The organism is Flavobacterium sp. Leaf359, from assembly GCF_001423985.1.
Taxonomy (GTDB): domain Bacteria; phylum Bacteroidota; class Bacteroidia; order Flavobacteriales; family Flavobacteriaceae; genus Flavobacterium; species Flavobacterium lindanitolerans.
This window is the reverse complement of record NZ_LMPW01000012.1, coordinates 513,947-571,289: the sequence shown is the minus strand read 5'-3', so window position 1 is coordinate 571,289 and position 57,343 is coordinate 513,947. Positions and strand designations below refer to the sequence as shown.

General features: G+C 38.0%; 59 protein-coding genes and 1 riboswitch (1 of these 60 only partly in view). Of the genes, 39 read left to right on the top strand and 20 right to left on the bottom strand.

The window, feature by feature from the left end; all coding sequences use genetic code 11:
• The first annotated feature begins 202 nt into the window (after positions 1–202).
• The 3 genes from ASG38_RS11010 to ASG38_RS11000 all read left to right on the top strand — a co-directional run bounded on the left by ASG38_RS11010 (position 203) and on the right by ASG38_RS11000 (position 3,601).
• On the top strand, positions 203–775 hold the full coding sequence (locus ASG38_RS11010) for a non-canonical purine NTP diphosphatase (RefSeq protein WP_056070560.1): 573 nt from the start codon (positions 203–205) through the stop codon (positions 773–775).
• A 100-nt stretch (positions 776–875) separates the two neighbouring features.
• Positions 876–2,756, top strand: coding sequence for a DEAD/DEAH box helicase (locus ASG38_RS11005; RefSeq protein WP_056070557.1), 1,881 nt, complete (start codon positions 876–878; stop codon positions 2,754–2,756).
• A gap of 86 nt (positions 2,757–2,842) precedes the next feature.
• Entirely contained in the window at positions 2,843–3,601 is a 759-nt protein-coding gene (locus ASG38_RS11000; RefSeq protein ID WP_056070554.1) for a carboxypeptidase-like regulatory domain-containing protein, read from the top strand.
• An 8-nt stretch (positions 3,602–3,609) separates the two neighbouring features.
• Here the strand turns inward: ASG38_RS11000 and ASG38_RS10995 are convergent, their stop codons facing one another.
• Positions 3,610–4,290, bottom strand: coding sequence for an RNA methyltransferase (locus ASG38_RS10995; protein WP_056070551.1), 681 nt, complete (start codon positions 4,288–4,290; stop codon positions 3,610–3,612).
• Between the two features lie 55 nt (positions 4,291–4,345).
• Here ASG38_RS10995 and ASG38_RS10990 point away from each other — a divergent pair, with 55 nt between their 5' ends.
• Both ASG38_RS10990 and ASG38_RS10985 read left to right on the top strand, forming a co-directional pair.
• Positions 4,346–4,876: an RNA polymerase sigma factor gene (locus ASG38_RS10990; RefSeq protein ID WP_056070548.1), complete on the top strand. Its 531-nt coding sequence runs from the start codon at positions 4,346–4,348 to the stop codon at positions 4,874–4,876.
• Positions 4,876–5,661 (top strand): anti-sigma factor domain-containing protein, encoded by a 786-nt coding sequence (locus ASG38_RS10985; RefSeq protein ID WP_056070545.1) that lies wholly within the window; start codon positions 4,876–4,878, stop codon positions 5,659–5,661. The genes ASG38_RS10990 and ASG38_RS10985 overlap by 1 nt, the downstream gene beginning before the upstream one ends.
• Positions 5,662–5,684: 23 nt before the next feature.
• Here the strand turns inward: ASG38_RS10985 and ASG38_RS10980 are convergent, their stop codons facing one another.
• Positions 5,685–6,494: a DNA alkylation repair protein gene (locus tag ASG38_RS10980; RefSeq protein ID WP_056070543.1), complete on the bottom strand. Its 810-nt coding sequence runs from the start codon at positions 6,492–6,494 to the stop codon at positions 5,685–5,687.
• Positions 6,495–6,621: 127 nt separating this feature from the next.
• Here ASG38_RS10980 and ASG38_RS10975 point away from each other — a divergent pair, with 127 nt between their 5' ends.
• From ASG38_RS10975 to ASG38_RS10955, 5 genes are all read left to right on the top strand, one after another.
• Complete coding sequence (locus ASG38_RS10975) at positions 6,622–6,981, top strand: helix-turn-helix domain-containing protein (RefSeq protein WP_056070540.1); 360 nt, start codon at positions 6,622–6,624, stop codon at positions 6,979–6,981.
• Positions 6,978–7,670, top strand: a complete 693-nt coding sequence (locus ASG38_RS10970) for an NAD-dependent deacylase (protein WP_056070537.1) — start codon at positions 6,978–6,980, stop codon at positions 7,668–7,670. Before ASG38_RS10975 ends, ASG38_RS10970 begins: the two co-directional genes overlap by 4 nt.
• Before the next feature lie 65 nt (positions 7,671–7,735).
• A complete protein-coding gene (gene purB / locus ASG38_RS10965) occupies positions 7,736–9,082 on the top strand; it encodes an adenylosuccinate lyase (RefSeq protein ID WP_056070534.1) in 1,347 nt (448 codons plus the stop codon).
• Positions 9,083–9,241: 159 nt separating this feature from the next.
• Positions 9,242–9,847, top strand: coding sequence for an NAD(P)H-dependent oxidoreductase (locus tag ASG38_RS10960; protein WP_056070532.1), 606 nt, complete (start codon positions 9,242–9,244; stop codon positions 9,845–9,847).
• 1 nt (position 9,848) lies between these two features.
• Positions 9,849–11,717, top strand: a complete 1,869-nt coding sequence (locus ASG38_RS10955; RefSeq protein WP_056070529.1) for a monovalent cation:proton antiporter-2 (CPA2) family protein — start codon at positions 9,849–9,851, stop codon at positions 11,715–11,717.
• A gap of 60 nt (positions 11,718–11,777) precedes the next feature.
• Here the strand turns inward: ASG38_RS10955 and guaB are convergent, their stop codons facing one another.
• The 4 genes from guaB to ASG38_RS10935 all read right to left on the bottom strand — a co-directional run bounded on the left by guaB (position 11,778) and on the right by ASG38_RS10935 (position 17,235).
• On the bottom strand, positions 11,778–13,250 hold the full coding sequence (gene guaB / locus ASG38_RS10950) for an IMP dehydrogenase (RefSeq protein WP_056070526.1): 1,473 nt from the start codon (positions 13,248–13,250) through the stop codon (positions 11,778–11,780).
• A gap of 72 nt (positions 13,251–13,322) precedes the next feature.
• The gene (locus ASG38_RS10945; protein WP_056070523.1) at positions 13,323–15,215 is read right to left on the bottom strand and encodes a tetratricopeptide repeat-containing sensor histidine kinase; all 1,893 of its coding nucleotides are present in this window, start codon (positions 15,213–15,215) and stop codon (positions 13,323–13,325) included.
• Positions 15,216–15,271: 56 nt separating this feature from the next.
• Complete coding sequence (locus tag ASG38_RS10940) at positions 15,272–16,135, bottom strand: hydroxymethylglutaryl-CoA lyase (RefSeq protein WP_056070520.1); 864 nt, start codon at positions 16,133–16,135, stop codon at positions 15,272–15,274.
• A gap of 80 nt (positions 16,136–16,215) precedes the next feature.
• A complete protein-coding gene (locus ASG38_RS10935) occupies positions 16,216–17,235 on the bottom strand; it encodes a quinone-dependent dihydroorotate dehydrogenase (protein WP_056070519.1) in 1,020 nt (339 codons plus the stop codon).
• Positions 17,236–17,376: 141 nt separating this feature from the next.
• On the opposite strand from ASG38_RS10935, the gene ASG38_RS10930 reads away from it, so the two are divergent.
• The 5 genes from ASG38_RS10930 (at position 17,377) to ASG38_RS10910 (ending at position 20,662) form a co-directional block, all read left to right on the top strand.
• Positions 17,377–17,748: a VOC family protein gene (locus ASG38_RS10930; protein ID WP_056070517.1), complete on the top strand. Its 372-nt coding sequence runs from the start codon at positions 17,377–17,379 to the stop codon at positions 17,746–17,748.
• A gap of 2 nt (positions 17,749–17,750) precedes the next feature.
• Positions 17,751–18,131: a glyoxalase/bleomycin resistance/extradiol dioxygenase family protein gene (locus ASG38_RS10925; protein ID WP_056070514.1), complete on the top strand. Its 381-nt coding sequence runs from the start codon at positions 17,751–17,753 to the stop codon at positions 18,129–18,131.
• A 2-nt stretch (positions 18,132–18,133) separates the two neighbouring features.
• Positions 18,134–18,760, top strand: coding sequence for a hypothetical protein (locus ASG38_RS10920; protein WP_056070511.1), 627 nt, complete (start codon positions 18,134–18,136; stop codon positions 18,758–18,760).
• Between the two features lie 76 nt (positions 18,761–18,836).
• On the top strand, positions 18,837–20,078 hold the full coding sequence (gene pepT / locus ASG38_RS10915) for a peptidase T (RefSeq protein WP_056070508.1): 1,242 nt from the start codon (positions 18,837–18,839) through the stop codon (positions 20,076–20,078).
• An 8-nt stretch (positions 20,079–20,086) separates the two neighbouring features.
• Entirely contained in the window at positions 20,087–20,662 is a 576-nt protein-coding gene (locus ASG38_RS10910) for a YdeI family protein (RefSeq protein ID WP_056070505.1), read from the top strand.
• 49 nt (positions 20,663–20,711) lie between these two features.
• Here ASG38_RS10910 and yajC read toward each other — a convergent pair whose 3' ends face one another.
• The 4 genes from yajC to ASG38_RS10890 form a co-directional block, all read right to left on the bottom strand.
• The gene (yajC, locus tag ASG38_RS10905; protein WP_056070503.1) at positions 20,712–20,987 is read right to left on the bottom strand and encodes a preprotein translocase subunit YajC; all 276 of its coding nucleotides are present in this window, start codon (positions 20,985–20,987) and stop codon (positions 20,712–20,714) included.
• Positions 20,988–20,994: 7 nt separating this feature from the next.
• The gene (locus tag ASG38_RS10900) at positions 20,995–21,471 is read right to left on the bottom strand and encodes a DUF1573 domain-containing protein (RefSeq protein ID WP_056070499.1); all 477 of its coding nucleotides are present in this window, start codon (positions 21,469–21,471) and stop codon (positions 20,995–20,997) included.
• A gap of 17 nt (positions 21,472–21,488) precedes the next feature.
• Positions 21,489–22,397, bottom strand: a complete 909-nt coding sequence (gene nusB, locus ASG38_RS10895; protein ID WP_056071430.1) for a transcription antitermination factor NusB — start codon at positions 22,395–22,397, stop codon at positions 21,489–21,491.
• A gap of 116 nt (positions 22,398–22,513) precedes the next feature.
• Positions 22,514–23,617: a Glu/Leu/Phe/Val dehydrogenase gene (locus ASG38_RS10890; protein WP_056070497.1), complete on the bottom strand. Its 1,104-nt coding sequence runs from the start codon at positions 23,615–23,617 to the stop codon at positions 22,514–22,516.
• A 202-nt stretch (positions 23,618–23,819) separates the two neighbouring features.
• Here ASG38_RS10890 and ASG38_RS10885 point away from each other — a divergent pair, with 202 nt between their 5' ends.
• The 3 genes from ASG38_RS10885 to ASG38_RS10875 all read left to right on the top strand — a co-directional run bounded on the left by ASG38_RS10885 (position 23,820) and on the right by ASG38_RS10875 (position 27,164).
• Complete coding sequence (locus ASG38_RS10885; RefSeq protein ID WP_056070494.1) at positions 23,820–25,568, top strand: ABC transporter ATP-binding protein; 1,749 nt, start codon at positions 23,820–23,822, stop codon at positions 25,566–25,568.
• Between the two features lie 72 nt (positions 25,569–25,640).
• Positions 25,641–26,018: a PUR family DNA/RNA-binding protein gene (locus ASG38_RS10880; RefSeq protein WP_056070489.1), complete on the top strand. Its 378-nt coding sequence runs from the start codon at positions 25,641–25,643 to the stop codon at positions 26,016–26,018.
• 105 nt (positions 26,019–26,123) lie between these two features.
• Positions 26,124–27,164, top strand: coding sequence for a WG repeat-containing protein (locus ASG38_RS10875; RefSeq protein ID WP_056070485.1), 1,041 nt, complete (start codon positions 26,124–26,126; stop codon positions 27,162–27,164).
• 52 nt (positions 27,165–27,216) lie between these two features.
• Here ASG38_RS10875 and ASG38_RS10870 read toward each other — a convergent pair whose 3' ends face one another.
• Positions 27,217–27,570, bottom strand: coding sequence for a tRNA-binding protein (locus tag ASG38_RS10870; protein ID WP_056070482.1), 354 nt, complete (start codon positions 27,568–27,570; stop codon positions 27,217–27,219).
• Between the two features lie 86 nt (positions 27,571–27,656).
• Here ASG38_RS10870 and ASG38_RS10865 point away from each other — a divergent pair, with 86 nt between their 5' ends.
• Positions 27,657–28,211: a thioredoxin family protein gene (locus tag ASG38_RS10865; RefSeq protein WP_056070478.1), complete on the top strand. Its 555-nt coding sequence runs from the start codon at positions 27,657–27,659 to the stop codon at positions 28,209–28,211.
• A gap of 152 nt (positions 28,212–28,363) precedes the next feature.
• On the opposite strand, the gene ASG38_RS10860 is transcribed toward ASG38_RS10865, so the two are convergent.
• Positions 28,364–28,903, bottom strand: coding sequence for a hypothetical protein (locus ASG38_RS10860; protein WP_056070475.1), 540 nt, complete (start codon positions 28,901–28,903; stop codon positions 28,364–28,366).
• A 101-nt stretch (positions 28,904–29,004) separates the two neighbouring features.
• Positions 29,005–29,937, bottom strand: coding sequence for a peptidylprolyl isomerase (locus ASG38_RS10855; RefSeq protein ID WP_056070473.1), 933 nt, complete (start codon positions 29,935–29,937; stop codon positions 29,005–29,007).
• A gap of 158 nt (positions 29,938–30,095) precedes the next feature.
• On the opposite strand from ASG38_RS10855, the gene ASG38_RS10850 reads away from it, so the two are divergent.
• Both ASG38_RS10850 and trmD read left to right on the top strand, forming a co-directional pair.
• Complete coding sequence (locus tag ASG38_RS10850; RefSeq protein ID WP_056070470.1) at positions 30,096–30,545, top strand: DUF1569 domain-containing protein; 450 nt, start codon at positions 30,096–30,098, stop codon at positions 30,543–30,545.
• 75 nt (positions 30,546–30,620) lie between these two features.
• Positions 30,621–31,298 carry a tRNA (guanosine(37)-N1)-methyltransferase TrmD gene (gene trmD / locus ASG38_RS10845; protein ID WP_056070468.1) on the top strand — a complete coding sequence of 226 codons (678 nt, stop codon included), beginning with the start codon at positions 30,621–30,623 and terminating at the stop codon, positions 31,296–31,298.
• Positions 31,299–31,410: 112 nt separating this feature from the next.
• Here the strand turns inward: trmD and ASG38_RS10840 are convergent, their stop codons facing one another.
• Positions 31,411–31,821 carry a response regulator gene (locus ASG38_RS10840; protein WP_056070464.1) on the bottom strand — a complete coding sequence of 137 codons (411 nt, stop codon included), beginning with the start codon at positions 31,819–31,821 and terminating at the stop codon, positions 31,411–31,413.
• A 407-nt stretch (positions 31,822–32,228) separates the two neighbouring features.
• On the opposite strand from ASG38_RS10840, the gene rplS reads away from it, so the two are divergent.
• The 6 genes from rplS (at position 32,229) to uvrB (ending at position 39,517) form a co-directional block, all read left to right on the top strand.
• The gene (gene rplS / locus ASG38_RS10835) at positions 32,229–32,579 is read left to right on the top strand and encodes a 50S ribosomal protein L19 (RefSeq protein ID WP_056070461.1); all 351 of its coding nucleotides are present in this window, start codon (positions 32,229–32,231) and stop codon (positions 32,577–32,579) included.
• Positions 32,580–32,711: 132 nt separating this feature from the next.
• Complete coding sequence (locus ASG38_RS10830; protein WP_056070458.1) at positions 32,712–33,473, top strand: hypothetical protein; 762 nt, start codon at positions 32,712–32,714, stop codon at positions 33,471–33,473.
• 358 nt (positions 33,474–33,831) lie between these two features.
• Complete coding sequence (locus ASG38_RS10825) at positions 33,832–36,054, top strand: NADP-dependent isocitrate dehydrogenase (RefSeq protein WP_056070455.1); 2,223 nt, start codon at positions 33,832–33,834, stop codon at positions 36,052–36,054.
• A 111-nt stretch (positions 36,055–36,165) separates the two neighbouring features.
• Positions 36,166–36,828: a thiamine diphosphokinase gene (locus tag ASG38_RS10820; protein ID WP_056070452.1), complete on the top strand. Its 663-nt coding sequence runs from the start codon at positions 36,166–36,168 to the stop codon at positions 36,826–36,828.
• A gap of 25 nt (positions 36,829–36,853) precedes the next feature.
• Positions 36,854–37,438 (top strand): GDP-mannose pyrophosphatase NudK, encoded by a 585-nt coding sequence (gene nudK, locus ASG38_RS10815; RefSeq protein WP_056070450.1) that lies wholly within the window; start codon positions 36,854–36,856, stop codon positions 37,436–37,438.
• Between the two features lie 90 nt (positions 37,439–37,528).
• Positions 37,529–39,517, top strand: coding sequence for an excinuclease ABC subunit UvrB (gene uvrB, locus ASG38_RS10810; protein WP_056070447.1), 1,989 nt, complete (start codon positions 37,529–37,531; stop codon positions 39,515–39,517).
• A gap of 1 nt (position 39,518) precedes the next feature.
• Here the strand turns inward: uvrB and ASG38_RS10805 are convergent, their stop codons facing one another.
• On the bottom strand, positions 39,519–39,920 hold the full coding sequence (locus tag ASG38_RS10805) for a TerB family tellurite resistance protein (RefSeq protein WP_056070445.1): 402 nt from the start codon (positions 39,918–39,920) through the stop codon (positions 39,519–39,521).
• Between the two features lie 56 nt (positions 39,921–39,976).
• Here ASG38_RS10805 and ASG38_RS10800 point away from each other — a divergent pair, with 56 nt between their 5' ends.
• The 3 genes from ASG38_RS10800 (at position 39,977) to ASG38_RS10790 (ending at position 41,797) form a co-directional block, all read left to right on the top strand.
• Complete coding sequence (locus tag ASG38_RS10800) at positions 39,977–40,771, top strand: alpha/beta hydrolase (RefSeq protein ID WP_056071427.1); 795 nt, start codon at positions 39,977–39,979, stop codon at positions 40,769–40,771.
• 83 nt (positions 40,772–40,854) lie between these two features.
• Entirely contained in the window at positions 40,855–41,274 is a 420-nt protein-coding gene (locus ASG38_RS10795) for a DUF1456 family protein (protein ID WP_056070440.1), read from the top strand.
• Position 41,275: 1 nt separating this feature from the next.
• Positions 41,276–41,797, top strand: coding sequence for a DUF4269 domain-containing protein (locus tag ASG38_RS10790; protein ID WP_056070437.1), 522 nt, complete (start codon positions 41,276–41,278; stop codon positions 41,795–41,797).
• A 55-nt stretch (positions 41,798–41,852) separates the two neighbouring features.
• Here the strand turns inward: ASG38_RS10790 and sucC are convergent, their stop codons facing one another.
• Positions 41,853–43,046: an ADP-forming succinate--CoA ligase subunit beta gene (sucC, locus tag ASG38_RS10785; protein WP_056070435.1), complete on the bottom strand. Its 1,194-nt coding sequence runs from the start codon at positions 43,044–43,046 to the stop codon at positions 41,853–41,855.
• A gap of 242 nt (positions 43,047–43,288) precedes the next feature.
• Between sucC and ASG38_RS10780 the strand changes: the two genes are divergently transcribed.
• From ASG38_RS10780 to ASG38_RS10750, 7 genes are all read left to right on the top strand, one after another.
• Positions 43,289–43,702: a hypothetical protein gene (locus tag ASG38_RS10780; protein ID WP_157486148.1), complete on the top strand. Its 414-nt coding sequence runs from the start codon at positions 43,289–43,291 to the stop codon at positions 43,700–43,702.
• A 124-nt stretch (positions 43,703–43,826) separates the two neighbouring features.
• Positions 43,827–45,062, top strand: coding sequence for a diaminopimelate decarboxylase (lysA, locus tag ASG38_RS10775; protein WP_056070430.1), 1,236 nt, complete (start codon positions 43,827–43,829; stop codon positions 45,060–45,062).
• Positions 45,063–45,207: 145 nt separating this feature from the next.
• Positions 45,208–46,623 carry an alkaline phosphatase gene (locus ASG38_RS10770; protein ID WP_056070425.1) on the top strand — a complete coding sequence of 472 codons (1,416 nt, stop codon included), beginning with the start codon at positions 45,208–45,210 and terminating at the stop codon, positions 46,621–46,623.
• 136 nt (positions 46,624–46,759) lie between these two features.
• A complete protein-coding gene (gene arr / locus ASG38_RS10765) occupies positions 46,760–47,191 on the top strand; it encodes an NAD(+)--rifampin ADP-ribosyltransferase (RefSeq protein WP_056070422.1) in 432 nt (143 codons plus the stop codon).
• A 414-nt stretch (positions 47,192–47,605) separates the two neighbouring features.
• Positions 47,606–48,442 (top strand): AraC family transcriptional regulator, encoded by an 837-nt coding sequence (locus ASG38_RS10760; protein WP_056070420.1) that lies wholly within the window; start codon positions 47,606–47,608, stop codon positions 48,440–48,442.
• Between the two features lie 87 nt (positions 48,443–48,529).
• The gene (locus ASG38_RS10755; RefSeq protein ID WP_056070417.1) at positions 48,530–49,075 is read left to right on the top strand and encodes a YbhB/YbcL family Raf kinase inhibitor-like protein; all 546 of its coding nucleotides are present in this window, start codon (positions 48,530–48,532) and stop codon (positions 49,073–49,075) included.
• Between the two features lie 173 nt (positions 49,076–49,248).
• Positions 49,249–49,881 carry a carbonic anhydrase gene (locus tag ASG38_RS10750; RefSeq protein ID WP_056070414.1) on the top strand — a complete coding sequence of 211 codons (633 nt, stop codon included), beginning with the start codon at positions 49,249–49,251 and terminating at the stop codon, positions 49,879–49,881.
• A gap of 208 nt (positions 49,882–50,089) precedes the next feature.
• Here the strand turns inward: ASG38_RS10750 and ASG38_RS10745 are convergent, their stop codons facing one another.
• The 3 genes from ASG38_RS10745 to ASG38_RS10735 are packed head-to-tail and all read right to left on the bottom strand — an operon-like array spanning position 50,090 to position 53,039.
• On the bottom strand, positions 50,090–51,028 hold the full coding sequence (locus ASG38_RS10745; protein ID WP_056070411.1) for a nitronate monooxygenase family protein: 939 nt from the start codon (positions 51,026–51,028) through the stop codon (positions 50,090–50,092).
• Between the two features lie 43 nt (positions 51,029–51,071).
• Positions 51,072–52,685 carry a S8 family serine peptidase gene (locus tag ASG38_RS10740; protein ID WP_056070408.1) on the bottom strand — a complete coding sequence of 538 codons (1,614 nt, stop codon included), beginning with the start codon at positions 52,683–52,685 and terminating at the stop codon, positions 51,072–51,074.
• 3 nt (positions 52,686–52,688) lie between these two features.
• On the bottom strand, positions 52,689–53,039 hold the full coding sequence (locus tag ASG38_RS10735; RefSeq protein WP_056070406.1) for a VOC family protein: 351 nt from the start codon (positions 53,037–53,039) through the stop codon (positions 52,689–52,691).
• Positions 53,040–53,233: 194 nt separating this feature from the next.
• Positions 53,234–53,342: riboswitch (SAM riboswitch) on the top strand.
• 143 nt (positions 53,343–53,485) lie between these two features.
• Here ASG38_RS10735 and ASG38_RS10730 point away from each other — a divergent pair.
• Positions 53,486–54,664, top strand: coding sequence for a PLP-dependent aspartate aminotransferase family protein (locus ASG38_RS10730; RefSeq protein ID WP_056070403.1), 1,179 nt, complete (start codon positions 53,486–53,488; stop codon positions 54,662–54,664).
• Between the two features lie 11 nt (positions 54,665–54,675).
• Positions 54,676–55,869, top strand: coding sequence for a homoserine dehydrogenase (locus ASG38_RS10725; protein ID WP_056070399.1), 1,194 nt, complete (start codon positions 54,676–54,678; stop codon positions 55,867–55,869).
• Positions 55,870–56,198: 329 nt separating this feature from the next.
• On the opposite strand, the gene mnmA is transcribed toward ASG38_RS10725, so the two are convergent.
• Positions 56,199–57,343, bottom strand: the 3' portion of a protein-coding gene (gene mnmA / locus ASG38_RS10720) for a tRNA 2-thiouridine(34) synthase MnmA (RefSeq protein ID WP_056070396.1). 43 nt of this gene lie beyond the right edge of the window; only the last 1,145 of its 1,188 coding nucleotides appear in the window; the start codon falls outside the window, past its right edge — the gene reads right to left on this strand; its stop codon occupies positions 56,199–56,201.

Below are 57,343 nucleotides of genomic sequence, written 5' to 3'. Positions count from 1 at the left end.
TTCAGATATAAGATTTTAGATTTGGGATTGAAGTCCACTTCATGATGTTCGTAAATCAAAAATCTCAAATCAAAAATAAATTTTAAGACGCATCTGCATTCATAAATCTTAAATCACAAATCTTAAATATAGTTCCCAAAACTTTCTATTGAAGTACATTTGCATTCATAAATCATAAATCTTAAATCACAAACCCTAAATCATGAAGCTCGTTTTCGCATCCAACAACAAAAACAAAATTAAAGAAATACAAAACCTGCTTCCTGATGACATACAGATATTGAGCCTGGAAGATATTGGTTGTTATGAAGATATTCCTGAAACCGCAGACACAATTGAGGGCAATGCTATCCTAAAAGCAGATTATGTTACCAAAAACTACGGTTACGACTGCTTTGCTGATGATTCAGGACTGGAAGTCAATGCCTTGGATGGCGCTCCCGGCGTCTACTCTGCCCGTTATGCCGGCGAACAGAAAAACGATCAGGACAATATTGACAAACTGTTACTGGAACTGGACAATAAAGCTGATAGAAAAGCCAATTTTAAAACCGTTATTGCATTGAACCTAAAGGGTCAGCAAACGTTATTTACCGGAAAAATATTTGGAACTATCATCACAGAACGACGGGGAACGAATGGTTTTGGTTATGACCCGGTATTTCTTCCTGATGGTTTTTCCTACACATTTGCGCAACTTTCACTCGAAGAAAAGGGCGCTGTAAGCCATCGTGCGCAAGCTGTAAGACAACTTATAAAGCATCTAAAAAAATAACTTTCTGATTTTCAATTATTCATAAAAAAATAAACTTCATTTTTGCATTAGTTTTAATGATATATTAAACGTACCTTTGCACCCTATTTTAAATAAATATATGAATAAATTTGAACAATTAGGATTGAGTGAGTCGCTGCAGAGGGCGATTTTAGATCTAGGATTTGAAAATCCGACAGAGGTGCAGGAAAAAGCGATTCCCCTATTATTGGCACAAGACACAGACATGGTTGCGTTGGCTCAGACAGGGACAGGGAAAACAGCAGCGTTTGGTTTTCCGCTTATCCAAAAGATTGATGCCGACAATAGAAATACTCAGGCGTTGGTTTTATCACCAACACGCGAACTTTGTTTGCAGATTACAAATGAAATCAAAAACTACTCTAAGTACGAAAAAGGTATTAATGTAGTTGCGATTTATGGCGGTGCCAGCATTACAGAGCAGGCTAGGGAAATTAAGAGAGGAGCACAAATTGTTGTGGCTACCCCGGGAAGAATGCAAGACATGATCAATAGAGGATTGGTGAACATTTCACAAATCAGCTATTGCGTACTTGACGAAGCAGACGAAATGTTGAACATGGGATTTTATGATGATATCGTAAACATCCTTTCAACTTCACCAGACGACAAAAACACATGGTTATTCTCGGCTACAATGCCGGCTGAAGTAGCTAGGATTGCAAGACAATTCATGAGCGAACCATTAGAAATTACTGTTGGAACCAAAAACTCTGGTTCTGCTACAGTTTCACACGAATTTTATTTGGTAAATGCCCGTGATCGTTACGAGGCATTGAAAAGATTGGCTGATGCTAATCCGGATATATTTTCTGTGGTGTTTTGCCGTACGAAACGAGACACACAGGCAGTTGCTGAAAAATTAATAGAAGACGGATACAGTGCTGCTGCATTGCATGGAGATTTATCTCAGGCACAGCGTGATGGCGTTATGAAATCATTCCGTGGAAGACAAATCCAGATGCTTGTAGCGACAGACGTTGCGGCACGTGGAATTGATGTTGACAACGTGACTCACGTAATCAACTACCAACTTCCGGATGAAGTAGAAACCTATAACCACCGTTCCGGAAGAACCGGACGTGCGGGAAAACTAGGAATTTCTATCGTAATTGTAACTAAAAGCGAATTGCGTAAAATTTCTGCTATTGAAAAAATTATCAAGCAGAAATTTGAAGAAAAACCAATTCCTTCCGGAATCGAAATCTGTGAAATCCAGTTGTTGCACTTAGCTAACAAAATCAAGGATACAGAAGTAGATCATGAAATTGACAATTATCTTCCGGCAATCAACAACGTTTTTGAAGCCCTAACAAAAGAAGAGCTTATCAAAAGAATGGTTTCGGTAGAATTTAACCGTTTCATCAACTACTACAAGAAAAACAGAGATATTTCTGCACAATCAGCCGGAGAAAGACGTCCTTCAGGTGAAGGTGCTTCAAGAGAAGGTGGTGCAGTACGTTATTTCGTGAACATTGGCTCCAGAGATAATTTCGACTGGATGTCATTAAAAGACTTCCTGAAAGAAACGTTAGAATTAGGACGCGACGACGTTTTCAAAGTAGACGTAAAAGAAGGTTTCTCTTTCTTTAACACCGATGCTGAACATGCAGACAAAGTTATGGATGTATTGAACGGAATCGAAATGGACGGAAGAAGAATCAATGTTGAAATCTCTAAAAATGACGGAGGTGGCAGAAACAGCTCCAGAAGAGACCACAACGGCAGAGGAAACAGATCTGGCGGTGGCGGTGGATTCAGAAGCGACAGAAATTCTGCTCCAAGAAGAGAAGGAGGATTCAGAAGCGACAGAGGCGGATCATCAGACAGACCCGGACGTAGAAGCGAAGGCTTTTCTTCAGACCGACCAAAAAGGGAAGGTGGATTTTCTGAACGCTTCCCAAGACGTTCTGAAAACAGATCGGAATTTCCGAAAGCAAGAAGGACTAGAAGAGACTAAACCTTTTAGTTAATTTTCTTATAATTATAAACAGACTGCAAAATATCTTAAAGAGTTTTATTACTTTTAACGCTTCTAACAAGGCTATGAGATATTTTGCAGTTTTCTTTTTCTTTTTCGTAACCTCTTTTGCTTTTGCACAGGATACAAAAATTTCGGCTACAGTAATAAACGACAATACTTTGCTCCCCCTCGCAGATGTTAGCGTAATTAACCTCAACAAGGTTAAAGGAACAACAACAAATGCTAGCGGTTACTTTGAATTGGTTGCCGAAGTAAACGATACACTTCACATTTCAACTCTGGGTTACAAATCCATCAAGGTAAGAGTAACGAACGACTGGTTCAAGACCAAAAGCACAAAAATTAAAATGACCGAAAAGGCTTATGCTTTAGAAGAAGTGGTCATTAACCAATACAACCTAACCGGATATCTGGAAATCGATTATAAAATTATTCCAATAAAAGAAAATTTCAGATACAGCATTTCAGGCCTGTCACAAGGTTATGAAATGGGAAGATACTCACCGGGCGCTTTCTCGAAAGTAGTAGGTTCTATCTTTAACCCGGCAGACATGCTTTACAATTTCTTCGGAAAAAAGCCTACAGAACTCAAAAGGCTGAAAGAAATGAAAAAGGATGATGCCGTGAAAAACCTGCTGGCTTCCAAATTCGACAGGGAGACTCTAGGTGCCTTATTAGGCGTTACTCCTAACGAAATTGCCGAAATTCTGGAACGTTGCAACTACTCTGAAGCATTTATCAAAACGGCCAACGATTTGCAAATCATGGATGCGATTAATGAATGCTACGAAGAGTATAAAATCCTGAAAGGCAAGAAATAATCCTATTTCTATCCGGAAATATTATTCATTTCCATATACCGCTGCTCTATTCTTTTGATATCGCGGATTGAATTTTTCGCCCAGGCCAGTCTTCTTGAAAGTATTTCATCTTCAGTCAGTTTCCAATCCACATCAGATTGACGTAAACGGCTAGTAATGTCCTGTATTACTATTGCGGCTGAAACCGAAATGTTCAGGCTTTCTGTAAAACCAACCATCGGGATTTTCAAAAAACCATCCGCTTCTTCCATTACTTCTTCAGAGAGACCTCCTCTTTCAGTACCAAAAAACAAAGCTGAACGCTTTGTAATATCAAATTCATGCAACAAACAGGAGTCATTATGAGGCGTAGTGGCAATAATCTGGTAGCCCTTTTCCTTTAAGGTCTTTAGGCATTCTGTATTGGAATTGTATCGGTTTACATCAACCCATTTTTGGGCTCCCATAGCAATTTCCTTGTCAATCTTCTTACCGTATTTTTCTTCAACTACATGAAGATTCTGAATGCCAAATACTTCACAACTGCGCATAACCGCACTCGTATTATGAAGCTGATAAACATCTTCCAATGCAATTGTAAAATGATTGGTGCGTTGTTCCAATATTTTTAAAAACTTCTCTTTCCTGCTTTCCGTAAGAAATCCTTCCAGATAAGCGAGATAATCAAGTTCCCAGACTTTTTCTTTCATTAATGAATGGTTTTATAAAATAGTTTCCTTAAATTGGCTTACCTAAAATCTAGCCATGTCTCAGGAAGAATTGCTAAAGCAAATTTATAAAAAAGACGATAGAGCCTTCACACTGCTCTATGATATGTATTCTAAAAGTCTTTTCAGTGTCATTTATAATCTGATACGCGACCATGAGGAAGCTGAAGATATACTTCAGGAAACTTTTGTGAAAATATGGAAAAATATCGAAAGCTATGACGAATCCAAAGGAAGATTCTACACATGGATACTCAATATTTCGCGAAACGCCTCTATTGACAGGCTTCGTTCCAAAGGCTTTAACAACAGGCAAAAAAACCTCTCGTCAGATAATTTCGTACATCTTCTTGACGAAAGCAACAAACTGAACCATAAAATTGACACCATCGGAATCAGGGAATTTGTCAAAAAATTAAAGCCTAAATGCATCCAGATTCTCGACCTTTTATTTTTTAAAGGCTATACGCAACAGGAAGCATCGGAAGAATTACAGATTCCGTTAGGAACTATAAAAACCCAAAACAGAAACTGTATCAATGATTTAAGAAACTTTTTAAAAGTATAATGGACAAACAAGAATACATAGAATCAGGTATTTTAGAATTATATGTCTTTGGACAATTGGAAGAACCGGAATTCAGTGAAATCACGGAAATGGCCAGGAATGATGAAGACATCCGCAATGAAATTATCTCCATCGAAAAAGCTATCATTAATTTCTCTGAGAGCATGGCTCCTTTTCTTTCATCAGAAAATTATGAAAAGATTCGTGCCTCATTAATGCTCAAGCACAGAATAGCAGCAGAAGAAAAACCAAAACCTGGCATTGCCTTGTATTTGGGATGGGCAGCGTCTATATTGCTTATGATTGGTGTAGGTTACCAATACGTACAATTAGAAGATAAAAAAGATACAATCGAGACTATAGAAACAGAAAAAAGCAAATTGCAGCAATCTGTAACCGACCTTAATATACAGAATAAAAATACTGAAGCCGCTCTATCCGTCATTCGGGACAACAGCAACACTGCTGTAGCAATGGAAGGACAGGAAGTTTCACCACTATCTTACGCAAAAGTTTATTGGAACAAAACCACTAAAGCCGTGCATATTGATGCGTCCGGATTACCTGAACCGCCAGAAGGAATGGTGTATCAGGTATGGGCATTAAAGCTCAATCCGCTAACACCAACAAGCATAGGCCTTCTTGATAATTTCAAAGACAACACAAAACGTTTCTTTGCCATTGAAAAGGCAGAAGAAGCCGAGGCTTTCGGGATTACACTGGAACCGGCTGGCGGAAGCCCATCGCCTACTTTAGGACAGCTTTATACTCTGGGGAAAGTTTAATTAGTCTCTAAGGTTCTGAGTTACTAAGTTTTGTTTTCGATTGTACGAAGTGCTTTTTTAATGATATAATCTGTTTCCCTGCACGGAGATTCTTTGCGCCATCTTTCACAGAGTTCCATTACAAATTTGGGCTGTGATTTGCTGGCATCGTTGAGCCAGTTACCAACGCTGTCCTGTACATATTTTGCCTTGTCGGAACGCAAGGGTTCCAAAATTGGCAGTCCCAGTTCCGGTTGCTGTTTGAGCGCATCAATATGTTCGCACCAGACTCCGCGAGGTCGGGTTGCCTCACTGGCAAAACGCCTTACATTTTCGTCATTGTTTTTGGTCCATTCTGAAAGGATTTTTATGCTTTTGCTAATATCCGCAGAAATTAATTTTCGTACCGAAAGCCAGGAAATCTCCCTTACTCCAAAATGGTTATCTGCCGCAAATGGCTTTATCAATTCTAATACCTCCTTTACACTATGATTCTTATCAGATGCAATATAATAGGTTGCCCAACAACGAACCAAATCAGAAGGATGCGTAGCAATTTCCTCCAGAAAACGAGAGTCTCCTGCTTGTAAGGCCACACGATAAAGTCCCTTTCCTATAGCTTCATTGATGGTATTGACCGTTTGTTTTTTTAACTGCTCAATAGTTTCTAAAACAGGAGCCAGATAAGAGGTCCTTCCTTTTTCTTCCAACAAATTTTTAAGCAGTATTCTTTGGTCGACTACCAGCCATTCCGTAAGATTTACAGTTTCTATCCTGCCACTGTTCAACTGTTCCAAAATGGCTGCGGGAATATCTTTTGCGGAGCGGGCTCCTTTTCTTTTAATTTCTGCCATAACTTATATTGTTCAGAAATGATTCACCGTGTAATCTTTCTTTGATTATTTTTGTAAAAATCCTAAATCCGGAACAGATAAGCAATACCGCATATTTTTATCCCCTGGTGAACAAAAAGTCAATTTTATGAAAGCAAAGGAAAGAGCAACCGAAAATAAAATCTGTCCGTTAGAAATTGCTGTAAATTCCATATCCGGAAAATGGAAAATCCCTATTGTGTGGCAAATAAACGAAGGTAAAAAACGTCCAAGCGAATTTCTAAGAGGCATTGCCAAGGTAGACCGCCGTGTATTGAACCAGCAATTAAAAGAAATGGAAAAAGATGGTATCTTAACCAAAGAAACTTTTAACGAACTGCCACCTCGTGTAGAATATTCCTTAACCGAATTGGGAGAAAAGCTGGTTCTGGTTTTATGGCAGTTAAATGATTGGGGAAAATTACTATTGGAAAAAGAACCCCTCACTACAGAAACACAAACAGTATGAAAAAGAAACTTGTAGTACTTACCGGAGCCGGAATCAGTGCTGAAAGCGGCATTAAAACTTTTCGCGATTCAGACGGATTATGGGAAGGCCACGACATTATGGAAGTCGCATCTCCGGAAGGCTGGAAAAAAAATCCGGTCCTGGTTTTGGATTTCTACAACAAAAGGCGCCAACAGCTTAAAGAAGTCCTGCCAAATGCCGCACATATAATCCTGGCAGAATTGGAGCAGCACTTTGATGTACATATCATTACTCAAAATGTAGACGATTTACATGAAAGAGCCGGAAGCACGAAAGTATTGCATTTGCACGGAGAATTGCTAAAAGCACGCAGTACCCAAAACCACCGTCATATTATAGAGTGGCAAGACGATTTGTTTTTGGGCAATCTGGACGCTAGCGGGCATCAGCTCCGCCCGCATATTGTATGGTTTGGCGAAGCAGTACCTGCTTTGGACGAAGCTGTAAGAATCACACACGAAGCTGATTTTTTTGCCGTAGTAGGAACTTCATTACAGGTTTATCCGGCAGCAGGACTCGTTGATTTTGCAAAGCCGGGAACACCTTTATATTATGTCGATTTAAATCCCGCCCGAATTACAAACCTGAGTAACGAATTGGAGATTATTCCCAAAACAGCTTCCGAAGGCATGAAAATCTTAAAAGAAAAGCTGCTTAGGCTTGCCTAATATCATTCTTTTGACTTTTATACTTCAGACAGATAAAGTATATTTGCGCTTAATAACAACACAAAATGACGACTCTAACTGAACTAAACGCTATATCTCCAATTGACGGGCGATATAGAAGCAAAACGTATTCCTTATCACACTATTTTTCAGAAGAAGCACTGATTCGCTATCGCGTGCTTGTTGAAATAGAATATTTCATTTCACTTTGCCAGATTCCGTTGCCACAGCTAAAAACTGTTGACGCATCGCTGTTTGACAGTTTGAGAAACATCTACAAAAATTTTAGCGCTGATGATGCTAAAGCTATAAAGGAAATTGAAAAAACGACTAACCACGATGTCAAGGCTGTTGAATATTTTATAAAGGAAGCATTTGACAAGCTCGGACTATCCGAATATAAAGAGTTTATCCATTTTGGATTGACTTCTCAAGACATTAACAATACGGCAATCCCGTTATCGACCAAAGAAGCTTTCCAGGAAGTATATCTGAAATCGCTGATTGAGCTGACTGCCAAACTTAAAGAATTAAGTACCGAATGGGCAGATGTGCCAATGCTGGCCAGAACTCACGGACAACCGGCCTCTCCTACCCGATTAGGCAAAGAAATAGCTGTGTTTGTAGAAAGGCTGGAAGAACAGATGCGCCTTCTTTTTAATGTTCCTTTTGCTGCCAAATTTGGTGGTGCAACCGGAAATTTCAATGCTCATCATGTGGCTTACAGACAAATTGACTGGAAACAGTTTGGAAAAGATTTCGTTGAAGGAACGTTAGGATTACAGCATTCGTTTCCAACAACGCAAATTGAGCATTACGACCATTTTGCTGCTTTTTTTGATGCATTGAAACGAATCAACACTATCCTGATTGACCTTGACAGAGACATCTGGACTTATGTATCGATGGATTACTTCAAGCAAAAAATCAAAGCCGGTGAAGTAGGTTCTTCTGCCATGCCACACAAAGTAAATCCTATTGATTTTGAAAACTCGGAAGGAAACCTTGGAATTGCAAATGCCATTTTTGAACATCTTTCTGCCAAACTACCTTTATCAAGATTACAGAGAGACCTTACGGACAGCACAGTATTGAGAAACATAGGCGTACCTATGGGCCATACGATTATCGGTTTTGAAGCAACCTTGAAAGGATTAAACAAACTGTTACTGAACGCTGCTAAATTTGATGAAGATTTGGAGAAAAACTGGGCTGTTGTTGCCGAGGCTATCCAGACCATCCTACGAAGAGAAGGCTATCCAAATCCGTACGAAGCCTTAAAAGGGCTTACAAGAACCAATGAAGTAATGAATAAGGAATCCATCCATAATTTTATCAAAACTCTGGATATTTCTGATGCCGTGAAAGCAGAATTGCTGGTAATTACGCCAAGCAATTACTTAGGAATCTAAAATTTCAAAATTCAAACACTATAAAAAAGTCCCGGGCAAAATCATACAATACTGCCCGGGATTTTTTTTTTGCTGATTTTCTTTTTTTTCCCGACATTTAAATTACTGAAATACAACCCCAACTATACACTATCCACTACCAACTGTCAACTAAATCCGATGTCGAAGAACAAAATTCTAATATTGTTTGCTCACCCTCTATTCGAAAAATCTTTTGCGAACAAAATCCTGACGGAACACATCCCCGACTCACACAGCATCACTTTTCACGATTTATACGAAACCTATCCCGAATTTGATATTGATGTAAAACACGAGCAGGAACTCTTAAAACAGCACGACATCATTATCTGGCAACACCCAATGTATTGGTATAGCTGTCCGCCCTTATTAAAACAATGGATAGATATGGTTTTGGAATATGGCTGGGCCTATGGAAAGTATGGATTGGCATTACAGGACAAAGTTATTTTCCAGGCCATAACCACAGGTGCCAATGCGGAAAACTATTCGGCAGAAGGATTACATCTGTTTACAATACCGGAACTATTACGGCCGTTTAGCCAAACGGCCAAAGTTTGCCGTATGGAATATTTACCACCATTTATAATTCACGGCACCCATAAAATGGACGAACAGACCTGCCACGAAAAAGCAGCCTCCTATGCGCAACTGCTTATGTATTTAACAAATAACGAAGTTGATATTCGAAAGATACAGGAGTTTCCTTATATGAACGATTGGATGCAATCTAAAAACATTTGACATGGAAAATAGTTTTTTTCTTCAGGCAATAATCTATCTGGCAGCAGCCGTAATCTGCGTCCCAATAGCTAAAAAAATTGGATTGAGTTCAATTCTGGGCTATCTGTTTTCCGGAATAATTATTGGTCCATTCGTCATGGGCTTTATAGGTTCTGAAGGACAAGACCTGATGCATTTTGCAGAATTTGGCGTAGTCATGATGCTTTTTTTAATCGGATTGGAATTAGACCCCTACAAATTCTGGAAAATGAGGCGCTTCATCTTAGGCATGGGATCGCTTCAGGTGGGTCTTACCTCTTTGGTACTTTTTACCTGTTCTTCCATTATTTTTGACTGGAGCTGGCAGACGGCATTAACTATTTCACTCGCATTATCGCTGTCTTCAACCGCTATCGTATTACAGACACTTAAAGAAAAAGGAATGCTACAGACATCGGTTGGACGCTCTTCCTTTGCTGTTTTGCTCTTTCAGGATATAGCTGTTATTCCTATACTTGCTCTCATTCCTTTACTGGCTTCCAGTTCCCACATAATTCCTGAAGAAGACCTGCATCATTCCCTGATTTCAAATCTGGACGGCTGGTTACAGACTTTAATCGTAACAGGAGTTATTGCGACCATTTATTTTGGTGGAAAATATATTATTGTGCCTTTGCTCCATATTATTGCTAAAACCAGGCTGCAGGAACTATTCACTGCTTCGGCCTTACTCCTTGTATTGGGCGTTTCCTACCTGATGCAAATTGTCGGGCTAAGCCCTGCTTTAGGTGCTTTTATGGCGGGAGTCGTTTTGGCCAATTCTGAATTCCGTCATGAACTGGAAGGCGATATTGCTCCTTTTAAAGGCTTATTTTTAGGATTGTTTTTTATTGGTGTTGGCGCTTCCATAAATTTCAGGTTGATTATTGACAATCCCGCTTTTATCCTGATTTTCGGGTTTATACTGACTATGATAAAATTCTTTGTCTTTTTAGGAATCGGAAAACTATACAATAAAAAAATCGACCAGAACTTTATCTTTTCGATTGGCTTGAGTCAGGCAGGAGAATTTGGGTTCGTAATCATGAGCTTTTCCATGCAGTTGAATATCATCCCGAATATGCTCGCCAACCAGATTATGGCTATTATTGCCATAAGTATGATTGCTACACCGTTCCTTTTGCTGATAAATGAAAGATTAATTGACCCCTATTTTGGCGTAAAAGAAAAAGAATCCAACACCTATGATGAAATCAATGAAAATAACAAGGTGATTATTGCCGGTTTTGGAAATTTTGGAAGTACAATAGGTCGTCTTTTAAAAACCAATAAGATTCCGGCAACCATTCTCGACCTCGATTCAGACCGTGTTGATTCACTCCGAAAAATGGGTTTTAAGGTATATTATGGCGATGCTACCCGACTGGAACTGCTCAAAGCTGCCGGTTGTGAAAATGCGAAACTTTTTATTGCAGCCATTGACAACCCAACCGTAAACCTCATTGTAATTGAAATGCTTAAAAAACATTTCCCGCATTTAAAAATTCTGGCAAGGGCCCGAAACAGGAATGATGCTTTCGAAATTATTGATATGGGAATTAAGAATATTTACCGCGAAAATCTTTATAGTGCCGTACACCTGGGCATAGATGCCTTGGTTTATCTGGGACACCGTCGTTATTCCGCAACGCGGCAAGGGCAAAGGTTTATCAAATATGATGAAGACGCAATTTTCAGGTTGGCCAAAAAACGCCATGACAAAAAGGCTTTTATGATTTCGGCTATGGAAGAAATAGAAATGCAGGAACAGCTTTTCAAAAGCGACCTGCTCAATCCAATGGGGCCTGATGACCATGCATGGGATAGCGAAAACCTGAAAAAAGACACTTAACCTAATAAAAAAACCGGAGAACAAAATGAACGCCGGTTTTTTATATAGCATTATGAAAAATTATCTTGAATAATTTGGTGCTTCTTTTGTAATGGTCACATTATGCGGATGGCTTTCACCAATACCGCTGGCAGTAATTCTTACGAAACGGCCTGTTTCCTGTAGAGTTTGAATATCTTTTGAACCACAATAGCCCATTCCTGCCCTAAGTCCGCCCACAAACTGAAGCATACTTTCCAACAATTCACCTTTATATGGAACACGTCCAACAATTCCTTCCGGAACGAGCTTTTTGATATCATCTTCAACATCCTGGAAATAACGGTCTTTAGAACCTTCCTGCATCGCTTCAACCGATCCCATTCCTCTATACGATTTGAATTTTCTTCCTTCAAATATGATGGTTTCACCCGGAGATTCTTTAGTTCCTGCTAAAAGCGAACCTAACATTACACAATCAGCACCGGCTGCAATGGCTTTTGGAATATCTCCCGTATAGCGGATACCTCCATCGGCAATTACCGGAATTCCGGAACCTTTAACAGCAGCCGCAACTTCCAATACAGCAGAAAACTGAGGAAATCCAACACCTGCTACCACACGGGTTGTGCAGATAGAACCTGGGCCAATTCCTACTTTTATTCCATCGGCTCCATTTTCTACTAAATATTTTGCAGCTTCCGGCGTAGCAATATTACCAACAACCACATCCAGGTCAGGAAAATTCTTCTTTACCTCTTTCAAAACACCCACCACACCTTTTGTATGTCCGTGAGCCGTATCGATAATAACCGCATCAACTCCGGCAGCTACTAAAGCACCCGCTCTTTGTACCGCATCTGCTGTAACACCAATAGCTGCTGCCACTCTCAGACGGCCAAACCGGTCTTTATTAGCGATTGGTTTTTGTGTTAGTTTGGTGATATCCCTAAAAGTAATAAGACCTACCAACTTATAATTAGCATTAACAACCGGAAGTTTTTCAATTTTATTTTTTTGCAATATTCCTTCTGCAACCTCCAACGTCGTTCCTTCACCGGCCGTAACCAGTTTTTCAGTTGTCATTACCTCTAAAATAGAACGGGAATTATTTTTTTCGAAACGCAGGTCGCGATTGGTAACGATTCCTTTCAGTATCTGGTTTTCATCTACAACAGGAATTCCTCCGATACTGTATTCTCTCATTACCTGTTTTGCATCACCAACTGTTGCTGTCAGAGGTAAAGTGACCGGGTCAATGATCATTCCTGACTCGGCTCTTTTTACTTTTCTTACCTCAGCAGCCTGCTGGTCGATTGTCATATTTTTATGCAGTACGCCAATACCGCCTTCCTGAGCCATTGCAATTGCCATAGCGCTTTCTGTAACCGTATCCATTGCTGCGGAAACAATAGGAACGTTTAATGTGATATTGCGTGAAAATTTAGATTGAATGCTTACTTCTCGGGGTAAAACTTCAGAATAATTAGGAATCAGGAGGACATCATCGTAGGTAAGACCTTCTCCAATAACTTTAGTTGAGTGTGCTTTCATTGTTGCAATTTGTAGTTAAATTGCGTGCAAATATAGTTAATTTTCAGGAGAAAAGGAAATCTCAATATTTATTTAGAAATTTTTAGCTTTTGGCAAAGCGGCAATAAATTCTGTTCCCTGATTTTGATGGTACACAATATCCAGTTTACCATTATTGTCTGACAGGAACTGTTTTACGAGAAGCAATCCAAGACCTGTACCTTCCTCAAATCCGGTTCCTTTTTCAGACACCATCCTTTTATCAAAATTCAGGATTTCTTCAATCTTTACCTGAGAAATTCCCGCTCCGGAATCGGTTATATGTACATTATGGAAAATATCATCCTCAGAATATCTGATTTCAATCGTTCCTGCCAGTGGTGTAAACTTAATCGCGTTGGATATGAGGTTATTGAGTATGATATGAACATGCCCTTTATCTGCATCTATAATGACATCTTCATGCGAATTGATATGGACAATATTAATTTCTTTTGCTTTTGCCGTTAATTCCAAAGCGGCAATCGAATCCCTAACGGCACTTTCCAAATCAATGTTTTCTTTATTAATCTTTGCGCCGTCCAGCTGTGTCATTGACCAATGCAAAATAGTATTGAGCATAATAGAAGTACTGTCTACCTGAGTAATGAGGTGTTCAGCCAAAACCTTTAATTCTTCATTGCTGATTTCTCCTTCTTTCAATAATCCTAAAACCTGTTGGATGGAAGCAATTGGCGACCTTAAATCATGCGACAATATCGAAAACAGCCTGTTTTTTGTCTGGTTCAATTCACTCAAATTATGATTTTGCGCCGTTATAAGTACTTTTTGGTTTTCAATATCGCGGTTCTTAATCTCCAATTCGTTGTACAGCTTTTCTTTAATCTTACTGTTTTTGGTATACTGGTATATGATTGTCAGGAGATAAAGCATAAATAATATTACAGAAACAGAAAACAATCGCGAATTTTTCAGCTTGTGCTGTGCCGCTTCATTTTTTGCTACCAGCTTTTCGTTTTCGGCTTCTTTTCTTTTTAATTGCAGCAGATTAATCTCTTTCAGCTTCGTATCGTTGAATAACGAATCGTTATATGATTTACAGATAGCCAGATATTTGAAAGCCATCTCATAGTTATTTTCATTTTTGTAGGCAATCGACAAAATTTCAGCTGCCCGGGCAATATCCCATTTGGCCTGTACTATTTTTGCGGCTTCAAAACCTTTTAATCCGTATTCCTGTGCTTTTTTGTAATTCCCTTCCTTAATATAAACTTCCGAAAGCCCCGTAAGAGCAAATGACTTTTCCCATTCATTAGGTTGATAAGAATCGGTTATTACTTTTTGATAGTAGTATACGGAAGAATCTAAATCATTCTTCAAATAATGAATATTCCCCAGCCTGTTAAAAACAAGATGCTCCATATTTGCATCCTTATTTTTGACAGCCAGTTTCATCGCTTTATGGAAATTCTTATACGAGCTTTCATAATCTTTCAACTCAATCTGGGATATTCCTATATTAAAGTACACTTTGCTCTCCAATACAGCATCTTTTAAATCGCTGATAAGGATATTGGCGCCTCTAAACAGCTTAATAGCTTCCTCGTTTCTGCCAATTCCCTGCTGAATCAGTCCTTGCCCTATCAGGCATTTGGCAATTCCCAACGTATGATTGTTCTCTTCATACAGCAGAAGAGCTTCCATAAACTTTTTTAGGGCGACATCATAGGAACCTACCATATAATAGCTGGCGCCATAATTATGGGCCACATCTGCCAACAATATAGGGTCATTTGATTTTTTAGCAACAATTTCCGCTTTTTTAAGCAGTTTTTCTGCAACTTTAAAATCACTATATACAATTTTTTTTGATTCGGCTAAATAATAAGAAACAGAATCTTTCTGCAGGTTAAAAGAATAGCTTTTGGTTTGAGGTAAAACCAGGAAAATGAATACGATAAGAAAGCTTATAACGGTTCTGGGCAACTATTTCTAAGTTTGAAAATTCCTCGCTATAAAGGTATCAAATTTCGAGCCGTAATTTAATGATATACCGTAAAAATCTTTGTAGCCTCATTATAAGCGCTTTCAAAACTCATCGGGCTGGTGTGTGTGGCCACTTTTTCTGCCGTAAAATAAGAAAGCATTTTTTCTGTTGGCATATTGCCTGTCAAATCATCTTTTGCCATAGGACAACCGCCAAAACCTTGTATGGCACCGTCAAATCTTCGGCATCCTGATTTATAAGCTGCATCTACTTTTTCAAACCATTTGTCCGGCGTTGTATGAAGATGGGCTCCAAATTCAATATGCCTGTATTTTGGAATCAGGTTAGAGAAAAGATAATCGATTACTTCAGGAGTTGAAGAACCAACAGTATCTGAAAGCGAAAGAATCTTAACGCCCATATTGGATAATTTTTCTGTCCATTCGCCAACAATTTCCACATTCCATGGGTCGCCATACGGATTTCCAAATCCCATAGAAAGATAGGCAACCACTTCTTTATCTGTAGCGTTGGCGATATCCAGAATTTCCTGCAAAGTCACCAACGATTCCGCAATAGTTTTATGCGTATTACGCATCTGGAAATTCTCTGATATAGAAAACGGATAGCCTAAATATTGTATTTCTTTATGTTTTGATGCTATTTCAGCTCCTTGCGTATTGGCAATAATAGCCAAAAGTTTGCTGTTGGTTTGCGAAAGGTCAAGCTTTGACAAAACCTCTGCGGTATCAGCCATTTGAGGAATGGCTTTAGGGGAAACAAAACTTCCAAAATCTATGGTATCAAAACCAACACGCAATAAGGATTGGATATAGTCCACTTTTTTTTCTGTCGGGATAAATGCCTTAATTCCTTGCATTGCATCCCTCGGACATTCTATAATTTTAACTTGTTCCATAGAAATCCAAAGATAGGAAAGAATTCTATTTTACGAAATCGTTTTTTCCTAATTTTATCCTAACAGATTATGGAATAATCTTACTTTTTACTGAGTATTTTTTTATTGATTTTTTTGATTAATGCCGGGCCTTCATAAATAAATCCGGTATACAATTGTACCAGACTGGCACCGGCTTCCAATTTCTCCAAAGCATCTTCTGCAGAATGAATACCTCCTACTCCAATAATAGGAAACGATTTATTGCTTTTTTCAGACAGGAAACGGATAACTTCTGTAGAACGTTTAGTTAAAGGCTTACCCGACAAACCGCCTGTCTCTTTCTGGTTTTCGGATATAAGACCTTCACGTGAAATAGTAGTATTGGTAGCAATTACTCCTGCAATTTTGGTGTCGTTTACAATATCCACAATGTCCAAAAGCTGCTCGTCTGTCAAATCCGGAGCTATTTTCAGCAGAATTGGTTTTTGTTTTGGCTTTGTCGTATTTCTTTGTTGCAACGTCTGCAACAATTGGGTCAACGGTTCTTTATCCTGCAAGGCACGCAGGTTTGGCGTATTAGGCGAACTTACATTCACGACAAAATAATCAACGTAATCATACAAAGCATCAAAGCAGATTTCATAATCTGAAACTGCATCTTCGTTAGGAGTCAGTTTGTTCTTTCCAATGTTTCCACCTATCAGAACACCGTTATTTTTTTTCAATCGTTCCACGGCTTCAAAAACACCTCCGTTGTTAAAACCCATCCTATTGATAATTGCCGAATCTTCCTTAAGTCGGAAAAGACGTTTTTTAGGGTTTCCTTCCTGTCCTTTTGGCGTAAGCGTTCCAATTTCAATAAAACCGAATCCCAGATTTGAAAGTTCTTTATACAATTTGGCGTCTTTATCAAAGCCCGCCGCCAAACCAACAGGATTTTTAAATTTCAGACCGAAAACCTCACGCTCCAAACATTTGTCATCGATTTGGTATAGCGATTTAAAAACGGACCTGGCACCCGGAATCTTATTCAGAAACCGTAATGTGGAAAAAGTAAAGTAGTGGATTTTTTCTGGGTCAAAGCCAAAAAGTATGGGACGGATTACCGATTTATACATTGTAGTTGTGTTGTGTTGTTGTTCTGCAAAAATAGAATTATCCGACCGATTATTAAATGCTTAAAAAGATTTTTTTGTTGGATAATGCAAACAGGCACAAGCAAAACTTTTTTATCTTTAACATAAGAAACATCATACGCTATGAAATTTGAAGAACTACGTCCCATACTCCGGACAGAGAAATTAGATGAAACCATCGATTTTTACACCAAAATGCTCGATTTTACTTGCGATGAAAGAAATGATGATTGGGGCTGGGCTTCTCTGCATCGGGACGCCGTCGTAATCATGCTGGCCAAACCTAACGCTCATGAGGGATTTGCAAAACCTGCTTTTACAGGCTCTTTTTATATTTCAATAAATGATGTTGATGCCTTTTGGGAAAAACTAAAAGACAGGGCCAATATCTGCTACCCTATAGAAAACTTTGAATGGGGCATGAGAGAATTTGCCATTTATGACAATAACGGATATATTCTCCAATTCGGACAGGACATCCCTGATTACAACTAATTATGACAAGACCAAAACTTATTGGAATAGCTCCACAGCTCATTGTTCCTGATGTTGTACAGACAGCAGAATATTACCGTAATGTATTAGGTTTTGAGATTATTGGATATTTTCTGGATCCGCCGGTTTACGCCATGGTAAAACGAGATGAATTCCAGATACATTTTGGAAAAGCGGATGCCGATTTTGAAATAAACAAAAATGCGTATTATAAAAAGGGATGTACAGATTTGATTATCTGGGTTCCTGAAATTGATGCTTTTTATGAAGAACTTCGTTCCAGGAATGCCATAATCTTTCAGGAAATAACAAAACGCATATATGGCAGTCGTGAGTTTATCATTCAAGACTGTAATGGCTATTTGATAACTGTTGGAGATTAATTATGCAAAAAAAATTACAGCAAAAATTCACGGACATATTCCAAAAATATGCTACGGATTCCTCTTTGGAAAAAAAATTCTGGCAGGAAATTGAAAAACAGTATTCTTCCAAAAAACGACATTATCATACGCTTTTGCATTTAGAAAATCTTTTTGGTGAACTGGAACCTATAAAGGAAAAACTTGAAGATTGGGATACAATACAGTTTTCCGTATTCTATCATGACATTATTTACAAGTCTTTCAAAAGTAATAATGAAGAAGAAAGCGCATCATTAGCCATAGAAAGGCTACGTGAAATTGGTTATCCGGAAGAAAAGATTGTCAAATGCAAGAATCAGATACTTGCCACAAAAGCACATAATTTTGACGATAACGACACTAACTATTTTACTGATGCGGACTTATCCGTTTTAGGAAAAGACTGGGCAACGTATGCTATTTATTATCAGCAAATCCGCAAAGAATACAGCCTTTATCCTGATTTTCTGTACAACAACGGCCGAAAAAAAGTATTGGAACATTTTCTGGATATGGAAAGCATTTTCAAAACAGAATATTTCCAGAACAAATACGAAAACCAGGCACGATTGAATATTGAAAAAGAGTTCCAAATACTCGATAAATAATCGTTAAACCTTGACACAAAAAAGAATAAAAACTTAAATAAATCGTAACTTCGCGACACATTTTTAAACTTATATTATGCAACATATCATTGACCGTTTTATCAGTTATGTGACTATTGATACGGAATCAGACCCAAATTCAAATACAACACCAAGTACCGAAAAACAATGGGATTTGGCTAATAAACTAGTAGAAGAATTAAAGGCAATCGGAATGGAAGATGTTACGATTGACGAAAATGCCTATATCATGGCTACCCTGCCAAGCAATGTGGATTATGACGTGCCAACAATCGGGTTTGTTTCGCATTTTGATACGACTCCTGATTTTACAGGTGCCAATGTCAGACCGCAAATTATAAAAAATTATGATGGTGGGGATATTGTCCTGAACAAAGAACAAAACATTGTACTTTCTCCAGGCTATTTTAAAGACCTTTTGCAATACAAAGGACAGACTATCATTACTACAGACGGTACGACGCTTCTGGGTGCTGATGACAAGGCGGGAATTACAGAAATTGTTACGGCAATGGAATTCCTGATTCAAAATCCTGAAATCAAACACGGAAAAATCAGAGTAGGCTTTACTCCTGATGAAGAAATTGGACGTGGTGCCCATAAATTTGATGTAGCAAAATTCAATGCTGACTGGGCTTATACAATGGATGGAAGCCAAATTGGTGAGTTGGAATATGAAAACTTTAACGCTGCCGGTGCAAAAATTACCTTTAAAGGAAAAAGTGTACACCCGGGTTATGCAAAAGGAAAGATGATTAACTCTATGTTGATTGCCAACAAATTCCTTTCAAAATTGCCAAAAGACGAAGTGCCTGAAAGAACAAAAGGCTATGAAGGATTTTTCCACGTGCATCACCTGAACGGTACTATTGAAGAAACCGTATTGGAACTGATTATTCGTGACCATGACAAGAAAAAGTTTGAAAAAAGAAAAAAACTGATTCACAAAATCACTAAAAAAATCAACAAGAAATTTGCAGAACAATTTGGTGGTGATATCGCTGTTGCAGAAGTCAAAGACCAATACTACAATATGAAAGAAAAAGTAGAACCGGTTATGCATATTGTTGATATTGCTGAAAAAGCAATGAAAGAATTGGGAATAAAGCCAATCATTAAGCCTATTCGCGGTGGAACTGACGGATGCCAGCTTTCGTATATGGGACTTCCTTGTCCTAATATCTTCGCCGGCGGACATAATTTCCACGGAAAATACGAATATGTTCCTGTGGAAAGTATGCAGAAGGCAGTAGAAGTAATCGTTAAGATTGCCGAGCTGACCGCTGCAAAAAAATAATTTTCGCTATGGAAGAAAAACACACCTGGGATAAAACCAATCAATGGGAAGAAGAATTGGATTATCTGAAGTCGATTATTATCAGGACAGAATTGGTAGAGGCTATTAAATGGGGAGCTCCTGTTTATACGCTGAACAATAAAAATGTTTTGGCAATTGGAGGCTTCAAGAACTTTTTTACCATCTGGTTTTACAATGGTGTTTTTCTGAAGGACACGAAAAAAGTATTGGTCAATGCCAATGAAGGTGTTACCAAAGCTTTAAGGCAATGGCGTTTCCAGTCAAAGGAAGAAATTGACGAGAAACTGGTTCTTTCTTATATCAGGGAAGCGATTGAAAATGAAAAGGCCGGACTTTCAAGCAAGCCTTCAAAAAAAGAGGCAATAGTTTCAGAATTCATGGAAAATCAATTCCAATCTGATTCAGAACTAAAAAAGGCTTTTGAATTGTTTACTCCTTTCAAACAGAGAGAATTTCTGGAATATATAGAAAGTGCCAAACAGCAGAAAACCAAAATCACGAGATTTGAAAAAATCAAGCCGATGATTTTCGACGGAATTGGCCTGAATGACAAATACAGATAATAAAAAAAGTCCCGATTTCTCGGGACTTTTTTATTTTATACAAAACTTATTATTTAGCTTCGTTTGCCATTTTGCTCAATTCCAAAGAAATTGCAGAACGCTCCATCTTCAGTTTTCCTGACATGGTTTCAAGAACAATAGTTCTTTCTGCAAGCTCAGAAATTCTTCCGTGAAGGCCACTTTTCGTAATCACCTTGTCGCCTACCTTAAGACCGGCTTCGAATTCTTTTTCTGCTTTTGCTCTTTTTTGTTGAGGCCTGATCATGAAGAAGTACATGACCACAAACATTCCACCGAATAAAAGTAAATTTGCGTATTGTTCCATAATAATTTTAGTGATTTGTCACTCCAATTCCGCCTGCTTTAGGCGTAACCTCTGCTTTAATAGTTAATAATTCGTTTCCGCTAGCTGTGTTAGCCGTGATATTTACAGACTTTTGTTGCTTTCCAGGTTTTCCTGTAGAATCAAAAGTAACTTTCATTGTGCTTGTTTCACCCGGCTTGATAGCTTCTTTTTTATACTCAGGAACCGTACAACCACAGCTTCCTTTAGCATCTGCAATAATCAAATCAGCATTACCTGTGTTAGTAAATGTAAAAACGTGCTCTACTTTGTCTCCTTCTTTAATAGTTCCGAAGTCAAATTCTTTTTCAGTAAAACTCATTACCGGTACTTTTCCGGCAGATTCTTCGCGCATGGCAGTTTCCTGAACATTAGAAGCCTCGATTTTTGAAGACGCATTGTCTTTGCAAGAAACGGTTAAAACCAGCGATGCAATTGCCAGCAAACCTACAGTTTTTCTAATCATAATTATGAATATTTAAGTTACATTAAACCTCTTCCGGTCTTGTTTAATTTATTTGCTGTTTGGTAATCTTTTACAAGATTATCTAAAATTCCGTTGATAAAAATACTGCTTTTTGGCGTAGAATATTCTTTTGCTATTTCTAAATATTCGTTAATAGTTACTTTCACCGGTATGGAAGGGAATTTCAATAGCTCACAAATAGCCATTTTTAAGATAATCGTATCCACTTCTGCTATCCTGTCTGAATCCCAGTTTGGGGTCTTATCAATAAATTCTTTTGATAATTCCGGTTCATTCAATACCGTTTTTCGGAATAGGTTTTTAGTAAATTCCTTATCCTCAGAATCTTTATAAACTTTTGGGACTGAAAAATCTTCGTCCGTAGACTTTATTGCTTTTAACTGTTTCGAGATATGTGTATTTACTAACGGAATGTCATCAATCCAGGTCAGCTTATTATCTTCAAGGTATTCGTAAAGCTTTTCGTTTGGAGCAATCAATTCTGTAAAAACAGAAACAACAAAACGCTTGTCTTCTTCAAAATTGTTCACACGATTGCTCATGTATTCTTTATAAAGGTCGCTGTTTTTGATTTCTTCCAGAAGAATTCTGATATAGTCGTCATTCAGATGCCAGTCATTGATTTTTCTATTCTCCAAAGCCATGCTTAAAGAATTGCTTTCAAGTAACAACTGCAATACCTGATTGTTTATAAATTTCTTGTTAGGATTGCGCTCATCAGGAGTCGCAAGGTGCTTCTTGCTGGATTTGTCAAGAAAATCTTCTTCTCTTTTTTGGATTTCTACCAAAGAAGACAGCATGATAAGGTATAAATCTTGGATGTTTTCGATACTGTAGAATAAGAATTTTTCTTCTTTTTCAAGATTATCGGAATTGTTTTGATGCATGGCATATACTGACTGCATTACTTTTACACGGATATGTCTTCTATTTAACACCTTATAAGAACTTTTAAAAATTAACAAAGCGAAAGAGATTTTCTTTCGCTTTGCAAAAATAGTAATATTATTGAAACCCTAAATTATTTAGCGTTTTCTTTTTTTCTGTCGTCAATACGCTTTTGAGCAATTGATAAAGCAGCCTGGTGAGTAGTAATGCTGTTTGTTTCAGCAAAATTGAAAATCTCCAATGTAGTATTGTAAATGTTTTCAGTTCTTCTTAAAGCTTCAGCACTGTCATAACCAACGATTTCAGCATATACGTTGATAATACCTCCGGCGTTGATTAAGAAATCAGGAGCATAAGCAATACCTCTGTCTTTCAGGATTTTTCCGTGGATTTCTTCATTAGCCAACTGGTTGTTAGCTGCTCCTGCAATTACTTTTGCCTGGATTTTGTTTACTGTAGTATCGTTAATTGTAGCACCCAATGCACATGGAGCATAAATATCAACCGGAGCACTGTAAATATCTTCTCCTGTAAAAATCTGAGCACCATATTTTTGGCTGATTTCTTTCAATTTGGCTTCGTTGATGTCAGTAATCTGTACCAAAGCGCCTTCTTTTGTAAGGTGGTCAATAAGTGTCTCACCTACGTTTCCTGTTCCCTGAACCAGGATTTTCTTACCTTCCAGGTTATCAGAACCAAACTGGTATTTAGCTGCAGCTTTCATTCCCATGTAAACACCATAAGCTGTTACAGGCGAAGGGTTACCGGAACCACCTCTTGACTGGGAGATACCTGTTACATATGGAGTAACGTCTCTGATAAGGTCCATATCAGGAGTCGTAGTACCTACATCTTCAGCAGTAATATATTTTCCGCTTAGCGAATTGATAAATTCACCAAACTTTATCATCATTTCCGGAGTTTTGTCAACTTTTGAATCGCCAATAATGACGGCTTTTCCACCTCCTAGGTTCAATCCCGAGATAGCAGATTTAAAAGTCATTCCTCTAGACAGTCTCAAAACGTCGTTAAGAGCTTCCCATTCGTTGGTATATTTCCACATTCTCGTTCCACCCAAAGCTGGTCCTAAAACTGTGTTATGAATGCCAATTATTGCTTTCAAACCAGTATCTTTGTCATTACAAAATACGATTTGCTCGTGATTGTCAAATGATAATTGTCCAAAAACCGGGTCGATTTTGTGAAGCTCACTTGCTTTTGCTACTTCTGTTATCATACTATCTTTTATTAAGTGGTTAATTATGATTTCATCAAAAAGATGTCGCAAAATTAAGATTTAAATCAAAACTTTGCAATGAAATTAACCTTTATTAGTAATCCATTAATGAAAATCGCTTTTTTACATTTTAAATAAAAAAATATTTTATCTACATTTTTAACATAAAAACAATACATAATTATATCACTTCCTCAATACAATGAAAGAACTTCAATATTTAAACAAATATTTCACTAAATACAAATACCATTTTTTATTAGGAATTATTACTACAATTGCGGCACAGATATTTTCCCTTTACACACCTAAGCTAATCGGAAATTCTATTAACGCATTGACCCAGAAACAGTTTGATTCCGAAACCACAAAAAACATACTTTTAGAGAATATTGTATGGGTTTTGGTTACCACAATTATTGCAGGTGTACTTACTTTTTTAATGCGTCAGACCCTAATCGTGATGTCGCGTTATGTAGAATTTGACTTAAAAAACGAAGTTTTCAGGCAATATGAAAACCTTTCGCAGAATTTCTACAAAAAAAACAGGACAGGCGACCTGATGAACCGTATTAGCGAAGACGTCAGTAAAGTCAGGATGTATGTTGGCCCTGCCGTAATGTATACCATCAACACCTTTATTCGTTTTGCCGTTGTAATCGTACAGATGTATATCATTTCGCCAAAACTTACCTTATATACTTTATTGCCTTTGCCAATCCTCTCCTATTTAATATTCAAACTCAGCAATGAAATCAATATAAGAAGCGGGATTTTCCAACAGAATCTTTCACAACTGTCAAGCTACACTCAGGAAGTCTTTTCCGGAATCCGTGTCATCAAAGCCTACAGTCTGGAAGATAAATCACAGGGTGAATTTTCGGAACTATCAGAAGAAAGCCGTGAAAAGAGCATGAAGCTTGCCAAAACCAATGCACTGTTTGGCCCATTAATGATTCTGTTAATAGGAATGAGTAACCTGGTTGTGATTTATGTTGGGGGTATGATGTATATCAACGGCTCTATAAAAAGCATTGGCGTTATTGCAGAGTTTATCTTATATGTCAACATGCTAACCTGGCCGGTAGCATCTTTAGGATGGGTTTCTTCTATGATACAGGAAGCGGAAGCATCACAAAAAAGAATTAACGAATTCTTGAAAATACAGCCGGAAATCAAAAACAAGACATTGGAAAGTTCTATCATTGAAGGCAAGATTACGTTTAACCACGTAAGCTTTACCTATGAAGACACCAATATTACAGCATTAAACAAAGTAAGTTTCACAATACAGAAAGGAGAAACATTGGCCATTCTTGGAAAAACAGGTTCCGGAAAATCAACTATCTTAAATCTTATCAGCCGACTATACGATATTAAGGATGGCGAAATCACTATCGACAATCATAACATCAAAGACCTGAATCTTCATGATGTCCGAAACAGTATCGCTTTCGTTCCACAGGATGCCTTCCTTTTTTCAGACACCATTATGAACAATATCAAGTTTGGAAAAGAAAACGCTACAGAAGCAGAAGTAATAGAAGCCGCTAAAAAAGCCGTTGTCCACAATAATATTATGGGCTTCAACGAACAGTACCAAACCGTAGTTGGCGAAAGAGGAATTACCTTATCCGGCGGGCAAAAGCAACGCGTTTCTATTGCAAGGGCTATTATCAAGGATTCCAACATCTTACTGCTTGACGACTGCCTTTCTGCAGTTGACACAGAAACCGAAGAAGCAATCCTGAACAACCTTCTTGAAATCTGTAAAGACAAGACAACTATTTTGGTGAGCCACAGAGTTTCGTCTGCCAAAAACGCCGATAAAATCATCATTCTCGACAACGGACAAATCATCCAACAAGGCTCTCATAATCAATTGGTAAACCAGGAAGGATATTATAAAGACCTGTATCTGAAACAACTTTCTGAAAAAGAAATCCTATAAAAATGTTGTTTAATTCAGCTATTTTTTAGATTTTTGGTTTCCAGATAACACAAACCATTTGAACGACGGATTATGAGAGAAAATGACATGCTAGAAAAAGAAGAGATTTTTTCTAAAGTATTGAGAGCGGGAAGAAGAACATATTTCTTCGACGTTAGAGCCACTAAAGCTGACGACTATTATATCACAATTACGGAAAGCAAAAAATTCACTGAAGAAGACGGCTCTTTTCATTTTAAAAAACACAAAATCTACCTTTATAAAGAAGATTTTGCTGCCTTTTCAGAAATCTTAGAAGAAATGACTTCCTATGTCTTGAACCACAAAGGCGAAGAAGTAATTTCAGAAAGACACCAAAAAGATTTCAAAAAAGAGTTTTATACTGAAAAAGCTACCGCTGAAACTACTGCAACAGCAAGCTTCACGGATATTGACTTTGACGATATTTAATCTATACGATACTAAAAAATTCCCGAAATGACCTTTCGGGAATTTTTTGTTTATACAAGATTCCGGTTACTTTCTTTTCAAACCTAACATCATAACAAACCCCACATGAAATATCTCTCTGTCCTATTCCTGTTTTTAAGCAATTACCTTCTTGCACAAACCAAAATTGCCGGGACTTACGACACAAAAACACAAAAGTTCACGCCCGAAGACAAGAACTACAATATCCAATATTTCTTTAAAGGTTATGCTTCTGTCACAGACGGCAAATCTTCAGGAATAATCGACAGCACCGGAACCGTTATTGTCCCTCTTATTTATGATATGACAGTCTCAGGTTTTACCGAAAACAGAGCGATGGTCAAAAAAGAAAATTTATATGGTTTTGCAAACAAATCCGGTAAAGAAGTAATTCCATGTATTTATGACGAAGCCAAAGGTTTTTCAGAAGGTTATGCCTGGGTAAGAAAAGGAGAGAAATGGGGGCGTATTGATGCTTCGGGTAAAGAAAACATTCCTTTTATGTATGAAACAGCCGGCTTTTCTTCAGAAGGTATGACTCGGGTGCGAAAAGACGGGAAATTTGGAGCCCTTAATCAAAAAGGACAAGAAGTCGTTCCTTGCATCTATGATGAAATTGGCTTCTTTAAAGATGGACTGGCAGCAGCCACAAAAGGCTCAAAGCGTGGTTATGTAGACAAAACAGGAAAAACAGTTGTTCCTTTTATTTATGATATAGCAGATGATTTCAAAGGCGGCATAGCCATTGTCAGAAACCACAACAAATGTGGCCTGATTGATAAGACCGGAAAAGTTATAGTTCCCTTAATTTATGATGGAATGGGTAGTTTTGACAGTGACCAATCCGGATTGGCAAGAGTCCAGATAGGCAATAAATGGGGTTTTATCAATAAAAAAGGGAAAGAAATCGTTCCATGCATCTACATCAAGGCCAATTTTTTCAGTGAAGGTCTGGCATTAATCGTTACAGACAAAGGAGAATCTGGATATGTTGACGCCACAGGAAAATTAATCATTCCGTTTACAAAATATACAAGGGCTGAAAATTTCAGAAACGGAAAGGCAGAAGTCAGAAAAGGCAACGATGTTTTTTACATTAATAAACAAGGACAAACAGTCAACTAATTCAATTCGATACTGTTTTATATAGAAACAGCCTCTTGTGAGGCTGTTTTTTTTAGCCAATTCTCAAACCATTTTCGACCTTGAAATCCGGAGACAACAAAATAACAGAGCCTTCCTCGCCTACCGCTCCTAAAACCAGGCATTCGCTCATGAATTTGCCTATCTGTTTTTTAGGAAAATTTACAACGGAAACAATTTGCCTGCCAACTAAATCAGCCTTTTCATAATGTTTGGTGATTTGGGCGGAAGTCTTTCTGATTCCAATTTCGGCACCAAAATCAATAACCAGCTGATAAGCCGGCTTTCTGGCTTCCGGAAAATCATTGGCTTCCATAATGGTTCCAACCCTCATTTCTACTCTTTCAAATTCGGACCATGATAAATTATTCTGTAATTCTGAATTCATAATTTTAATTTTCTATTCTAAATACTGTTTTTCAAATTTCGAAAATTTCTGCCTATATTTAAAGCTCAAATTTTATTCCAACTGCCATGGCAAAAACACCATCAAACATGCTCCCTCTTGGGACTTCTGCTCCACAATTCAGGCTAAAAGATACCAATTCTAATTTTTACTATTCTTTTGATGACCTGAAAGGCAAAAAAGGCACTTTGGTTATGTTTATCTGCAACCACTGCCCTTATGTTATCCATGCCTTGCCGGAAATTTTGATGGTTGCCAATGATTACCGCGTACAAGGTATCGGAATTATTGCAATTAGCAGTAATGATGTTGAAAAATATCCGCAGGACGGACCGGAAATGATGACTGAATTTGCTTTCAACAACAGTTTTGACTTTCCCTATCTCTATGACGAAACTCAGGAAGTCGCCAAAGCATTTGATGCAGCCTGTACCCCTGATTTTTATCTTTTTGATTCGCAGGACAAATTATTTTATCGGGGACAACTGGACGATTCCCGACCTTCAAACGGAATTCCTTTAAGCGGCAGCGACCTGAGAAATGCAATCGACGCCCTGATTTACAACAGAAGTCTGCCAGAAATCCAAAAGCCAAGTTTGGGCTGTAATATTAAGTGGAAATAATTATTTGTTCTTGATTATCTGAAAATTTCTTTTCTTGCTTTGCTGCTCTGCGACTTTGCGAGCAACTATTTCACGCAAAGGCGCAGAGCCGCAAAATTCTTAATCTAGAAATAGTGGATGTTACCTATCAGGCATAAACTCCCGATAGTCATTTATTTCTTTTCCAACACAATATCAATCGGACGGTTCATTTTAGGGCCAAACTGTACTTCACGAGCCTTGCTGGAACATAACACATACATATTAAAGCTATTTAACTTAACGATTTGCGTTTTAAAATGACCTCCATTTTCCTCACCGTCAACATCTTCAACTTTCAGGCTAAAATCATCACCCGGAAACGTGTTTTTAACAGAAAGCAGGTAATTGTCTTTTGCGAAAGGAAAAAACCAGCGTTCTTTTGAAACTTTAGAATCGCTTGTTATTCTATTGCCCTTATCGTCCACTTTATAATTGGCCGTAAAAGTCAGTGGTTTTCCGGCACTTGTCCAACTGTATAGGTTATTGATATTCAGCAAATCAAGACCCAGGCCGTTGATAATTGTAATTTTTAATCCGGGAATATTCTCTTTTTTGCCTGCTTCGTGCACATTCAATACAAAATAAGACGTAAAATCATAACCGCAATGCTGAGCAACCTGGGCTTTTGAAGAAAGTGAAAACAGAAAAAGAATAAAAAATAAAAAACGCATCGGGTGAATATTAGTAATGGCAAAAATACAAAAGCAAATAGCATTCCAAGAAAAAAGCACCCCGAATGAGGTGCTTTTAACAACTATAAATCGAAATCTAATTATTTTACATCCATTAATTCTACGTCAAAAACCAGAGTAGCATTTGGAGGAATAACACCTCCGGCACCGCGAGAACCATACCCTAAATGTGATGGTATAACAAAACGAGCCTTGTCTCCAACCTGAAGCAAAGCGATTCCTTCATCCCATCCTTCAATTACATGGCCTTTTCCTAAAGGAAATTCAATAGGCTTTTTTCTTGGATAAGAAGAATCGAATACTTTTCCATCTTCCAACTGTCCTGTATAATGAACAGAAACCACTTTGCCGTTTTCTGCTTTTTTACCGTTCCCTTTTTGAATCATTTTATAACGGAGTCCGCTTTCGGTCTTATCGAATCCTGCAGCCAATTTTTCCATTTTGGCTTCGGCTTCTTCTCTAGCCTGTGCTTCGCGTTTTGCACGGGAACCTTCAAATACTCTGAAAGCCTCAATAGCATTCCATTTTTTAGCCTCGTCTCCTTCGCGGATAATTTCAATACTTTGGATTTCATCGCCTTGAGCAATCGCATCCACAACATCCTGTCCTTCTACCACATGGCCAAAAACAGTATGTTTGTTATCCAGCCAACTGGTTGGAACGTGCGTGATAAAAAATTGTGAACCGTTAGAACCCGGACCTGAATTAGCCATAGACAATACACCAGGCTTATCGTGTTTCAATTCCGGATGGAATTCATCGTCAAACTGGTAACCAGGACCACCCGTTCCTGTTCCTTGCGGACAACCTCCCTGAATCATGAAATCAGGAATCACGCGGTGAAATTTAAGCCCGTCATAATAAGGCTTTCCTTGTGGTCTTGATTTATTTTCTAAATTCCCTTCAGCCAATCCAACAAAGTTACCTACAGTTCCAGGCGTCTTATCATGAGTCAATTTCACTAAGATTGCCCCTTTTGGAGTATTGAATTTTGCGTATATTCCGTTTTCCATTTTATTAATTTTATTTTTGAATCACGCAAAATTACGAATTAAAATGTGAAAATAAATACAATTAATGACCTGGGTCAAACAAAGAAACTAGGTATTTACTTAAATTTGCGTCACAGAAAAAAGAGAATTCTCCGTTCTGAAATAAAACAACCAACCACATGAACAGCATTTTTCATCCAGAAGGAAATAAGAAACTAATTGAGCGCATTGAGACGCTCACTCCAATTACTCATAATGAATGGGGAACTATGAATGTAAGCCAGATGCTTGTGCATTGCCAGATGCCCATCAAGGTTGCTTTTGGAGAACTAAAAATTAAAGTTGGGTTTATGGGCCTGCTATTTGGAAAATTGGCCAAAAAAAGTGTGACCAGCAAAAACCCTATCAAAAGAAATCTTCCTACAGCTAAAGAATTTGTCGTTAAGGGACATCCTGATTTTGAACAGTCAAAAACAGAACTGATTTCCCTGATTTCAAAATTTGCCAACGAAGGTCCAAAAGCAATAAAAAACCCAAAGCATCCTTTTTTTGGAAATCTTACTACCGAAGAATGGGATTATATGCAATGGAAACACCTGGACCACCATTTAAAACAATTCGGAGCTTAAAATAATATTTGATTTGTGGTTTAAGATTTTTGAACTGAAATCACAAATCCTAAATCTAAAATCCTAAATCCCAAAATGAGAATCGACATTATCACCGTACTTCCCGAATTATTAAGAAGCCCTTTCGAAGCCTCTATCATGAAAAGAGCGATTGACAAAGGACTGGTAGAAGTCCATTTTCATAATTTGAGAGACTATACAACAAATAAGCAGAAGAATGTTGACGATTATCAGTTTGGCGGAGGTGCCGGAATGGTAATGATGATTCAGCCTATCGATGATTGTATTGCAAAGCTTAAAAGCGAACGCAACTATGATGAAATCATCTACATGACTCCGGACGGAGAAACCCTAAATCAGGGCATGGCCAATAAGATGTCGTCATTAGAAAACATTATCATTTTATGTGGTCATTATAAAGGTGTCGACCAAAGGGTTCGTGACCACCTGATTACAAAGGAAATTTCGATTGGAGATTATGTGCTTTCGGGTGGAGAATTAGGAGCTATTGTATTGTCTGACGCTTTAATCCGACTGATTCCTGGTGTATTAAGTGATGAAACCTCAGCCTTGACAGACAGTTTTCAAGACAACCTGTTATCGCCACCAATCTACACGCGACCTTCCGACTACAAAGGCTGGAAAGTGCCGGATATTTTGCTAAGCGGGCATTTTGCCAAAATTGACCAATGGCGCGAGGACAAAGCTTTTGAGCATACGAAGAATAGAAGACCGGATTTGTTGGATAGGTAGATTTCAGATTTCAGATTTCAGATTTTAGATTTCTGAAGGCAGACGACTAGCAACCACCCGTAAAAGCAGAATTAAATTTTACCCCTGTTGAAGTGGCTTTTTAATGGCTAACCTATTCTATAGATTGTATAAAATTTTTCCAGTCAATTAACAAAACCTTTTCAAGCTCATTTTTTAATGATTTGAAATCGGAAGGCTTCTTGAAATAGGAGCTTGCTCCCAATTCATAGGCTTTTGTAATGTGGTTCATGTTTGAACTTGTAGAATATATTACCGTAGGTATTGAATTTAAGACTTCATCCGTTTTTATCAGGGATAGGGCTTCAAAACCGTCCATGATAGGCATGTTTAGGTCGATAAAGATTATATCAGGAAGCAGACAGCTGTTATGAAGCTTATCCAGAAGATCCTGTCCGTTGCTGGAAATCGTAAGATGGAAGCCAAAAGTTATTTCATTTAGCGCATCCTTGAAAAATTCGACATCATCGCAGTCATCATCTGCGAGATAAATGTTTTTTGACATAACCATAAGATTTTCATTACGAACTTGCAAAAAGTTAGTTTGAAAGAAAATCTTTAAGAGGTTTAGAAAGTTTCGCTTAGAAAGTAGCTTTCGGTAAATCCGGGTTAATAATTATTCAAAGATAATGATAATTTATTGAATATTAAAAAATAACTTTAACACAAACCAGCCGGATTACAAGGAGTGGCTTTTTAATACTTGAAATTATGTAATCTGCAAACTTAAAACTGCTATCTGCAAACTTACATTTACCATCTCCTTCTTCATTCATTCATATTTTTCATAAAAAAATCTCCCATTCATACTTCATAATTCATAACTTTTCCTATCTTTGCACCCACTTTGGACCAACCTCTGGCGATAATCGTGAATGTTGCTCTGATAATCAAATATTTAAATCAAACAAAATGGCAGATTTGATGAAATTCGTTAAAGACGAATTTGTAACAAAAAAAGATTTTCCTGAATTCGGAGCTGGTGACACAATCACAGTTTACTACGAAATTAAAGAAGGTGAAAAAACAAGAACTCAGTTCTTCAAAGGAGTTGTAATCCAAAGAAGAGGTTCTGGAACGACTGAAACTTTTACAATCCGTAAAATGTCTGGTTCTGTTGGAGTTGAGCGTATCTTCCCTGTGAATATGCCTGCTTTACAGAAAATTGAAATCAACAAAACCGGTAAAGTTCGTAGAGCAAGAATTTTCTACTTCAGAGAACTTACAGGTAAAAAAGCTAAAATTAAAGACAAGAGAAGATAATCTAACGTCTTTTAGTTATAAAAAAATCCCGAATTACTTCGGGATTTTTTTATGCCCAATTTTTAAGATACAATATGAAATAAAAAATCATACCTTTACCTATTGCATGCAACTTTCCTAAAATCAGACATTATGAAAAAAATAGCTTTACTATTTTGTCTTGCCATACTTCTTTCATGCTCGAACGACGACTCATCGCAACCGCATGATACTACAGCCGATGTGCTCTTAAAAAAGACCATCACTCAAAGCAATGGCACAAGCTACGAAACGCTTTATAAATATGACGGCAAAAAATTACTGGAAGCCAGAAGCGTCAGGGAAAATAAAAAATTTGATTACAACGGAAACAATATCTCAAAAATTAGCTGGTACACCAATCCGGACACCGACAATACATTAACGCAAACGGTAGAATTTGAATATCTTCCTAATGGAAAATTAAAAAAATTCGTCCAGGAAAGTGACAATCCATTGACTGTTGAGTTTACCTATGTTGGGCAGGATACCGTAAATTTTGTCGCTAGAGCCTATAGAAGTTCTTATGATTTTGTAGGGTATTTTACGATGAAAGACGATGAAATTTCAGAATATGTCTATTTGAATGGCGGAAGACCAAGACCTTCTGTGAGATATACTTACGACAATAAAAACCATCCTTTAAAAAATGTTACCGGATATAATAAGCTATCCCTGTATCATTATTTTTACAATTCGGTACATTTTAATGGCTTTACGACTAATGTGGGAAGCTCAAAAAACTGCATCAGCAACAGCCTTATTCAAGACCCAAGTGTAGTTGAAGTTATGAATACGTACGAATACAACGAAAACGGATTCCCGAAAGCCATCAACAAAGACAGCAATAGCGCTGCCGATTATTTATTCTATTAAAATCTTCTTATAAACAGCTTACCAGCAGCTATAGGTTTCATCTTATAGCTGCTTTTTATTTTAAAAAAAAAAGTTACTACCCCATATACAAATTCAATAGTAATAAAATTTGCGGCTCTGCATCTTTGCGTGAAATAGTTTGCTCGCAAAGCCACAAAGCCACTAAAATATTTCCCAACTTATAAAATATCCGCGTTAAAATTTTACAGTTATTTACTGATTTCGCATTTATCAATCTTTTAATTACCAATTCCTTAAATCAAACGTTTTCGTTTTCTCTAAATTCTTTAATTCGTTATCGTTTTCATATATTTGCAATCCTTACAAACAAGAATAAACAAACAAATTTTTTTCGAAAATGTCAGATAAAGCTAAGATTTCTTATACAATTACGGACGAAGCTCCGATGCTTGCTACCCACTCATTCTTACCAATCGTAAAGGCCTTCACTGCTCCGGCAGGAATTACTGTTGAAACCAAAGATATTTCACTGGCCGGAAGAATCATCGCCAACCTTTCAGACTTTCTTACACCGGAACAGAAAATCAATGATAATCTTGCCGACCTTGGAAAACTGGCCACAACACCAGAAGCAAACATTATCAAATTACCTAACATTTCAGCTTCGGTTCCTCAATTGAAAGAAGCCATCAAAGAATTACAGGCACAAGGATATAACCTTCCTGAATTTCCTGAAAACCCTCAGACAGACGAAGAAAAAGCAATCAAGGCTAAATATGCTAAAGTACTTGGTTCTGCTGTAAACCCGGTTCTGCGTGAAGGAAACTCTGACAGAAGAGCTCCTAAAGCAGTAAAGAACTATGCTAAAAAACACCCGCATTCTATGGGTGCCTGGAGCGCAGATTCAAAAACCCACGTAGCCAGTATGAGTGAAGGTGATTTTTATGGAAGTGAAAAATCCGTAACTATCAAGGATGCCGATACTTTCAAAATTGAATTCGTAGGTAATGACGGCACTACAAAATTATTAAAAGACACTTCTCCGCTAAAAGCCGGAGAAATTATTGATAGCTCAGTAATGAGCATGAAAGCATTAAAAAGCTTTATCTCTAAAGAAATTGAAGATGCCAAAGCAAAAGGTGTTTTATTTTCTGTACACTTAAAAGCAACGATGATGAAGGTTTCTGACCCGATTATCTTCGGAGCCATCGTAGATGTTTTCTTTGCTCCTGTTTTTGAAAAATATAAAGACCTGTTTGCAGAACTTGGCATCGATACTAAAAACGGATTGGGTGATGTTTATGCAAAAATTGCCGGACATCCGAAACAGGCAGAAATAGAAGCCGCCCTGAATGCAGTTTATGAAAACGGGCCTGCTATTGCTATGGTAAATTCTGATAAAGGAATTACCAACCTGCACGTTCCTTCTGACGTAATTGTAGATGCTTCTATGCCGGCTATGATTCGCACATCAGGACAAATGTGGAACAAAGACGGTAAAGGACAGGACACAAAAGCCATCATTCCGGACCGTTCTTATGCCGGTGTTTATGTTGCTACTATCGACTTCTGCAAGAAAAACGGGGCTTTTGACCCAAGAACAATGGGAAGCGTTCCAAACGTAGGTTTGATGGCACAGGCAGCCGAAGAATATGGTTCGCATGACAAGACTTTCCAGATGACAGCAGACGGAACCGTAAAAGTTATCAACTCAAAAGGAGAAATCCTGACAGAACAAAAAGTAGAAAAAGGCGATATTTTCAGAATGTGCCAGGTAAAAGATGCTCCAATTCAGGACTGGGTAAAACTGGCTGTTAACAGAGCCAGATTATCTGACACTCCTGCTATTTTCTGGTTGGATGAAAACAGAGCCCATGACAGACAATTAATCGAAAAAGTAAAACTTTACTTAAAAGACCACGATACAAACGGATTGGACATTAAAATTATGAATCCGGTTGAAGCAACGAAACTTTCTTTGGAAAGAATCAAGGATGGAAAAGACACAATTTCTGTAACAGGAAATGTTTTGCGTGATTACCTGACTGACTTATTCCCTATTCTTGAACTTGGAACTTCAGCCAAAATGCTTTCTATCGTTCCGTTGATGAATGGTGGCGGTTTATTTGAAACCGGAGCCGGAGGTTCTGCACCAAAACACGTAGAACAATTCATCGAAGAAGGCTACCTGCGTTGGGATTCTCTTGGGGAAGTTTTGGCTCTTGGAGCTTCTTTGGAACACTTAGGACAAACCCTGAACAACTCAAAAGCATTGGTTCTTTCTGAAACTTTAGACCAGGCTACAGAGAAATTCCTAGACAACGACAAATCGCCAGCCCGAAAAGTAGGACAGATTGACAACAGAGGTTCGCACTTTTACATTGCCTTATACTGGGCGCAAGCTTTAGCAGCTCAGAATAAAGATGCTGAATTGAAGGCAACCTTTACTGAAATAGCCAAAGAACTTACTGATAACGAAGCTAAAATCAATGAAGAATTAATTGGCGCTCAAGGAAAACACCAGGAAATTGGCGGTTATTACAAGCCTGATTTTAATTTGACCGACAAAGCCATGAGACCAAGCGAAACATTAAATAAAGCATTGGCTAAACTGGCTTAATCTTTTTAACTTATTTTATAAAAAAAGACGACTGTAAACGGTCGTCTTTTTTATATTTTTACGTTTCAATCATTTATCCGTAATTCATAATTCGCAATTCATAATTAAAAAATGTCAAGCCACCATATTGTCCGAGACGACCAGGAACCTGCTTTAATCATTGCTAATGGAGCTTCATGCAGCAGTGAACTAATGGGGCAATTGTTAGAATGGTCACCTTTAGTCATTGTTTTGGATTCTGCCATAGAAAGAGTATTGCCATTAGGCATTAAAGTCGATGTGCTGTTAGGCGATTTTGACAACGGTTTGGATATCGAATATTACAAGGCTCTGCAATTTCCGTTAGAAATCGTGTATGCACCTGACCAGGAAAAAACAGATTTGGAAAAGGCTTTCGACTATTTGGTCGAAAAAGGACACAAAGCCGTAAATGTTATATGGGCTACCGGACGCAGAGCCGACCATACTATCACTAATATGACCAATATTGTACGTTTTCAAGACAAGTTGAAAATCGTTATTCTTGACGACCATTCTAAAATTTTCCAATTGCCAAAACGATACGAAAAATGGTACCCTAAGGGCTTTCCTATTTCAATTATTCCGGTAGGAACTGTTCATGGCATCACGTCAACCAATCTCGACTACCTCCTACACGACGAAACCCTGACCATGGGCTATAGAACCGGAAGCAGTAACCATGCCGCGCAAGATGGCATAGTAACTATTGAGCACAAAGAAGGCGATTTATTATTAATGGAATGTTTTGATTAAGTATTAAAACCAAATCTGATACGATATGACCAACCCGGCTATAAAAATAAAAAGTTCTGAAATCCTTTCAGACAACTGGTACATCCTCAAAAAGATTGTCTTTGATTACCAAAAAAAAGACGGCAGTTGGGAAACCCAATCCAGAGAAGTCTACGACCGTGGTAATGGCGCTACTATTCTTCTTTACAACAAAACACAAAAAACGGTCATCCTTATCCGCCAGTTCCGTATGCCTACTTTTGTAAACGGCAATGAAACAGGAATGGTTATAGAAGCCTGTGCCGGGCTTCTGGAAGAAGAAAATCCGGAAGAATGCATCAAACGTGAAACCGAAGAAGAAACCGGATACAGCCTGACACAGGTTCGAAAAGTTTTTCAGGCCTACATGTCTCCCGGCTCCGTTACAGAAATCATCTACTTCTTTGTGGCCGAGTATTCAAAAGACATGAAAGTAAGCGAAGGTGGCGGGCTTTCTACTGAGCATGAAAATATTGATGTTCTTGAAATTCCTTTTGAAAAAGCCATGCAGATGATTGAAACCGGAGAAATAAAAGATGCCAAAACCATCATGCTTTTGCAATATGCAAAAATCAACAACCTGTTGGAATAGATACTTTTTATCAAGACATAACTTTTAAGGTTTCCTAAAGTTTTTTTCCTGTTTTCCTTTGTAACTTTGTTACTTAAACTTCAATCCCACATGAAATTTCAAGTCGTATCTGATTACAAACCTACCGGCGACCAGCCACAAGCCATTGAAAAATTAAGCAAGGGCATTAAGGACGGAGAGCGCTTCCAGACGCTATTGGGAGTCACTGGTTCAGGAAAAACGTTTACGATGGCAAACGTTATTCAGGAAGTACAAAGACCAACACTTGTGTTGGCTCATAACAAGACGCTTGCAGCCCAGCTCTACTCAGAGTTCAAGCAGTTTTTCCCAAACAATGCAGTAGAATATTTTGTTTCTTACTACGACTATTATCAACCGGAAGCTTTTATTCCTGTAACGGGTACTTATATTGAAAAAGACCTTTCCATTAATGAGGAATTGGAAAAAATGCGATTGAGCACTACCTCTTCCCTGCTTTCCGGACGCAGAGACGTTTTGGTTGTTTCTTCTGTTTCCTGCCTGTATGGTATTGGTAACCCTGTGGAATTCCAAAAGAATGTCGTTTCTTTAGAAAAAAACCAGGTAATTTCCAGAACAAAACTATTGCACAAATTAGTGCAGGCATTGTATGCCCGAACTGAAGCCGAATTCAATCCCGGCTCTTTTCGCATCAAAGGCGATACGGTAGAAGTATTTCCAAGTTATGGAGACGAACCTTTCAGGATACATTTTTTTGGTGATGAAATTGAAGAAATTGAAGCCTTTGACCCAAAAACCTCGATGGTATTGGAAAAATACACCAATCTGAATATTTATCCGGCCAATATGTTTGTGACTTCTCCCGAAGTACTGAACGGCGCTATCTGGGAAATTCAGCAGGATTTGGTAAAACAGGTAGATTATTTCAAAGAAATCGGGAAACACCTTGAAGCAAAACGTTTGGAAGAACGTACCAACTTCGACCTCGAAATGATTCGCGAATTAGGCTATTGTTCCGGTATTGAAAATTATTCGAGATATCTTGACGGCCGACTTCCGGGCACAAGACCTTTCTGTCTTTTGGATTATTTCCCGAAAGACTATCTTATGGTGGTAGACGAAAGCCACGTTACCGTTTCGCAGGTTCACGCCATGTATGGCGGTGACCGCTCAAGAAAAGAAAATCTGGTGGAATATGGCTTCCGACTACCGGCCGCTATGGACAACCGTCCGTTAAAGTTTGAAGAATTTGAAGCCATGCAGAATCAGGTTATTTACGTATCTGCAACTCCGGCTGATTATGAATTGGAAAAATCAGAAGGTGTTTATGTCGAACAGATTATTCGCCCTACAGGATTACTGGACCCTATAATTGAAGTACGTCCAAGCCTGAACCAGATTGACGACCTTATTGAAGAAATACAACAGCGCGTTGAATTGGACGAACGTGTTTTAGTAACCACGCTTACAAAAAGAATGGCGGAGGAACTCACAAAATACCTTGCCAAAGTAGCCATTCGCTGTCGTTATATCCATTCTGAAGTAGACACACTGGAACGTGTAGAAATCATGCAGGATTTGCGAAAAGGACTTTTTGATGTATTAATTGGTGTCAACCTGCTAAGGGAAGGATTAGACCTTCCGGAAGTATCACTGGTGGCCATTTTGGATGCCGACAAGGAAGGTTTTTTAAGAAATACACGTTCGCTCACCCAAACCGTAGGAAGAGCGGCAAGAAATATCAACGGAAAAGCCATTATGTATGCCGACAAGATTACGGCCAGCATGCAAAAAACCATTGACCAGACCAATTACAGAAGGGAAAAACAGATTAATTACAATAAAGAACACAATCTGGTACCAAAAGCCCTGAACAAAAAAATCGACAGTACCTTAGCGCGAAACTCCGTTTCCACCCAATATTTTGAAAAGCAGGCCATGAAAGCTGCCGAACCGGAAAGTCAATACCTGACAAAACCAGAAATTGAGAAAAAAATCCGTGAGGCCAGAAAAGCGATGGAAAAAGCAGCTAAAGATTTAGATTTTATGCAGGCGGCGAAATACAGAGATGAAATAAAGGCCCTGCAGGAAAAGATATAAGCTAATTCAACTGTTCCTTAAAAATTTCAATCAACATTTCAGGGTCTATCATTCCGTTTGGCGATTCCTCCATTGCTTTTAGAATTCTTTTGATAGCAAAAGGATTTAATCCCATATTCACACCCATCTGTTTGATGGCTATTACTTCTTTTTCATGCAATACGCCATCACAGTGCATCAATAAAGCCAGTCTGTAAAATTGCTGAATTCGTTGCTGTTCTGATTTTATAGGAAGCGCTTTTAATTCCTCATGGAAAAGATTTTTAAAGTCCTCACTTTTGACTTTTAGTTCCTGAGCGACAATACTTAAAAATTGATATTCTCTATCGTGGAGTTTTCCGTCCACAATAGCAAAGGCAATCATTTCAGCAAGAAGGCTTAACTTTTGTTCGTAGGTGTTCATTAAATCCTTATTTTTAGCTAAAATATTCTTTTTTGTCCATCCCTAAAATTATTCCTTTGAGATATTTATTCACAATTTTCCTGTTCTGTCTTTTTCTGAATCTAAAAGCACAGGAAAGTACGGCCTCATCACAGGTCAGCACTTTTGAGATAGAAGCGCCCCAATTAAAAACCACAAAGAAAATATGGGTTTATCTTCCAAAGAACTACTTGACTTCCACTAAAAAATATCCTGTAATTTATATGCACGATGCACAAAATCTGTTTGATGCCAAAACTTCTTTTGCTGGCGAATGGAATGTTGACGAAACATTGGACAGCCTCAAAGCCCAGGTTATTGTTATTGGCATTGAACATGGAAACGAAAAACGGGTGGACGAACTTACACCTTTTCCAAATAAAAAACATGGTGGCGGCAAAGCTGATGATTATCTGGATTTTATTGTAAACACATTAAAACCCTATGTTGATAAAAGTTACAGGACTAAAACCAATGCCAGCAATACTGTAATTTTCGGGAGTTCTTTAGGAGGGCTTGTTTCGTATTATGCCGTATTAAAATATCCGAAAGTTTTTGGAAAAGCGGGTGTTTTCTCCCCTTCATTTTGGTTTTCAGACGAAATATACACCCTGACTGAAAAATCAGAAAAAATCAAAGCTAAAATCTATTTCCTGTATGGCGATTCCGAAAGTGACGATATGGTTATTGATGCCCAAAAAATAAAAAAACTTTTGGACCATAACAGGTGTTACTGCCTGAAGCTGGACAAAACCGTTATTGTAAAAGGCGGGCAACATGGCGAAAAATTATGGCGTGAAGGATTTTCGAAAGCTGTTTTGTGGTTGTTGTAAATAACCTTACCCTGGCAGGGTTTTAAACCCTGCCAGGGTAAGGTTATTAAAAATATAATCTATCTTTGCAACAAATCAAGGATATGAACAACAACGATATTTTCAAAAAGCTTCGCGTAGCTTTACAGCTTCGTGATGACCAGATAGTAGACATACTACAATTGGTAGATTTCAGAATCTCCAAAGCCGAATTAGGCGCTTTTTTCAGGGCACACGACCATCCAAACTATATGGAATGCGGTGACCAGGTACTGCGTAATTTTCTAAACGGCCTGATTATTCATTTGCGCGGAACAAAAGAAAATCCTACCAACGCCATGGATGTAATCAATAAAAACAAGGCGCAGTTAAAATCGGCTACCAAAAAGGTTACTCCAAAAGAAACTCCCAAAAAACTAATTGTAAAATCTCCTGCAAAAAACTTTAAACCTAAAAAAGTTGAAAGCAAGTTCAATCCTGTAGAAAAAGTAAAATTCAACAACGGAAAAAACAAAAAAGCATAAGTTGATTGATTTTCTAACAATAGAATATCTTAAATCCGGAAATAACAGACAGCGGGAAGCCTATCAGACCTTAATGCAGCATGCGGTTCTTGAAAAACTTTCAGAGTTTAGTCCGGTACTGGTAGGAACGATTCCAATATCTATTGATATTTCCTCAAGCGATTTGGATATTGCCTGTTGTTGGACTAACAAAAATGCTTTCCATAATCATATTAAAGATACTTTTGGAAATAAAGCCGGGTTTCAAATTTCTGAAACCATAATCAATGGTCATGAAACGATAATCTCCAGCTTTATCCTGGGCAATTTCGAAATAGAAATTTTTGGACAGGCTATAGCTGTAGAAAAACAATATGGTTACCGCCACATGCTCATAGAGTATAAAATTTTAGAACAGCAGGGAGAAGAATTCCGAAAAAAAATACTCGAATTAAAAGAACGGGGCTATAAGACTGAACCTGCTTTTGCACTGCTCTTAGGCTTACAGGGAAATCCCTATGAAGCATTGCTTCAACTGGAATAAAACAAAAAATCCTAATCTTTCGATTAGGATTTTTTTATTGGATAAAAATAGATTATTAGCTAAGTGCAGCCTTTACCTGATCTGCTGCTTCCTGGAATTGTACTGCAGATAAAATCGGCATTCCAGAGTTGTCAATCATTTCTTTAGCAAGTTCTGCGTTAGTTCCCTGCAAACGAACAATGATTGGCACATTAATGCTGTCACCCATGTTTTTGTAAGCATCAATAACACCTTGAGCAACACGGTCACAACGAACGATTCCTCCAAAAATGTTAATCAGGATAGCTTTTACGTTTGGATCTTTCAAGATAATTCTGAAAGCCAACTCCACACGTTTAGCATCAGCAGTTCCTCCTACATCAAGGAAGTTAGCCGGCTCAAAACCTGCATATTTAATTAAGTCCATTGTTGCCATAGCAAGACCGGCACCGTTAACCATACAGCCTACAGTTCCGTCAAGGTCAACATAATTAAGACCTGCCGCTTTTGCTTCAACCTCGATAGGATTTTCTTCACGGATATCGCGCATTTCTGCCAAAGCAGGGTGTCTGTACAATGCATTGTCATCTAAATTAACTTTTGCATCAACAGCAATAATTTTGTTGTCAGATGTTTTTAAAACCGGGTTGATTTCAAACATAGAAGCGTCTGAACCAACATAAGCTTTGTATAGAGAATCTACAAACTGAACCATTTCTTTAAAAGCATTTCCGGAAAGCCCAAGATTAAATGCAATTCTTCTTGCCTGGAAAGCCTGCAATCCTACAGTAGGATCGATTTCTTCAGTAAAAATCAAATGAGGTGTTTTTTCAGCAACTTCTTCAATGTCCATTCCACCTTCAGTAGAATACATAATCATGTTACGGCCTTTACCTCTATTCAATAAAACTGACATATAGAATTCTGAAGTTTCGCTTTCACCAGGATAGTAAACATCCTCAGCAACCAAAACCTTGTGTACTTTTTTTCCCTCAGCAGAAGTTTGAGGAGTAATCAATTGCATTCCTATGATTTGTTCTGCCAACTCTTCTACCTGCTGTAAATTTTTAGCCAATTTCACACCTCCACCTTTTCCTCTTCCACCTGCGTGAACCTGAGCTTTAATCACGTGCCATCCCGTTCCTGTTTCAGCTGTTAACTGCTTTGCAACCGCAACAGCTTCCTGAGGATTATTGGCAACATAACCACGTTGAACTTTCACGCCGTAGCTGGCTAATATTTCTTTTCCTTGGTATTCGTGTATATCCATATTGAAGTTTTTTGACTTTTTAAAAGTGCCACAAAAATACAATTTTCATCTAATCAGCGAAAGAATTATTTCTTTTATTTGATACCTGTATGCCTATTTTGATATAACTTTTTTGTCTATTAATGAACTTCTGATATTCCATATTTTTTATTAAAAACACAAATAAGAAGCAACTTTTTTATTTTTTTAACATCTTTATTATACATCAAAAACAAAATAATCGCTTATCAAAACAAATAATCATGAAAACACTTCAACTCTTAAGCCTGTTTGCAATGATACTGTTATCTGGTTGCAATAATGATGACGACAATACGAATGATACTTCATTACAAGGAACATGGAAATTAATAGAAGTCAATGGTACCATTGCCGGAATCAGGCATCAGTTTGAGCCGGGAACCATACAATGGAACTTTAATACATCCAACCATACTTTCACGGTTGTGAACAACAATACAGACGATTCCAAACAGGATGTATTTGAGTCAGGAAATTACGGTTATTTTATCGAAAACCATGATGTATCTCCGGGAACGTGTAACAAAAACATATTCCTTGAAGGAGTAAATTATGGTTGCTATTCTACAACCGCCGCCTCATTACAGATTAACCAGGGTGAAGCAGATGGATTAATTCTTAAATTTATTCGTTAAAAAATATTTATTTTAAACCAATAAAAGTTCAAAATTAAACAATTTGTTGTTTTTTGTTAATATTAGTTATTATTTTGCCTCATAAAGAATTAGATTATAGTTTTGCATATAAAGAATTAATGTTATGCAAACGAAAGATTTACTGCAATTATCAGAAGAATTCGGAAGTCCGCTGTATGTATATGATGCTGCAAAAATCCAGTCTCAATATACACGACTGACGGATGCATTTTCAAAGGTTGGAAGCCTGCGTATAAATTATGCTGTAAAAGCATTATCAAACATATCAATCCTAAAACTTCTAAAAGAAATGGGATCAGGTCTGGACACCGTTTCCATTCAGGAAGTGCAGTTGGGATTACATGCCGGGTTTTCGCCGGACAAAATCATCTACACTCCTAATGGTGTTTCCTTTGAAGAAATTGAAGAAGCGGCCCACCTTGGCGTTCAGATTAATATCGACAACTTATCGGTGCTGGAACACTTTGGAGCAAAATACCCATCAATCCCTGTATGCATCAGAATCAATCCGCATGTCATGGCTGGTGGAAATGCCAATATTTCTGTAGGACATATTGACAGCAAGTTTGGAATTTCGGTACATCAAATGCCTCACCTGCTACGAATTGTCGAAAACACAGGTATGAACATCAATGGAATTCACATGCACACCGGTTCCGATATTCTGGATATTGAGGTATTTCTGTATGCGGCAGAAATACTTTTTGATACGGCAAAACATTTCGGCAATCTGGAATTTCTTGATTTTGGCAGCGGTTTCAAAGTACCCTACAAGAAAGACGATATCGAAACCAATATTGAAGAGCTGGGCAAAAAATTAAGCAAGCGCTTTAATGCCTTCTGTAAGGAATATGGCCGTGATTTGACTCTTGCATTCGAACCCGGTAAATTTCTGGTTAGCGAAGCCGGTTTCTTCCTCGCAAAAGTAAATGTGGTAAAACAAACAACTTCTACTGTTTTTGCCGGAATCGATAGCGGGTTTAACCATTTGATAAGACCTATGTTTTACGGTTCGCAGCACCATATCGAAAACATTTCCAACCCGAAAGGTAAAGAACGTTTTTATTCTGTCGTTGGTTATATATGCGAAACAGACACCTTTGCCAACAATCGAAGAATTGCCGAAATCAAAGAAGGTGATGTACTGTGTTTCAGGAATGCAGGCGCCTATTGCTTTTCGATGTCATCCAATTATAATTCAAGGTTTAAACCTGCTGAAGTCTTATGGTATGAAGGGAAAGGGCATCTAATCAGAGAAAGAGAAAATTTTGAAGATTTAATAAGAAATCAGGTTGTCATGGAGTTTGACAAAAGCTACGAACTGGTTTCTAAAAATTAGTTAGGTTAAGTATATTTTGAGGAGAGGTCCCATAGCTTTTGCTTGGGGCTTTTTTTTTGCAAAAGTTTCACAGATAAAATAACAAATAGTTAATCGCTGTAAAATGATTGTTCATTATCTTTGGGCTTCACAAAGATTTTACCACATGGATAGAAGGAAATTTTTCAAAAACGGTTCACTTTTTACAATCGGAACTGCAGTTTTGAATCCCTTTCAGGGCAACGCCAATGTTTTGGATTTTGAAACGATTAATAAAAATAAAAAAGCCAAAAATATTATTTTACTGGTTAGCGACGGAATGAGTACCGGAACACTTAATATGGCCGACTTATTCCTAAACCGAAAATATGGAAAAGGTTCCAACTGGATTCAATTATATAAAGACAATCGGGTTTCAAGAGCTTTAATGGACACGGCTTCTGCCAGTTCAATTGTTACAGATTCTGCAGCAGCCAGTTCCTCCTGGGGCGGCGGTTTTCGTGTGAATAACGGTTCGCTGAATGTGGGTCCCGACGGAAAGCCACATCTTCCTATCTGGCAAAAATTCAAAAAGACCGGAAAAATGGCGGGATGCGTCACTACGGTTCCAATCACCCATGCTACTCCTGCCGGATTTTGCGTCAACAGCAAAAGCAGAAACAGCCAGGATGATATAGCGGAAATTTATCTTGAGTTAGGATTTGATATTATGATGGGCGGTGGTAAAAATTATTTTTCACCACAAACAAGAAAAGATAAAAAAGACATGTTTGCCGCATTCGAGGCAAAAGGTTATCAGATTGCCAAAACACGTTCGGAAATGTTCAATACCTCAAATGACAAACCGGTATTAGGCGTTTTTTCTGATGATGCGCTTCCTTATTCTGTAGACCGAAATAGCAATGACGATTTAAAGAAAACAGTTCCTACCCTGGCCGAAATGGCCCAAAAGGCAATTGACCGTATGAAAGGTCACAAAAACGGATTCGTACTTCAGATTGAGGGTGGAAAAGTGGATTGGGCTGCCCATGCCAATGATATTGCAGCTTTGATAAACGACCAGATTGCTTTTGACGAAGCCGTAAAGGTTGCTATAGACTTTGCCGAAAAAGACAAAGAAACCCTGGTTATCATTACAACCGACCACGGAAATGCCAATCCGGGAGTTATCTACGGAAAGAATGCCAATGATAATTTTGACAGCATTCAAAAGTACACACAAACCAACGAATGGATACTGAACCAGATAAGCCCGAATTTTTCGATTTCGCAGGTAAAAGAAGTTATTGAAAAAGCAAACGGGCATACTCCTTCTGACGAAGAAGCCAAAACAATACTTAGCTATTATGACGGATTGCACAAAGAAGAAGGCCTCTACAATTATAAAAAACTGCCTTACAAGGCTTATTCTGAAATGCAGCAAAAAACAAATTCTGTGGGCTGGATTAGTATGGACCACTCCGCTGATTATGTTGAATTGGCTATGTTTGGTCCCGGAAGCGAGCTTCTAAAGCCTTTTGTTAAAAACACAGACCTGCATTATTTAATGCTTCAGGCGGCAGAAGTTGAGAATAAGTTTTAAACTCTCATGAATTTAGGAATTTACTTTTTATAAAAATCCTGTCCGATTATCAAGACAGGATTTTTTCTTATCTTCATTTATATTGTCTCTAAATTAATCAGAAAGAAAACAGGATAATAAAACCATAAATTTGACAATGGAGCAAAAGAAAAACGAACAAAGACCCACACCATTTGAACAAACCTATTTTCATGGAACAAAGGCAGACTTGAAAATTGGCGACCTGATTAAAGTAGGCTATACTTCAAACTACGGACAACAGAAAAATGCAAAATACATTTTTTTATCCGCAACATTGGATGCTGCAATCTGGGGTGCCGAACTGGCTTTTGGTGAAGGACAGGAAAGAATTTATTTGGTAGAGCCTACTGGTGAAATAGAAGATGACCCGGATTTGACTGATAAAAAATTCCCGGGAAATCCAACAAAATCATATCGTTCAACGCAACCTTTCAAGGTGGTTGGAGAAGTAACCATTTGGCAAGGACACCCGGCAGACCAGGTTAAGACAATGAAAGACCATCTCGAAAAATTAAAAGCACAAGGTGTCAATTCACTCAACGACTAATAACAGCTTTAAAAATTTATGGGCTGTGTGGACTAAGACAAAAATGAATATGACATCGGATTCAGATTCTACATAAAACATTAAAAAACAATTAATTGCTGCAGAAACTGTAAAAAAGCGTCTTGATTTTGGCTTTTATATTTCTGGAATTAAAAAAATAGTTGGGCAAGCCCTGAAAGACACTTTTAGTTCAATAAAAGTTCTTGAAAAATTGGTATGGCATTTAAGAAATTTTTTATTTTGAACAACAAAAAGGGTAATTTACGAACCCGCAAAAAATGATGCATAAACACGTTTTGCATTAGGGGCAAAACTGTAAGGTCTAACGGTAGACTTTCAATTAACAAGTATCTCAAAATCTAATCTTGACTGAAAAAATAGAACATCCACATATAGCATAAAAGCCAGAAAGCCATGAATAGTATTACAATTCCTGATGCATTACTTATAGACACCTCTCTACCCGTCCAGATTTTTGATTATTCCTCATCCCGGAAAATTTCCAAACAACAAATCATACTCAACCAAAACACTTTTAGTTTTCTGTTAGAAGGTTATAAAGACGTTATATTCGACAATTCCTCTTTATCGATAAACAACTCGAAATTTGTTTTGATGAAATCGGGGCACTGCCTCATGACAGAACAATTATCTGACAGGAATAATTACAGAAGTCTGCTGTTTTTCTTTTCGGACACTGCTCTTTCAAAATTTATAGAAAGTATAGAATTCACCAATACAGATTTCCAGAAAAACAGCTCCGTACATGCTTTTGAATACGATGAATTTATCAGGAACTTTATTCAGAGTCTTACTGTCATCTTAAAACTTTCGGGTAAAATAAGGAACAATCTGCTGGAGGTTAAATTTCAGGAAATAATGCTATATCTCACAGAATTACACGGCACTCATTTTCTGAATTCTCTTATTTCAAATAATAATGATAGTACCCGAAAATTTATCCGCACCATAGAAAGTAACCAACTCAACAAACTAACCTTAAAAGAACTGGCCTTTTTATGTAATATGAGTATTTCTACTTTCAAACGCGAATTTGAAAAACAGTACGCACAATCGCCCGTAAAATGGTTTCAGAATAAAAGGCTTGAATATGCCCATCACCTGATTAGCAAAGAACACAAAAGTGCAACCGAAATCTATTTCGAAGTGGGCTACGAGAACTTATCCAGTTTTATTCAGGCCTATAAAATAAAATATGGAACCACGCCGGGGCAGCATCATAAAAGTTGAACTTCCGGCAACAGTTTTTGAGCATCTCTCTTAGCTCCTCCTTTATTGCGAAAACTAACTTTGTTAAAATTTTAAAATCGTAATAAAATGAAAAAATTAAACTTTATTCTGGTAGTTTCCCTGCTGTTCTCAGTCCCACTTTTTGCACAAAAAACATTTACCTTATCCAGTAAAGATCTTGGAGGAGAAGCTACAAAAATACAGGAGTTTGGTGGTTTTGGCTGTTCCGGAGACAATCAATCACCTCAATTATCATGGAAAAACGCACCCGAGGGAACAAAAAGTTTTGCTATTACCATGTATGATCCCGATGCGCCGACAGGAAGCGGATTCTGGCATTGGGTTGTATTTGACATTCCTGCAAGTACAAAAGAACTTGTGACCAATGCGGGCGTACAATTGAACTTGGCCCCAAAAGGAGCTATCCAAAGTATTACAGACTATGGCATCAAAGGATTCGGAGGTCCCTGTCCACCAAAAGGACACGGATTTCACCAATACATTATAACTGTATATGCCTTAAAAACCGATAAATTAGGACTGGACGAAAATACAAACCCGGCAGTAGTCGGTTTTAACCTTTGGAACCAGACATTGGCAAAAGCAAGTATAGTGGCTTATTATAAAAGATAAAATCTGATTGTGATATAAAGGTGCTGTTGCAACAATCGGGACAGCACCGTTTTATTCGGGTTATCCAGCCAATTTATATTCAGGAATGTTTTTTGAAACGTGACTTTTTTTTTCGGATTTATGTTAATTGATTATCTTTATCCTATAAAAATCTTCCAACTATATCGTATACTATGGAACTAGAAAAAGTATTCCGAAATAATGAAAAATGGATTGCTGAAAAATTGCAAAAAGATCCGGACTATTTCATAAACTTATCAAAGGGACAAAATCCGGATATTCTCTACATTGGATGTTCTGACAGTCGTGTTACTGCAGAAGATTTGATGGGTGTTTCTCCCGGAGAAGTTTTTGTACATAGAAATATCGCCAATATGGTAATCAGTATTGACCTTAACGTAATGTCTGTATTGAATTATGCCGTGAATTACTTGCATGTCAACCATGTTGTGGTTTGCGGGCATTACTTCTGCGGAGGAGTAAAAGCAGCCATGCAGGCTGAAGATTTGGGTGTACTCAATCCTTGGCTTCGAAATATACGCGATGTATACAGACTGCATAAAAATGAACTGAATGCTATTGAAGATGAAACTGCAAAATACAACAGGCTGGTTGAATTAAATGTACAGGAGCAGTGTGTTAATTTGGTTAAAACTGCCGAAGTGCAAAAAGCATACAACGAAAGAGGGCTTCAGATTCACGGTTGGGTTTTTGACATTCACTCCGGAAAACTGATTGACCTGAAACTGGATATTGACCGCATCATGAAAAACATCATGGAGATCTATAATCTTGGTCATGATTAAAAACAATGACTATCGGGAAGTTATGGCAAAAAGGTAACTTTTAACGATTCTACTATTAAACTTTGCGGCTCTGCGTCTTTGCGAGCAACTATTTCACGCAAAGGCGCAGAGCCGCAAAGAAAGAAAACATAAACCTGGGTTTATTTTTTGGTGTAAAGTTCAGATAATCAATTAAAAAAGAATCCCTTTGCTCTGCAAAGGGATTCTTTTATAAAGAAACAGCTTCCTGTTTTGCTTTTTCAAATTCTGAAACCATATTCTCGACAATTTCTTTTACGGGTTTTATATCGTGAATCAGTCCTGAAATTTGGCCAATTTCAAGTTCGCCTTCCACTAAATCGCCTTCAAACATTCCTCTTTTAGCGCGGGCTCTTCCCAACAAAACTTTCAAATCATCTGTAGTCGGACATTTGGCGTAAAGCTCCTGAATATCCTGATAGAATTTATTTTTGATTAGTCGTACCGGTGCCAGTTCTTTCAAAGTCACCTGGGTTCCGCCTTCTTCCAAATCAACAATTGTCTGTTTAAAATCAGCATGGGACGAACTTTCAATTGATGCGGCAAAACGGCTTCCTACCTGAACGCCATCGGCACCCAAAACCATCGCCGCCAGCATTCCTCTTCCGGTTGCAATTCCTCCTGCAGCTATCAATGGAATTTGTATTTTTTCGCGAACCATCGGAATGAGAGTTAATGTAGTCGTTTCTTCCCTTCCATTATGTCCGCCTGCCTCAAAACCTTCAGCAACAACAGCATCAACACCTGCTTCCTGCGCTTTCAGGGCAAATTTTGAACTGCTGACAACATGAACGACTGTAATTCCTTTTTCTTTTAAAAAAGCAGTCCATGTTTTAGGATTTCCTGCAGAAGTAAAAACGATTTTTACGCCTTCTTCTACAATAATATTCATGATTTCTTCAATATTCGGATAGAGCATCGGAACGTTGACACCAAAAGGCTTATCTGTCGCCTTTTTACATTTCTGGATGTGCTCCCGAAGGACATCCGGATACATTGACCCTGCTCCTATTAATCCCAAGCCTCCGGCATTACTAACCGCACTTGCTAACTTATAACCGCTGTTCCATATCATGCCACCCTGAACTATTGGATACTGAATATTGAAAAGCTGTGTAATCTTATTCATTTAATTTAGTTATGGTTTATTATTTGTTTTGTTTTTAAAGATACTATTTAACAGCCAATTTTCCTGTTTTATAATTATTGCCTGCTTTGATTTTATACCAATAGATACCCGATTGCAGGTTTTCTACAGAAAAAACCGGGTTTTCTCTTTTAATTTTACTATTCATTATTTCTTGTCCTAACTGGTTGTAAATAAAAATCCGGACTTCTTCATAAGATTCCGGAATGACAAGATTGACAACAGAATTAGCCGGGTTTGGATATACTAAAAATGAGTTTTCAGAAAAAACAGGAGTATCTAAAGCATTAGCTAATGCCCTGCTAAAATCCGGAATCCCATAACCAAATTGATTGTTGGGCGTATTATATAAATGGGCCGACTGTTTTATTAGCTGTATAATTTCCACATTTGTTTTATCTGGAAAAGCCTGCCATAAACAAGCTACCATACCTGAAATTATAGGCGACGAAAAAGAGGTTCCGTTAGCAGTAACAATATTTCCGAATGTATCAGAAACCACAGCCTGCTGCCCTTGTGCCATTATATCAGGTTTTACCCTGCCATCAAATGAAGGCCCGATAGAGCTGAAACCGGCATAACTACTATCCGGCGCTACAGCACCTACCGCCAGCGCATTAACCGCATCCGCCGGCGCCGAAATATTAGGATTAGCCCCTGCTCCTGAATTGCCTGCCGAAACAACACAAATCATTCCCTTTGAAAAGGCAATATCTGCACCACGTGAAATAAAGGCTGTTGTGCCATTCATGTCAGCATATTCATAACTATAACCCGGGTTGTTATATATGAAATATCCCAGCGAAGTATTAATGATATCAACACCAAGGCTGTCTGCCATTTCAGCAGCTTCAACCCAATAGGATTCCTCAACCGGATTTTCATCCAAAATATCCTCTGTTATAAAAAGATAATACGAAGCATCCGGCCCGGTTCCAACTAATTGATTTTCAACATAACCGCCCATAGTTGCAAGTACTAAGGTACCGTGTGTTCCACCTGTATAAAAATTCGTATTTCTGTTTACAAAATCGTAACCACCTAAAATTTTATTATTGGTAATAAGTCGTTGGAAAGGTTGGGCAGTATTTACATTGGGAAAACCGGCATCCATAACAGCGATTATTTTTCCGTTTCCGGTAAAATCCTGCTGGTGTAACAGATTGCCTTTTAGCATCTGAATCTGGTTGGCCGATGTTCCATATCCGAAACTTACCTGAGTTTCTAAATTTTTATTCCCATTTGCCAATTGCGACTGACGCATGGCACGGCCCGCAGTATTCAAAGTTGGATTAGCAAACTGGATATGGTCGACAAAAGTGAGGGTTTCGAGGTTTTGAATGGCTTCTACCGTACCCCTGATATGCAATGCATTCATCCATTTTGATTTGGCTTTGACTGTAATTCCTGCCGAAGCCGTCACCTGATTAATATACGATACGGAAATAGGGACATCCTTTTCGTCTAATGCAATATTCTGTCTTGTTCTTCTGTCAAGTGCTCGCTGCGAAAGCATCTCCAGTGGGTTTGCCATGTAGTGGGCGGCATCGGGCTTATCTGTAAAATAAACCCAGGCATCTTCCTGAGCCACAGCCCAGAAACCTGACAACAAGACTATTAAAAAAGTAATTTTTTTCATAAGTTATTGAATTGGCTGTCCAAACTTAAACAAATTGCCGCTATCGTCAATAATATAAAACTCCCGCATTCCCCAAGGCTGGTTTTTAAGTGCTATCTTATCTCCAAGAATTTTTTTATACCGTTCAAAAACAGCTTCAATATCATTTACCCGAATGTAGCAGCTTGAATTTTCCGGAACTATTTTTTCATTGCATTTCCAAAGGTGTATTTCATTATCATCCCATAAAAAAATTAAAAGGTCTTCATATTCACCTACTAATTTACCGCCTAAAATTTCCTGATAAAATTGTTTGGATTTTTCAAAGTCTAAAGAAGGAAGCTGGGGAATAATTTGGGTTATTTTTGAATTCAAATCAATATTTTTTAGATATGAATGTCAAATTTACGAAAATGAAATTTTATAAAACACTTTAAAGCTGACTATTTAAAGCCCTTTACATCTAATTCAATGCATTGAAAATCAATTAAATATAAAATATTTTATTTTTTATTAGGTTTTTAAAAAATTTATACTCTAAATTTGCAACCAAGTTCTTTAAAAGATTATTCTTATCCAGAAAGACCGAGGGAATTGACCCTATGACGTCTTGGCAACCTGTCCTTTTGAGGATAAGGTGCCACATTCAACCCTTGCTTTGGCAGGGAAAGATAAGCTTAGAAAATAGTACATAATAACTCGAGATATTATTTGCTCTTCTGACTTATCGGAGGAGCATTTTTATTTTATGCCCTTTCCGATATCTGGTTTCGAATATTTTTTTAAAAGCAAAAAATATTAAATCTTAAAAACGAATCAAGATGAAAGAGCAAACTCAAATTTTAAACTACATTCCGGTTGATAAACTAACAGGTTCCATTTCGGTGCCAATTTACCAGACTTCTACTTTTGTTCAGGATGCTCCAGGCGTTCACAAAGGTTTCGACTATGCCAGAAGCAATAATCCTACACGAAAAGTTCTTGAAGACCTGGTAGCCAAACTGGAGAACGGAACCAACGGTTATGCTTTTTCCAGCGGATTAGCTGCGATAGATGCAGTAGTGAAATTACTATCGGCCGGAGACGAAATCATAGCCGTAGATGATATTTACGGAGGTGCTTTCCGCCTGTTTACCCATGTGTATGAAAAATTCGGGATACAGGTAACGTATGTTGATGCAACCGATGCAAAGAACGTTGCTGATGCCATCAGTGACAAGACAGCCCTGATATGGATTGAATCTCCGACCAATCCAACATTAAAGATTTCAGATTTGCGTGCCATTGGAAAAATTGCAAAAGAAAACAACATCCTGTTCTGCGTAGACAATACCTTTGCCTCTCCTATCGCCCAAAAACCAATTGATTTTGGTGCCGACTTAATTGTTCACAGTGCTACAAAATATATTTCAGGACACAGTGACCTGATAGCCGGTCTGGTCATTACTGCTACGGAAGAATTAGGCGCTAAAATTAAATTCATCCAGAATGCTTCCGGTGCTATTTTAGGGCCGTTTGACAGCTGGCTGGTTATTCGCGGTATTGAAACCCTTAATTTAAGAATCAGGCAGCATGCTGAAAATGCACAAAAAATTGCCGAATTCCTGACTACTGAAAAACTAGTCCGTAATGTTTATTATCCGGGCTTGAAAACCCACCGCAATCATGAAATTGCCAAAAGTCAGCAGAAATATTTTGGAGGTGTTGTGACTTTTGATTTGGTTATTGACGATAAGGAACTGGCTTCAAGAATTGTATCGGGAACGAAATTATTCCAGTTGGCTGAAAGTTTAGGTGGTGTGAAAAGCCTGTGTTGCCTTCCATGTGAAATGACTCATAAATCAATTCCTGCTGAAAAAAGATACCAATCTGGCGTGACCGACAGCCTAATCCGACTTTCTGTGGGTTTGGAAGATGCTGATGATTTAATTGCCGACATAAAACAGGCATTGGAAAATGCTGTGAAGGAAAATGCTACTGTTGAATTCCATAAAAATTAATTGCACGAACAATGTCAAGAAAAAAATTAAATATAGGATTATTTGGATTCGGATGTGTGGGTTTCGGATTGTATGAGGTTTTGCAGAAAACACCGGGGTTAAAAGCAGACATCAGAAAAATCTGTGTCAAGGATAAAAACAAACCACGCGAAATTGCAGCCGAAAACTTCACTTTCGATAAAAATGATATTTTCAACGACCCGGAAATCAATGTTATTGTAGAACTTATTGACGATGCGGATGCGGCTTATGAAATCGTTAAAACCGCTTTAAAAAGTGGAAAGGCAGTAGTTTCTGCCAACAAAAAAATGATTGCAGAGCATTTTGAAGAATTATTGGAATTGCAACGAAAACACAAGGTGCCCTTACTTTATGAAGCTGCCTGTTGCGCCAGCATGCCTATTATCCGGAATTTAGAAGAATACTATGATAACGACCTTTTGGAATCTATACAGGGTATTGTGAATGGTTCAACCAATTATATACTCACCAAGACTTTTAAGGAGAACTTATCGTATGAGGAAGCTTTAAAAGAAGCTCAGGAAAAAGGATTTGCAGAAAGCAACCCTATTTTAGATACCGGCGGTTTTGATGCCAAATACAAACTGTTGATTCTTTTGGCTCATTCTTTCGGATATATTGCCAGACCTGAAAATCTCCTGAATATCGGGATTGATAATATTGGCGGATTGGAATTGAAATATGCCCGTGAAAAAGGGTTAAAAATCAAATTAGTTGCGCAGGCTTTTAAAAATACAGACGGAAACATTACTGCTTTCGTTATTCCGAAATTTGTGGATTCTGCAGACCGTCTGTTTAATGTTGATGATGTTTTTAATGGTGTGATTACGAAAACCAGTTTTGCAGACGAACAGTTTTTTGTGGGCAAAGGTGCCGGAGCACATCCAACGGCTTCGGCTGTGTTAAGCGATATTTCAGCTTTGAGCTATGATTATCAATACGAGTATAAAAAAATTGCGCAGCAGGAAGATTACAGCCTGTCTGACGATGTTAATCTGAAAGTTTTCCTAAGGCACCAGATAGAAGATGCGGTTACTTTAAAGAAACATTTTTCTGCTATAGACGAATCCTATCTGAATCATGAATCCGGTTATATTACAGGTACTATTTCTTTGGAAAAACTAAGAAATATCCATTTTGATGAGAGTATCGACAAGTCTTTTGTGCTGTTGGATATTGCTTAATTAGCTGTTTAGTTTTGTTCGTTATATATTTTGTTCAAAAAAACCCGACAAGTGATTGTCGGGTTTTTATTTTATGATAGGTTATAACTTTTTATAATAATCGAAAAGTTTACGCTAAAAAACTTAGCAACTTTGTCCCTCAGAACCTTAACACCTCATTAATCAACTTCGTATTTTAGAACGCGGATGAACACGGATTAAAATAATTACGCGGATTTGGGAAATCTGAACGAAATGGAAGCAATTCCAAAAAGCCTGTTTTCAATGATTTCTCTTTTGCATACAAAAGCACGAGACTTAGCACCTTAGGAGCTTAGTACCTCAGAAACTTAGGCTATTACCCCAGAACCTATCAGTTCTTCTCCTAAATGCCAGGAAACAAATTGTCCTTCTGTAATGGCTGACTGGGCTTCTTCAAAAGCAACATACAGTCCGTTTTCAAACTGATGCAATGTGGCTTTTTGCAATGGCTGCCTGTAACGGATTCTCGCCATTACTTCCATTGTTTCGCCGTCTTTCAATGCCAAATCTTCCCGTATCCAATGCACTTCAGAACGCTCTACAAAGAGCGCTTTTTTATAAAGACCCGGATGGTGATTTCCTTGTCCGGTGTAAATAATGTTATTTTCTACATCGGTTTCAATAATGAAAAGAGGCTCTACAGTTCCGCCTACATTCAGTCCTTTACGTTGCCCTTTTGTAAAATAATGGGCTCCCTGGTGTTTTCCAACTACTTTACCCATTTCAGGGGCATAAGGAATGGATGCCGCTTCATGAGCAAGTTCTTCCTTTAATGAATTAAACTCCGTTTTTTCTTTTTTATAGATTTCCTGATCGGCTCCGATTTCAAAAATCAATCCATCTTTTGGCTGTAATTTTTGCTGCAGGAATTCCGGAAGGCGTACTTTCCCAATAAAACATAATCCTTGCGAATCTTTCTTTTCTGCTGTAACCAGTTCCATTTTGGCTGCAATTTCCCTAACCTCAGGTTTGGTCAATTCTCCAATAGGAAATAAAGATTTGGCCAATTGTTCCTGTGAAAGCTGACAAAGAAAATAGGATTGGTCTTTATTACCATCAACCCCGGCGAGTAATTGATATACCGGCTTACCATCCACTTCAATTTCTCCTTTTCTGCAATAGTGTCCGGTTGCCACATAATCGGCTCCAAGGCTCAGGGCAATCTTCATAAAGACATCAAACTTAATTTCACGGTTGCATAGAACATCCGGATTGGGTGTCCTTCCTTTTTCATATTCGCGGAACATATAGTCCACGATTTTCTCCTGATATTGTTCGCTTAAATCAATTGTTTGAAAAGGAATTCCTAATTTCTCAGCTACCAGAAGTGCATCATTGCTATCTTCCAGCCAAGGGCATTCGTTAGAAATAGTTACAGAATCGTCATGCCAGTTTTTCATGAAAAGGCCAATGACTTCATAGCCCTGCTCCTTAAGCAAATAAGCAGCAACAC

What these genes read in the sequence shown, in the direction of transcription:
- ASG38_RS11010 (WP_056070560.1), top strand. Translation starts at nt 203, where the DNA reads ATGAAGCTCGTTTTCGCATCCAACAACAAAAACAAAATTAAAGAAATA.
- ASG38_RS11005 (WP_056070557.1), top strand. Translation starts at nt 876, where the DNA reads ATGAATAAATTTGAACAATTAGGATTGAGTGAGTCGCTGCAGAGGGCG.
- ASG38_RS11000 (WP_056070554.1), top strand. Translation starts at nt 2,843, where the DNA reads ATGAGATATTTTGCAGTTTTCTTTTTCTTTTTCGTAACCTCTTTTGCT.
- ASG38_RS10995 (WP_056070551.1), bottom strand. Translation starts at nt 4,290, where the DNA reads ATGAAAGAAAAAGTCTGGGAACTTGATTATCTCGCTTATCTGGAAGGA.
- ASG38_RS10990 (WP_056070548.1), top strand. Translation starts at nt 4,346, where the DNA reads ATGTCTCAGGAAGAATTGCTAAAGCAAATTTATAAAAAAGACGATAGA.
- ASG38_RS10985 (WP_056070545.1), top strand. Translation starts at nt 4,876, where the DNA reads ATGGACAAACAAGAATACATAGAATCAGGTATTTTAGAATTATATGTC.
- ASG38_RS10980 (WP_056070543.1), bottom strand. Translation starts at nt 6,494, where the DNA reads ATGGCAGAAATTAAAAGAAAAGGAGCCCGCTCCGCAAAAGATATTCCC.
- ASG38_RS10975 (WP_056070540.1), top strand. Translation starts at nt 6,622, where the DNA reads ATGAAAGCAAAGGAAAGAGCAACCGAAAATAAAATCTGTCCGTTAGAA.
- ASG38_RS10970 (WP_056070537.1), top strand. Translation starts at nt 6,978, where the DNA reads ATGAAAAAGAAACTTGTAGTACTTACCGGAGCCGGAATCAGTGCTGAA.
- purB (WP_056070534.1), top strand. Translation starts at nt 7,736, where the DNA reads ATGACGACTCTAACTGAACTAAACGCTATATCTCCAATTGACGGGCGA.
- ASG38_RS10960 (WP_056070532.1), top strand. Translation starts at nt 9,242, where the DNA reads ATGTCGAAGAACAAAATTCTAATATTGTTTGCTCACCCTCTATTCGAA.
- ASG38_RS10955 (WP_056070529.1), top strand. Translation starts at nt 9,849, where the DNA reads ATGGAAAATAGTTTTTTTCTTCAGGCAATAATCTATCTGGCAGCAGCC.
- guaB (WP_056070526.1), bottom strand. Translation starts at nt 13,250, where the DNA reads ATGAAAGCACACTCAACTAAAGTTATTGGAGAAGGTCTTACCTACGAT.
- ASG38_RS10940 (WP_056070520.1), bottom strand. Translation starts at nt 16,135, where the DNA reads ATGGAACAAGTTAAAATTATAGAATGTCCGAGGGATGCAATGCAAGGA.
- ASG38_RS10935 (WP_056070519.1), bottom strand. Translation starts at nt 17,235, where the DNA reads ATGTATAAATCGGTAATCCGTCCCATACTTTTTGGCTTTGACCCAGAA.
- ASG38_RS10930 (WP_056070517.1), top strand. Translation starts at nt 17,377, where the DNA reads ATGAAATTTGAAGAACTACGTCCCATACTCCGGACAGAGAAATTAGAT.
- ASG38_RS10925 (WP_056070514.1), top strand. Translation starts at nt 17,751, where the DNA reads ATGACAAGACCAAAACTTATTGGAATAGCTCCACAGCTCATTGTTCCT.
- ASG38_RS10920 (WP_056070511.1), top strand. Translation starts at nt 18,134, where the DNA reads ATGCAAAAAAAATTACAGCAAAAATTCACGGACATATTCCAAAAATAT.
- pepT (WP_056070508.1), top strand. Translation starts at nt 18,837, where the DNA reads ATGCAACATATCATTGACCGTTTTATCAGTTATGTGACTATTGATACG.
- ASG38_RS10910 (WP_056070505.1), top strand. Translation starts at nt 20,087, where the DNA reads ATGGAAGAAAAACACACCTGGGATAAAACCAATCAATGGGAAGAAGAA.
- yajC (WP_056070503.1), bottom strand. Translation starts at nt 20,987, where the DNA reads ATGGAACAATACGCAAATTTACTTTTATTCGGTGGAATGTTTGTGGTC.
- ASG38_RS10900 (WP_056070499.1), bottom strand. Translation starts at nt 21,471, where the DNA reads ATGATTAGAAAAACTGTAGGTTTGCTGGCAATTGCATCGCTGGTTTTA.
- nusB (WP_056071430.1), bottom strand. Translation starts at nt 22,397, where the DNA reads ATGCAGTCAGTATATGCCATGCATCAAAACAATTCCGATAATCTTGAA.
- ASG38_RS10890 (WP_056070497.1), bottom strand. Translation starts at nt 23,617, where the DNA reads ATGATAACAGAAGTAGCAAAAGCAAGTGAGCTTCACAAAATCGACCCG.
- ASG38_RS10885 (WP_056070494.1), top strand. Translation starts at nt 23,820, where the DNA reads ATGAAAGAACTTCAATATTTAAACAAATATTTCACTAAATACAAATAC.
- ASG38_RS10880 (WP_056070489.1), top strand. Translation starts at nt 25,641, where the DNA reads ATGAGAGAAAATGACATGCTAGAAAAAGAAGAGATTTTTTCTAAAGTA.
- ASG38_RS10875 (WP_056070485.1), top strand. Translation starts at nt 26,124, where the DNA reads ATGAAATATCTCTCTGTCCTATTCCTGTTTTTAAGCAATTACCTTCTT.
- ASG38_RS10870 (WP_056070482.1), bottom strand. Translation starts at nt 27,570, where the DNA reads ATGAATTCAGAATTACAGAATAATTTATCATGGTCCGAATTTGAAAGA.
- ASG38_RS10865 (WP_056070478.1), top strand. Translation starts at nt 27,657, where the DNA reads ATGGCAAAAACACCATCAAACATGCTCCCTCTTGGGACTTCTGCTCCA.
- ASG38_RS10860 (WP_056070475.1), bottom strand. Translation starts at nt 28,903, where the DNA reads ATGCGTTTTTTATTTTTTATTCTTTTTCTGTTTTCACTTTCTTCAAAA.
- ASG38_RS10855 (WP_056070473.1), bottom strand. Translation starts at nt 29,937, where the DNA reads ATGGAAAACGGAATATACGCAAAATTCAATACTCCAAAAGGGGCAATC.
- ASG38_RS10850 (WP_056070470.1), top strand. Translation starts at nt 30,096, where the DNA reads ATGAACAGCATTTTTCATCCAGAAGGAAATAAGAAACTAATTGAGCGC.
- trmD (WP_056070468.1), top strand. Translation starts at nt 30,621, where the DNA reads ATGAGAATCGACATTATCACCGTACTTCCCGAATTATTAAGAAGCCCT.
- ASG38_RS10840 (WP_056070464.1), bottom strand. Translation starts at nt 31,821, where the DNA reads ATGTCAAAAAACATTTATCTCGCAGATGATGACTGCGATGATGTCGAA.
- rplS (WP_056070461.1), top strand. Translation starts at nt 32,229, where the DNA reads ATGGCAGATTTGATGAAATTCGTTAAAGACGAATTTGTAACAAAAAAA.
- ASG38_RS10830 (WP_056070458.1), top strand. Translation starts at nt 32,712, where the DNA reads ATGAAAAAAATAGCTTTACTATTTTGTCTTGCCATACTTCTTTCATGC.
- ASG38_RS10825 (WP_056070455.1), top strand. Translation starts at nt 33,832, where the DNA reads ATGTCAGATAAAGCTAAGATTTCTTATACAATTACGGACGAAGCTCCG.
- ASG38_RS10820 (WP_056070452.1), top strand. Translation starts at nt 36,166, where the DNA reads ATGTCAAGCCACCATATTGTCCGAGACGACCAGGAACCTGCTTTAATC.
- nudK (WP_056070450.1), top strand. Translation starts at nt 36,854, where the DNA reads ATGACCAACCCGGCTATAAAAATAAAAAGTTCTGAAATCCTTTCAGAC.
- uvrB (WP_056070447.1), top strand. Translation starts at nt 37,529, where the DNA reads ATGAAATTTCAAGTCGTATCTGATTACAAACCTACCGGCGACCAGCCA.
- ASG38_RS10805 (WP_056070445.1), bottom strand. Translation starts at nt 39,920, where the DNA reads ATGAACACCTACGAACAAAAGTTAAGCCTTCTTGCTGAAATGATTGCC.
- ASG38_RS10795 (WP_056070440.1), top strand. Translation starts at nt 40,855, where the DNA reads ATGAACAACAACGATATTTTCAAAAAGCTTCGCGTAGCTTTACAGCTT.
- sucC (WP_056070435.1), bottom strand. Translation starts at nt 43,046, where the DNA reads ATGGATATACACGAATACCAAGGAAAAGAAATATTAGCCAGCTACGGC.
- ASG38_RS10780 (WP_157486148.1), top strand. Translation starts at nt 43,289, where the DNA reads ATGAAAACACTTCAACTCTTAAGCCTGTTTGCAATGATACTGTTATCT.
- lysA (WP_056070430.1), top strand. Translation starts at nt 43,827, where the DNA reads ATGCAAACGAAAGATTTACTGCAATTATCAGAAGAATTCGGAAGTCCG.
- ASG38_RS10770 (WP_056070425.1), top strand. Translation starts at nt 45,208, where the DNA reads ATGGATAGAAGGAAATTTTTCAAAAACGGTTCACTTTTTACAATCGGA.
- arr (WP_056070422.1), top strand. Translation starts at nt 46,760, where the DNA reads ATGGAGCAAAAGAAAAACGAACAAAGACCCACACCATTTGAACAAACC.
- ASG38_RS10760 (WP_056070420.1), top strand. Translation starts at nt 47,606, where the DNA reads ATGAATAGTATTACAATTCCTGATGCATTACTTATAGACACCTCTCTA.
- ASG38_RS10755 (WP_056070417.1), top strand. Translation starts at nt 48,530, where the DNA reads ATGAAAAAATTAAACTTTATTCTGGTAGTTTCCCTGCTGTTCTCAGTC.
- ASG38_RS10750 (WP_056070414.1), top strand. Translation starts at nt 49,249, where the DNA reads ATGGAACTAGAAAAAGTATTCCGAAATAATGAAAAATGGATTGCTGAA.
- ASG38_RS10745 (WP_056070411.1), bottom strand. Translation starts at nt 51,028, where the DNA reads ATGAATAAGATTACACAGCTTTTCAATATTCAGTATCCAATAGTTCAG.
- ASG38_RS10740 (WP_056070408.1), bottom strand. Translation starts at nt 52,685, where the DNA reads ATGAAAAAAATTACTTTTTTAATAGTCTTGTTGTCAGGTTTCTGGGCT.
- ASG38_RS10730 (WP_056070403.1), top strand. Translation starts at nt 53,486, where the DNA reads ATGAAAGAGCAAACTCAAATTTTAAACTACATTCCGGTTGATAAACTA.
- ASG38_RS10725 (WP_056070399.1), top strand. Translation starts at nt 54,676, where the DNA reads ATGTCAAGAAAAAAATTAAATATAGGATTATTTGGATTCGGATGTGTG.